The 57,671-nt window shown below is 33.2% G+C and carries 40 protein-coding genes (2 of these 40 cut by a window edge); 21 read left to right on the top strand and 19 right to left on the bottom strand.

Translation table 11 applies throughout. The features are described 5' to 3' along the window. Both M0M57_RS15000 and M0M57_RS14995 read right to left on the bottom strand, forming a co-directional pair. On the bottom strand, positions 1-384 hold the beginning of the coding sequence (locus tag M0M57_RS15000; protein WP_248433898.1) for an ATP-grasp domain-containing protein. 573 nt of this gene lie to the left of the window's left edge; the window shows 384 of its 957 coding nt (coding positions 1-384); it begins with the start codon at positions 382-384; its stop codon lies beyond the left edge, outside the window. Between the two features lie 21 nt (positions 385-405). Then, a complete protein-coding gene (locus M0M57_RS14995; protein ID WP_248433897.1) occupies positions 406-1,119 on the bottom strand; it encodes an esterase family protein in 714 nt (237 codons plus the stop codon). A gap of 306 nt (positions 1,120-1,425) precedes the next feature. Here M0M57_RS14995 and M0M57_RS14990 point away from each other — a divergent pair, with 306 nt between their 5' ends. After that, the gene (locus M0M57_RS14990) at positions 1,426-2,196 is read left to right on the top strand and encodes an META domain-containing protein (RefSeq protein ID WP_248433896.1); all 771 of its coding nucleotides are present in this window, start codon (positions 1,426-1,428) and stop codon (positions 2,194-2,196) included. Here M0M57_RS14990 and M0M57_RS14985 read toward each other — a convergent pair. Beyond that, positions 2,193-2,597: a glyoxalase gene (locus tag M0M57_RS14985; protein WP_248433894.1), complete on the bottom strand. Its 405-nt coding sequence runs from the start codon at positions 2,595-2,597 to the stop codon at positions 2,193-2,195. The genes M0M57_RS14990 and M0M57_RS14985 overlap by 4 nt on opposite strands. Positions 2,598-2,677: 80 nt before the next feature. Beyond that, entirely contained in the window at positions 2,678-3,979 is a 1,302-nt protein-coding gene (locus M0M57_RS14980; RefSeq protein ID WP_248433892.1) for an OmpA family protein, read from the bottom strand. Between the two features lie 268 nt (positions 3,980-4,247). Here M0M57_RS14980 and M0M57_RS14975 point away from each other — a divergent pair, with 268 nt between their 5' ends. Continuing rightward, positions 4,248-4,637 (top strand): acyl-CoA thioesterase, encoded by a 390-nt coding sequence (locus M0M57_RS14975; RefSeq protein ID WP_248433890.1) that lies wholly within the window; start codon positions 4,248-4,250, stop codon positions 4,635-4,637. Between the two features lie 4 nt (positions 4,638-4,641). Here the strand turns inward: M0M57_RS14975 and M0M57_RS14970 are convergent, their stop codons facing one another. Genes M0M57_RS14970 through nhaA form a run of 3 tightly spaced genes read right to left on the bottom strand, consistent with a single transcriptional unit; the run spans position 4,642 to position 6,894 of the window. Next, complete coding sequence (locus M0M57_RS14970) at positions 4,642-4,917, bottom strand: DUF3817 domain-containing protein (protein ID WP_248433888.1); 276 nt, start codon at positions 4,915-4,917, stop codon at positions 4,642-4,644. 1 nt (position 4,918) lies between these two features. After that, a complete protein-coding gene (locus M0M57_RS14965; RefSeq protein WP_248433886.1) occupies positions 4,919-5,530 on the bottom strand; it encodes a YqaA family protein in 612 nt (203 codons plus the stop codon). Between the two features lie 2 nt (positions 5,531-5,532). Beyond that, positions 5,533-6,894, bottom strand: coding sequence for a Na+/H+ antiporter NhaA (gene nhaA, locus M0M57_RS14960; RefSeq protein ID WP_248433884.1), 1,362 nt, complete (start codon positions 6,892-6,894; stop codon positions 5,533-5,535). A 209-nt stretch (positions 6,895-7,103) separates the two neighbouring features. On the opposite strand from nhaA, the gene M0M57_RS14955 reads away from it, so the two are divergent. From M0M57_RS14955 to M0M57_RS14930, 6 genes are all read left to right on the top strand, one after another. After that, the gene (locus M0M57_RS14955) at positions 7,104-8,642 is read left to right on the top strand and encodes a DEAD/DEAH box helicase (RefSeq protein WP_248433882.1); all 1,539 of its coding nucleotides are present in this window, start codon (positions 7,104-7,106) and stop codon (positions 8,640-8,642) included. Positions 8,643-9,024: 382 nt separating this feature from the next. Continuing rightward, positions 9,025-10,575 carry a GT4 family glycosyltransferase PelF gene (gene pelF / locus M0M57_RS14950; RefSeq protein ID WP_248433880.1) on the top strand — a complete coding sequence of 517 codons (1,551 nt, stop codon included), beginning with the start codon at positions 9,025-9,027 and terminating at the stop codon, positions 10,573-10,575. A 70-nt stretch (positions 10,576-10,645) separates the two neighbouring features. Then, positions 10,646-12,259, top strand: coding sequence for a hypothetical protein (locus tag M0M57_RS14945; RefSeq protein WP_248433879.1), 1,614 nt, complete (start codon positions 10,646-10,648; stop codon positions 12,257-12,259). Then, positions 12,231-13,055, top strand: coding sequence for an endo alpha-1,4 polygalactosaminidase (locus M0M57_RS14940; RefSeq protein ID WP_248433878.1), 825 nt, complete (start codon positions 12,231-12,233; stop codon positions 13,053-13,055). The genes M0M57_RS14945 and M0M57_RS14940 overlap by 29 nt, the downstream gene beginning before the upstream one ends. 222 nt (positions 13,056-13,277) lie before the next feature. After that, on the top strand, positions 13,278-15,029 hold the full coding sequence (locus M0M57_RS14935; protein ID WP_248433876.1) for a hypothetical protein: 1,752 nt from the start codon (positions 13,278-13,280) through the stop codon (positions 15,027-15,029). A gap of 2 nt (positions 15,030-15,031) precedes the next feature. Next, positions 15,032-18,958 (top strand): DUF2194 domain-containing protein, encoded by a 3,927-nt coding sequence (locus M0M57_RS14930; protein WP_248433875.1) that lies wholly within the window; start codon positions 15,032-15,034, stop codon positions 18,956-18,958. Between the two features lie 59 nt (positions 18,959-19,017). On the opposite strand, the gene M0M57_RS14925 is transcribed toward M0M57_RS14930, so the two are convergent. Both M0M57_RS14925 and M0M57_RS16780 read right to left on the bottom strand, forming a co-directional pair. Continuing rightward, positions 19,018-20,664: a DUF4832 domain-containing protein gene (locus tag M0M57_RS14925; RefSeq protein WP_248433873.1), complete on the bottom strand. Its 1,647-nt coding sequence runs from the start codon at positions 20,662-20,664 to the stop codon at positions 19,018-19,020. Between the two features lie 452 nt (positions 20,665-21,116). Further along, a complete protein-coding gene (locus M0M57_RS16780; RefSeq protein ID WP_407647490.1) occupies positions 21,117-21,644 on the bottom strand; it encodes a Pr6Pr family membrane protein in 528 nt (175 codons plus the stop codon). A 169-nt stretch (positions 21,645-21,813) separates the two neighbouring features. Here M0M57_RS16780 and M0M57_RS14920 point away from each other — a divergent pair, with 169 nt between their 5' ends. The 3 genes from M0M57_RS14920 to M0M57_RS14910 all read left to right on the top strand — a co-directional run bounded on the left by M0M57_RS14920 (position 21,814) and on the right by M0M57_RS14910 (position 26,107). Further along, positions 21,814-23,733: a DUF294 nucleotidyltransferase-like domain-containing protein gene (locus tag M0M57_RS14920; protein ID WP_248433871.1), complete on the top strand. Its 1,920-nt coding sequence runs from the start codon at positions 21,814-21,816 to the stop codon at positions 23,731-23,733. 3 nt (positions 23,734-23,736) lie between these two features. Next, entirely contained in the window at positions 23,737-24,354 is a 618-nt protein-coding gene (locus tag M0M57_RS14915; RefSeq protein ID WP_248433870.1) for a 3'-5' exonuclease, read from the top strand. 226 nt (positions 24,355-24,580) lie between these two features. After that, on the top strand, positions 24,581-26,107 hold the full coding sequence (locus tag M0M57_RS14910) for a SulP family inorganic anion transporter (protein ID WP_248433869.1): 1,527 nt from the start codon (positions 24,581-24,583) through the stop codon (positions 26,105-26,107). A gap of 52 nt (positions 26,108-26,159) precedes the next feature. On the opposite strand, the gene M0M57_RS14905 is transcribed toward M0M57_RS14910, so the two are convergent. From M0M57_RS14905 to M0M57_RS14885, 5 genes are read right to left on the bottom strand one after another with little or no spacing between them, the layout of a single operon-like run. Further along, positions 26,160-26,921: a rhamnogalacturonan acetylesterase gene (locus M0M57_RS14905; RefSeq protein ID WP_248433868.1), complete on the bottom strand. Its 762-nt coding sequence runs from the start codon at positions 26,919-26,921 to the stop codon at positions 26,160-26,162. Beyond that, positions 26,908-28,905 (bottom strand): pectate lyase, encoded by a 1,998-nt coding sequence (pelA, locus tag M0M57_RS14900; protein ID WP_248433867.1) that lies wholly within the window; start codon positions 28,903-28,905, stop codon positions 26,908-26,910. The genes M0M57_RS14905 and pelA overlap by 14 nt, the downstream gene beginning before the upstream one ends. Position 28,906: 1 nt before the next feature. Then, the gene (locus tag M0M57_RS14895; protein WP_407647442.1) at positions 28,907-30,139 is read right to left on the bottom strand and encodes a glycoside hydrolase family 88/105 protein; all 1,233 of its coding nucleotides are present in this window, start codon (positions 30,137-30,139) and stop codon (positions 28,907-28,909) included. 1 nt (position 30,140) lies between these two features. After that, positions 30,141-31,118, bottom strand: coding sequence for a DUF4861 family protein (locus tag M0M57_RS14890; protein WP_248433866.1), 978 nt, complete (start codon positions 31,116-31,118; stop codon positions 30,141-30,143). 3 nt (positions 31,119-31,121) lie between these two features. Then, entirely contained in the window at positions 31,122-32,015 is an 894-nt protein-coding gene (locus tag M0M57_RS14885) for an alpha/beta hydrolase (protein WP_248433865.1), read from the bottom strand. 508 nt (positions 32,016-32,523) lie between these two features. On the opposite strand from M0M57_RS14885, the gene M0M57_RS14880 reads away from it, so the two are divergent. The 4 genes from M0M57_RS14880 to M0M57_RS14865 all read left to right on the top strand — a co-directional run bounded on the left by M0M57_RS14880 (position 32,524) and on the right by M0M57_RS14865 (position 44,235). Further along, on the top strand, positions 32,524-35,010 hold the full coding sequence (locus tag M0M57_RS14880; RefSeq protein WP_248433864.1) for a pectate lyase family protein: 2,487 nt from the start codon (positions 32,524-32,526) through the stop codon (positions 35,008-35,010). 193 nt (positions 35,011-35,203) lie between these two features. Continuing rightward, the gene (locus tag M0M57_RS14875) at positions 35,204-36,034 is read left to right on the top strand and encodes a hypothetical protein (RefSeq protein ID WP_248433862.1); all 831 of its coding nucleotides are present in this window, start codon (positions 35,204-35,206) and stop codon (positions 36,032-36,034) included. 112 nt (positions 36,035-36,146) lie between these two features. Continuing rightward, positions 36,147-40,715 carry a T9SS type A sorting domain-containing protein gene (locus M0M57_RS14870; protein WP_248433861.1) on the top strand — a complete coding sequence of 1,523 codons (4,569 nt, stop codon included), beginning with the start codon at positions 36,147-36,149 and terminating at the stop codon, positions 40,713-40,715. A 286-nt stretch (positions 40,716-41,001) separates the two neighbouring features. Beyond that, positions 41,002-44,235 (top strand): T9SS type A sorting domain-containing protein, encoded by a 3,234-nt coding sequence (locus tag M0M57_RS14865; RefSeq protein WP_248433860.1) that lies wholly within the window; start codon positions 41,002-41,004, stop codon positions 44,233-44,235. A 112-nt stretch (positions 44,236-44,347) separates the two neighbouring features. On the opposite strand, the gene M0M57_RS14860 is transcribed toward M0M57_RS14865, so the two are convergent. The 3 genes from M0M57_RS14860 to M0M57_RS14850 form a co-directional block, all read right to left on the bottom strand. Beyond that, complete coding sequence (locus M0M57_RS14860; RefSeq protein ID WP_248433859.1) at positions 44,348-46,735, bottom strand: hybrid sensor histidine kinase/response regulator; 2,388 nt, start codon at positions 46,733-46,735, stop codon at positions 44,348-44,350. 201 nt (positions 46,736-46,936) lie between these two features. Continuing rightward, on the bottom strand, positions 46,937-47,569 hold the full coding sequence (trhA, locus tag M0M57_RS14855; protein ID WP_248433858.1) for a PAQR family membrane homeostasis protein TrhA: 633 nt from the start codon (positions 47,567-47,569) through the stop codon (positions 46,937-46,939). Between the two features lie 21 nt (positions 47,570-47,590). Next, positions 47,591-48,112 carry a GNAT family N-acetyltransferase gene (locus tag M0M57_RS14850; RefSeq protein WP_248433857.1) on the bottom strand — a complete coding sequence of 174 codons (522 nt, stop codon included), beginning with the start codon at positions 48,110-48,112 and terminating at the stop codon, positions 47,591-47,593. An 88-nt stretch (positions 48,113-48,200) separates the two neighbouring features. On the opposite strand from M0M57_RS14850, the gene M0M57_RS14845 reads away from it, so the two are divergent. From M0M57_RS14845 to M0M57_RS14830, 4 genes are all read left to right on the top strand, one after another. Continuing rightward, complete coding sequence (locus tag M0M57_RS14845) at positions 48,201-48,779, top strand: non-canonical purine NTP diphosphatase (protein WP_248433856.1); 579 nt, start codon at positions 48,201-48,203, stop codon at positions 48,777-48,779. Positions 48,780-48,930: 151 nt separating this feature from the next. Continuing rightward, positions 48,931-50,802 (top strand): DEAD/DEAH box helicase, encoded by a 1,872-nt coding sequence (locus tag M0M57_RS14840; protein WP_248433855.1) that lies wholly within the window; start codon positions 48,931-48,933, stop codon positions 50,800-50,802. Between the two features lie 86 nt (positions 50,803-50,888). Then, positions 50,889-51,653 (top strand): carboxypeptidase-like regulatory domain-containing protein, encoded by a 765-nt coding sequence (locus tag M0M57_RS14835; protein WP_248433854.1) that lies wholly within the window; start codon positions 50,889-50,891, stop codon positions 51,651-51,653. Positions 51,654-52,154: 501 nt separating this feature from the next. Next, a complete protein-coding gene (locus M0M57_RS14830; RefSeq protein WP_248433852.1) occupies positions 52,155-53,273 on the top strand; it encodes a hypothetical protein in 1,119 nt (372 codons plus the stop codon). 11 nt (positions 53,274-53,284) lie between these two features. On the opposite strand, the gene menD is transcribed toward M0M57_RS14830, so the two are convergent. Then, on the bottom strand, positions 53,285-54,946 hold the full coding sequence (gene menD / locus M0M57_RS14825) for a 2-succinyl-5-enolpyruvyl-6-hydroxy-3-cyclohexene-1-carboxylic-acid synthase (protein WP_248433850.1): 1,662 nt from the start codon (positions 54,944-54,946) through the stop codon (positions 53,285-53,287). Between the two features lie 128 nt (positions 54,947-55,074). On the opposite strand from menD, the gene M0M57_RS14820 reads away from it, so the two are divergent. Further along, complete coding sequence (locus M0M57_RS14820) at positions 55,075-55,569, top strand: GNAT family N-acetyltransferase (RefSeq protein ID WP_248433848.1); 495 nt, start codon at positions 55,075-55,077, stop codon at positions 55,567-55,569. Between the two features lie 20 nt (positions 55,570-55,589). Here the strand turns inward: M0M57_RS14820 and M0M57_RS14815 are convergent, their stop codons facing one another. Next, positions 55,590-57,086: an NAD(P)H-hydrate dehydratase gene (locus tag M0M57_RS14815; RefSeq protein ID WP_248433847.1), complete on the bottom strand. Its 1,497-nt coding sequence runs from the start codon at positions 57,084-57,086 to the stop codon at positions 55,590-55,592. A 270-nt stretch (positions 57,087-57,356) separates the two neighbouring features. On the opposite strand from M0M57_RS14815, the gene thrA reads away from it, so the two are divergent. Continuing rightward, on the top strand, positions 57,357-57,671 hold the start of the coding sequence (gene thrA / locus M0M57_RS14810; RefSeq protein ID WP_248433845.1) for a bifunctional aspartate kinase/homoserine dehydrogenase I. It continues 2,133 nt past the right edge of the window; only the first 315 of its 2,448 coding nucleotides appear in the window; its start codon is at positions 57,357-57,359; its stop codon lies off the right edge, out of view.

The raw sequence follows: 57,671 nt of genomic DNA, 5'->3' as shown, positions 1-57,671 counted from the left end.
TGGATAGGCTAAATTGCGAAATGATTTGCTGGTTGTATCGGTTGGATGTTCAGCAGAAGGTAAGATCACTGTATTTGGTAACGGAACTCCTAAAACATCCGCTAAACAGTTGTTGAAAAACTTATCATCGGCACTCCACCAAAATGGATTGTTGATTACGGCGGTTCCGGTTAAAGCTGCATTTTTTAAATAAGCTCTGTAAAATGGCACATCTTGCGAAATACGGTCGATGATAACGGCATATTCTGTGGCTTTGTTTTGAACGACTTTATCAATGGAAACAGCTTCGGCTACAATGCCTTTTTCGTTTTTTGAATTTACTCGATCAATGAACGCTTGGGGGAAGGTGTCTTCCATTCCAAATAAAATTCCAATTTTCTTCATGGTTGGTAAGTGTTATGTTGTTTAAAAAAATTTAATTCTTGATAGATAGTGCGGAAACATTTCTTTCCAAGCCGGCCAATCGTGTTCGCGGTCTTGTCTAACGTCTAGCCAGTGCGGAATATCGCGATGGGCGAGGACTCGGCTGAGTTTTAAGTTAGCATCAAAACAAATATCCCAATTGGAAGTTCCGAGGACAATGTCCATATTCCACAATTCACGATCATTTAATCCGTGCAGATAATCCTCAGGACTGTTATAAAAAACATTATCGTCGTGAAAACCATCCATAAAACTTTTGATATTAAAAGCTCCGCCCATCGAAAACATATGGCTAACATAACCAGGATGACGAAACGCAAAATTAGCTGCGTGATATCCTCCAAAACTACAACCGGCAACGGCAACTTTTCCTGAATAGGTATTGTTTTTCACTCGCTCCACAATTTCATGACAAATCATTTTATCATAAAATACATGGTTTTGTATTCGATGTGTGGGATGAATTTTTTTATTATAAAAGCTGTCTTTATCAATACTATCGGGACAAAATATTTGAATTAATCCTTGTTCGATATACCATTTAGCAGAAGCAATCAGACCTTGATCTCTATTTTCGTGATAACTTCCCATCGAAGTGGGAAATAAAATTACCGGATAACCAGCATGACCAAAAACCAACATTTGAATTTCTCTGCCAAGGTTAGGGGAGTGCCATTTGAAGTATTCTTCTCTCATATCATTCGTTTTAACAATAATAATGAAAAAATATCATATTAAGCTACAAAATATTGAGTTTTGATTATTTTTATGATTTAGTCTTTAACAATTTAAAAAGGGTGTAAAAAGCTCAAAAAAAGCTTTGATTATGGGGTTTCGATTTAAGTATTTGCAAAAAAAATGTATTCTTTTTGACAGGAAGAAGTAAAAATGCATTTAAAATAATACAAAATCAATCTAAAAAAGGAAATGTTTTCATCGAAAGAATGAAAAATCTTAATTAAAAATTGTAAATTTAAGGTTATAATTGTAATTCTATTTGAGATGAAAAAGATAGTATATCTAGTTGTTATTTGTTTTATTGTGGGATGTTCTACTAAAACAAATACTAAAAATAAATCCATTACACCAGAAGCTCCTTTGCTGAAATCGAAATCGGAAGGCTATTTTAAAGCAATTGGAACAGAACCGTTTTGGAGTTTAGAAATTTCTGAAGAAATAATTCGTTTTCAAGGCATAGAAGTCGAAAATGAATTTTTAGTTCCACATAGCGAACCTATTTATGCGATGGATGCTAATGTAAAATTATACCGAGTAAATACAGAAAGTGGCGAAATGGAAGTGACAATAAGCAAACAAAGCTGTTCTGATGGCATGTCTGATAATAAACATGATTATAAAGTTGATATTAGTTTAAAAAGAAATAATCAAAAGGAAAATGTAAACTATTCCGGATGTGGAAATTATATTGCTGATTACCGATTATTTGATATTTGGCTTTTAGAAGAATTGGAAGGCAAAAAAGTGACTTTAAATAATTTTGCTAAAGAAGTTCCGATTATAGAAATAAATTCATCCGAAAAGAAATTTAATGGTCACGGTGGTTGCAATCGTATTTCCGGAACAATTTTTCAGGAAAGAGAATTGTTGCGGTTTACGAACATTATTTCCACAAGAATGGCTTGTGGCGAAACTAACATGGAAAATGTGTTTCTAAAAGCTCTGCAAAGCTCAACCGGATATAAAATTAAAAACAATCGCTTGTATTTAACAAATCCGGACGGTATGAAAGCTATTTTTAAGAAAATTGATTAAGAAGCTTGCTGGGTATCAAACAGCTGGATGTTGCTTTTTAATCTTTCAATCAACATATTCATCATTCTTTTATTAAGGTTTGATGAATTTTTTATGTATTCTTCGTATTCATTTATAGTAAATAATCCAATCACCATTCCTTTTAATGAGTTTCTGAACTTGATATCCTTTTGGATTGAATTCTCAATAAACTGTAATTTCTTTTCGGTAGAATACGAATAAAAATCATTCTTATATTTTGAAATATAATTTTTAAAAACATCAACAAACAAATCATTTTGAAGTTTAAGAATAGGGCGGATGGTTACGTTTTGAAACCTTTCTTCTTTAGAAGATTGTTCTGTTACCACGCCAAGAGCTTCACCTCTGTTTTCGATAATGTAACTATCTCTTGTTGTCATGATTTTTTATTTTAAAGTTATAAAAAAACCTCTGTCGTAAAACAGAGGTTGATTTATAGTTATTAAGAATCGATTGTTAATTATTTCACTTTGAAAGTTACTCTTCTTACCAATTTTCTTGCACCTGCAGAATCTTTATCTACTGAAGTATCTTCACCTTGTGAAATTACATTTAATCTTTCAGGAGCTATACCAGCTTTCACTAAGATGTTTTTCACGTTAGTAGCTCTATCATTAGCTAACTTGTTGTTGTATGGTGTGTTTCCAATTTCATCTGCAAACCCAATAATATCAACAGTAGCTGTAGGATTGTTTAACAAATAAGTTCTAATAAAGTCAATACCTTCTGTAGAAACATTTGTTGGTTGTCTTTTGTTGAAATCAAAGTAAGTTGCAACATAACCATCATTGATGAATTTTTTCATCATTTCAGAAGTTTTTCCGTCAGCATTATAGCTTTCATTCGTTACATAAGTATTGTTCAAATATCTTTCTAACTCATCAGGAACGCCATTTTGGTTAATGTCAACCATTCTTCCTTTAGTGTCAACCGCTACTCCAGCAATAGAGTTTGGTTCAGCATCTAAATAATCCGGCACACCGTCTTGATCGCTATCGCTCATGTCATTTTCAATTTGACCTACACGTTTTTCAAGAGCATCAATTTCTTCTTGTTGCTTGCTAGTGATTGTTGCCCAATCTCCGTGAACTTTATGAGAACCAAAAGAATAAGATAAACCTAATGAAGTGGTGTACATACTACCGGCTAAGTTGTTATTTGAATCAGAATAAGAACCATCCCAATTGAAGTGTTGTCTAACATTTGAAATAAGTGTAAAATCAGCAGTTAAAGCTAAATTTTTAGTAATTCTAACTTCTGGGGTAAAACCAACCATGATTCCGCCATTCCACTCATTACGTCCTTCGTTGATTCCCATTTGAGGAGACATTTGAGCTACTTGAACTCCACCGTGGAATAACATTCCAAAACGACCTAAACTTTCTTGAATATCAAAAAGACGAGCTGCATTAATAACACCTTGAAGTCCAATTCTAATTTGTTGCATTTCGAAATCTAAACTTTCATCACTTAAGTTTTTAAGATTATCATAAGCTCCGTCTAATTTTAAACCAAAAGTAGGGCTAAACATATAACGTACTCCAAGTTCGTAATGGTTTATGGTAAAACTTCCTAGTACTTTATCAGGATTACTGGCAAAATAACCAGTAGAATAAGGTTTAATACCTTTACTTTGACCTGCATTTAATTCAATAGACCATTTATTGTATTCATCAACTTTAGATACTTCTGTAGAATCTTGTGCGAAAGAAGTTGCATATGCAAAGATTGACAGAGAAATAATAAGTAGGTTTTTCTTCATTTTGGTGTTTATTTTATTTTAGTGTTCAAATTTTATACGGGTGCAAAGATAGTTCAAAAGTTGAGATAATCAACTTTTTTGTTAAAAAATATAAAAAATAATCTCTTAATATAAAAGTAGTTAGCGATGAAATGCATATAGTTTACTTACATAATGAGGTAGAAATGATTTAGTTGAATTACGAAAACCTTTTCGCTAAATATGTTACATAATTCCAGCTGTTGCTGTTTTTAATCTTAATTTTGTAATTGAATTTAATATACTAACAATGAGATTTCATACTAGAAAATGGGTAAAACCCGAAGATTTGAATCCGAACGGAACGTTGTTTGGTGGTAGATTATTAGCTTGGATTGATGAAGAAGTTGCTCTGTATTCTATTATTCAACTAGAAAATGCAAAAGTAGTTACCAAGCACATGTCTGAAATAAATTTCAGAAGCTCAGCGAAGCCGGGTGATATTGTAGAGATTGGTATAGATGTAGTGAAATTTGGACACACTTCAATTTCACTTACTTGCGAAGTTCGAAATATCATGACACGCGAAACGATTATTTCTGTGGATTCAATCACCATGGTTAACTTGAGTGAAGACGGAAAACCCCTTGCTCATGGTAAAACCAAAATAGAATATGTAAAAGATAGGCTGGAGAAATAATTTATTAATTAGTCAAATATTTTCGTTCTACATAAAATGTTCCAAATGGAATAATTGATGCTATGCAGATTATTGCAAGTAGTTTTGTACTCCAGTTTAAACTAAATTTAAGTATAACTGCCAATAATATGTAAACTATAAAAAGAACTCCATGAGCCATTCCGATGGTTTTTACATAAATTTCTTGGTCAAATATGTATTTCATTGGCATGGCAAAAAATAAAAGTGCCAAAAGAGAAATACCTTCTAATAGAGCAGTTTTTTTAAAAAATTCTAACATATTATAACATTTGATAAATAGCAAATCCATAAACTACAAAACGCATCAGTCTTAAAAGGGCAAACAATAAGAAGTTTTTAAAATTAAATTTAATCATTCCTGCGGCCATAGCTGCCATTGCAAAAGGAAGCGGTAAAAGTGCTCCAACAGCAATTAGTAAACCTCCCCATTTACGCATATTAGCAATGTGTTTACTCATTTTTTCTACCATAAAATTATTTATAGAAGGAATAATCAGCATTGCTTTTCCTAATAAATAAGATATTACGCCTCCTAAATAAGATAGTACTGCTAGAAGTGATAGGTAAAGTATAGGGTAGTCGGTATTTTTTGTCCAAGCAATCCAAATGTCCGGTGGAAGTAATCCCAAAATTGATTCTGAAGCAAAAAACACAGAGAATATGGTTAAGTCACTATACCGTTGCGTCAATAATGTTAGAGCTTCATTGATATTTATAACATAATAATGTACGTAAAACAATGCACCAACAATTAATGCCGTTGGTAAAAAAGCACTTTTTAATCCATCAAGAATGAACTTGTAAAAACCAGTGTAGGTATAATACATGTGAAGTTGCCTCCATTTATTTTTTTTAATTTTTTCGCGTTGCATAATTAATGTGTATCAGCTTCTGTGATCGTTATCTCTGATTTGTTGTTGCTAAAATATAAAAATAAAAATCCTACTGTTCCACCAATTAAGGATGCAATTAGAATTCCAATTTTTGCTTGATGAATAAGTTCTGGATCTTTAAAAGCCAAGTTTGCTATAAATAATGACATTGTAAATCCAATTGAAGCTAATAAACCTACACCTATTAAATGTTTAAAGGTCATTCCCATTGGAAGTGGAGTCAGTTTTAATTTTACAAATAGAGCAGAAAGCCCAACTATGCCTATAAATTTTCCTAAAAGTAATCCGAAAATTATACCAATTGCAACATAGCTTATTCCCGTACTTGTAGAATCGGAAGAAATTGTAACACCTGCATTGGCTAAAGCAAAAATTGGCATTACTGCATAAGTTACAAAAGGGTGCATTCCGTGTTCCAAACGTTGAAGTGGTGTCATTGCCTGTTTAGATAGCGTTCGCATATCTTCCAATATGTGAAGTTGTTCCGGTGTAACGGTTGGTACTCCATTTGGATCGGCATGTTTAAATTTATTTAAATAATCTTTCATTTTTTCTACAAATCCAATTTCATCAACCTTCACATTAGCAGGGATAGTAAAAGCAGCTAACACTCCGGCAATGGTTGCGTGTACACCAGAGAGCAAAAAGGCCATCCAAACTCCTGCAATTCCTAAAATTCCGTAATAAAAGGTATTTCGTACGCCAAGTAAATTTGATGCAATTAATAAAATCATAAAAATAGATCCTATCATCAAACTTGTGAATGAAATATCAGAAGTATAAAAAAAGGCTATAACCAAAACGGCACCTAAATCATCAGCAATAGCTAAAACAGTTAAAAAAACTTTTAGTGAGGTTGGAACTCTTTTGCCCAGTAAAAATAAAACACCTAAAGCAAATGCAATATCAGTTGCCATTGGGATTCCCCATCCGCTGTGAGCTTCACCGGTTGGATTAAACAATAAATAGATTAAAGCCGGAAAAACCATACCGCCTAAGCCAGCTACAATAGGAAGAATAGCTTTCCTAGGGTTAGATAATTCACCACCTATAATTTCTCGTTTTAATTCTAATCCCACAACAAAGAAAAAAACAGCCATTAATCCGTCATTTATCCAATGGTGTAGCGTTTTGTCTAACATGAAATCACTGTCGATTCCGAAACTTATTTTATGTTCCCAAATGTGATGATAAGCATCTTTCCATGGAGAATTTGCTAAAATTAAAGCAACAACAGCAGAAAGAAATAAAACAATTCCTCCCGTAGTTGATTTACCAATAAAACGGTTAACAGGATCAATAACCCATTTGTCTATCGGAGTGATTTTAATTCTATACTTCATATTTATTTTAAAGGCTTTTGAAAAGGAGTGTAAAATTAAGAATATTCATTGAATATGAAACCGCAGATAAATTATTTTAATTGATTTTATGTATAATTTAACCTTTTAGCAATAGTGCAATTGAAATTTTGAAATTAATTAACCTAAAAATTGAATAGTAGGACTTTATCTGCTTATTTTTGCAAAAACCGAATTTTTAAATTTTCATAATGTCAAAAAAAGATATATTACTAGAAATTGAAGAGAAGAAAAAGCTCTACAGCTATCAGTTGGGTGATATTGATCGTATTTTTGATAAGATTGAAAATGCTCCACACAACTATCATCTACTTTATCAATTGCCTACAGGGGGAGGGAAAACAGTTGTTTTTTCTGAAATCACACGACGATATTTAGAAAAATTTGACAAAAAAGTAGTGGTTTTAACACATCGAATTGAGTTGTGTAAACAAACCTCAAAAATGTTGAAAGGATTTGATGTAAAGAATAAAGTTATCAACAGCATTGTTAAAGAATTACCGGATCAAGATGAATATTCTTGTTTTGTTGCAATGGTTGAAACATTGAAAAATCGGCTGAACGATGAAAAATTACTTATTGATAATGTTGGTTTATTAATTATTGATGAAGCTCATTTTAATTCGTTTAGAAAATTATTTCATGCTTTTAAAAATACATTCTTTCTTGGTGTTACTGCCACACCCTTGAGTTCCAATATCAAACTTCCAATGAATGAAAATTATCATGAACTTATTGTGGGTAATAGCATTGGTTCGTTGATTGATAAAGGCTATTTGGCCAAAGCAACGACTTACAGCTATGATGTTGGTTTAACTTCGTTAAAAATTGGTATAAATGGCGATTATACAGTAAAATCGTCTGATGAACTTTATACCAATATGGCTATGCAGGAAAAATTAGTACATGCTTATACTGCTCATTCATTTGGAAAGAAAACCTTAATTTTTAATAACGGAATAATCACATCATTAGGTGTTTTAGATGTTTTTAGAGAAGCAGGGTTTAAAAATATCAAACATTTAGATAACACAAATTCAAATGACGAACGTAAAGATATTCTAAAATGGTTTAAAGAAACACCGGATGCAATTTTAACATCAGTTGGAATTTTAACTACAGGATTTGATGAACCTACGGTTGAATCGATTATTCTTAATCGTGCTACAAAATCTTTAACGCTTTATTTTCAGATGATTGGTCGCGGTTCGAGAAAACTACCTAATAAAGATGAATTTACTATCATTGATTTAGGAAATAATGCAGCTAGATTCGGACTTTGGACAGATAAGTTGGATTGGCAGCATATTTTTAAATACCCGGAACAATACATTCACAATTTAAAAGGTGATGTAGAAATTGAATTAAATTTCTTTTATAAAATGCCCCCTGAACTTCGGGCAAAGTTTGGCAACACTGTAAACATAGATTTTGATATTGAATCAGAATATCGTGTAGCTTTAGCAAATAACCTCCGTCCAAAAGTAGTAATTGAAAAATCAATCGATCATCATGCTTCAATGTGTGTTGATAATTCAGAAACTTTAATGGAGGCAAAACTTTTAGCCAAAGAATTAGCAGATGATATCGAAAGTAGAGTACGGCATTTTGCAAATTGTTTAAGTAGTTCAACCAAAAATTACCGCGATTGGTTAATTGAAGATTATAAAACACGTCTTTCAATAGTTATTGGTCGAAAATTTCGAGAAAAACTCTTTTCGGAGGAATAATTCTGTCTTATTTTATGTTAAAATTTTAAGCTTTTTACCCTGTTTAAAATTTAATTTACCGTTTATCGACTATTTAGGTTACTCATCTTTTAGGTGTGTATTTCGTCGATGAAATGAGTGTTTTCAACAGATTTCAAGGTTTTTATTTTGTGTGGTATATAATTAGTTTTACATTTGATTTGTGTTTTACAGATTGAAGAATTAATTAATAAAATGTTACTATAGTTTTTATCAAGTAAATCACTTTTTTTTAGAGTCGTCCCCAAAAGCCGGCGTTCCAAAAAAATACCACAAACCACCCTAAGATTGTTAAAGTGCACCAAATTGTCTGGTTCTGCATAGGCAGATTCATCGACGAACGGAATTTTATTATCTAAAAGTTATGAGCAAAAAGCACGATGTAATGTTAATTTTAGAAGGTACTTATCCTTTTAATGGCGGTGGAGTTTCTACATGGGCTCACATGCTTTGTAATGAAGTGAAAAATTCAAACTTTACACTTTATTCCATTAACGCAGAATTTGAGTCTAAAACCAAATATAAACTAAGCGAAAACGTAAAAAGCCTAATTCAAGTTCCACTTTGGTCTCCAATGGAGCCCCAGGAAATGATTGATTATGGCAAAAAATACTATAAAATTATTTCCCGAAAGGAAAAAAACGATTTAGATAAAATCAATCAGGTTTTTATTCCTGTTTTTCAAGATTTACTTAGACACATTTTTTCAAATAATAGAGATGTGAGAGCTTTTGATGAAACCATCCAAAAAATGTGGCGTTATTTTCAAAAGCACGATTACAAAAAAACGATGAAAAGTGAGCCTGTATGGAGAACTTTTTGTTATATGGTTTCTGATTTGAATTCTGAACAAGAAAACGAAAAAGTATCATTATATGATTTAACATCCGGAATGCGTTGGATTTACCGTTTTTTAATTCCGCTTTCTGTTGATGTACCAAGAGTTGATGTTTCTCATTTAACCTTATCCGGTTTTCCTGTAATTCCTGCTTTAGTTTTAAAGTATAAATATGGAACACCTATGATTGTTACCGAGCACGGTGTTTTTATTCGTGAACGTTTATTAGCAATCAACTCTTCAGAATATTCATTTTTCCTTAAAAAGATGTTGATTAAATTTTCTGAATGTGTTACTGAATTGGTTTATTACAAAGCAGATAAAATTCTGTCTGTAAACAAGTTCAATATCAAATGGGAGAAAATGTACGGAGCAGATCCGGAAAAAATTGAAATTATTTATAACGGAATCGATCACAACGTATTTAAACCAGCACCAAAACCGGAACATTTAAAAGATATTCCAACAGTGGTGGCAGCTGCACGTATTTTTGATTTGAAAGATATTGTTACGATGATAAAATCATGTGAAGTAGCAAAACGTCAAATTCCGAATATTCAGTATTTGGTTTATGGTGACAATAATGCTGTTCCTGAATATACTGCAGAATGCGAACGGTTGATTGATGAATTGGATTTGAGAGACAATTTCAAATTAGCAGGTTATCATGAAAATCCAAGCGAATTGTTTTGTGAAGGTGATATTTCGATACTAACTTCTATTTCCGAAGGTTTTCCATACACCGTATTGGAATCAATGAGTTGTGGAATTCCTGTTGTTGCAACAGATGTTGGTGGAGTAACCGAAGCTTTAGATAATTCTTGTGGTTATATTTGTAAACCAAAAGATGCCGAAGATATTGGAAATAGAGTAGTGGAGCTTCTTAACAACAAAGAATTAAGAGAGCAAATGGGAATTAATGCAAGAAAAAAAGTAATTGATAATTTCACCATTGGAAAATTCATCAATGCTTATGAAGAAGTATATGAAAGAGTTGTTACTCGTGAAGTTAAAGAAGTACAAATGCCAATTTTAATCCAATCACTTGATGAAATACAATCTGTAAAAGCCTCATAAACCCCACCCAAATTTACACCTAGACCCAAACCTAACCAAAAATAGAATGTATGTGTTCTACTAATGCAAAATGGAAAAGCATAGTGAAAATATAAAAGTATTAATAAATAATGTAAAAGATAAAATAGGTAAACCGGTGAGCAGCAGAGTTGTAGCCGCTACCATAGAATCTTTTGGCATTAGAGATATCGATACACAAGCTGATTATGGTGTTTCAGACATTCAGGATTTAGCAAATTATGTCTATAGACAACTTACAACGTCTTTGGAGCATAAAGAGAGTTTGAATGTCAAACAACGTGAATACATAGAAACCAATCCGGAAACTATTCAACTTTCGGATTACATGGCTGTTAAAGCTAAAATTTTTGCTCAGTATTATCCTCTCGGAATTTTTCATCTTCTTCCTGTTTTTCTTCAAATTGCTGCTATTGTTGTTTTTGGTTATTCGTTGTGGACACACGTTCATTTTAATCATTTGCAATCTACAGCAGTTGTTTTAGGTGTAATTATTGGTATTGTTTCCACTGGAGGATTTGTTCAAGTAATAGGTCGTCAAGCTACTTTTTATTGGAACTATCTTGATTATTCTATGACTAAAAAAACCATCGATTATCTTTTAAAATTAGGCATTAAAACACTTTTTGTTGTTTTTGCAGTCATACTATTTGTGAATTCTTTTATTCATATTTATCCTTATAAAGTACTGTTTATCATATTTGCTTATGCATTTTTAATAGGCGTTCTTTTACTGGTTTTAGCACCATTGCACACAATCAGACAACGTTGGATGATTACTGTTGCTGTTATTTTGGGAACTTTTGTAACAGTTGTTTTAAATAAATATACTAACCTTTTAATTTATTATACGCATTGGTTTGGGATTAGCGTTGCAATCATTTCAGCTAAAACGTATTTGCATTTTTTCTTTAAAAGTTTTTTAAGAAAGCATCCGCCAAAAGCAGATTTAAACATTAAAACATCAGTGTTTATTTATCAAAATCATCGTTATTTTTTATACGGAATTTGTGTTTACTTATTTATCTTTATTGATAGAATTCTTGCTTGGTCTACAACGGCCGATGGTCAGCTTCCTTTTTTAATTTATTTTGAAAAAGATTATGAACTTGGAATGGATATGGCAATTTTGGTTTTCCTTTTATTATCAGGAGTTTTAGAATTCAGTATTGCTTCGTTTACTCGCTTTTTAGATATTACACAAAAGTTGGTGCAGTTTGAAAATTCAAAACTATTCAATAAAGAATTGCATAAATTATATTGGCAAAATATCATTATTTTATTGATAACTGCAGCAGTAATTTTTGTAATTATCTATCAATTGATGTTTGCTTCTTGGGGTTACAAAGGTCAATTTCACGAAGAATTAGGAAAATTAAGTGTAAAAGTTACTTACATTGGCGGTTTAGGCTATTTCTTCTTAGCTTGGGGAATGCTTAATACGCTGTATTTGTTTACTTTAGGTCAAACAGAACAACCACTAAAAGGAATTATTTATGCAATAGCAATAAACCTTACAGTTGGTTTTATTCTTAGCCGATTTGTGAGTTTTGAATATAGTGTTGTGGGAATGTTAGCCGGAGCCATGTTTTTTATGTTTTACACACTAAAACACATTTTCCGTTTTTTCAAAAAACTTGATTATCATTATTATGCGTCGTTTTAATTTGTTTTTATGGCTTTTGCCATCGTTGCTTTCCACTCCTGTTTTCAGCAATCCTGTTAACAAGAGCACTGTTTTGGTATGCTACGGTAAATTAGATCCAGCTAAAATTAAAGGGTATAACTATGTTATTTTAGAGGAAAAAAACTTTAAAACCGAAGACATTAAGCAAATAAAAAAGAATAATAAAAATGTTTTGGCCTACATTAGTTTAGGTGAAGTAAACAGTAATGCAATACATTATAAATTATTAAAAAACAGAACATTAGGAAAAAACAATAATTGGGATAGTTATTATTTAAATTTAAAAGACAAATCAACTTCGGTGGTCTTAATGTCGTTAATTAAAAAAGTATTAGACAAAGGTTTTGATGGTTTATTTTTAGATAATATTGATAATTTTTCGTCATTCGGTCCTCAATTTGCTCAACGAAATGAACTGGTTTCCTTAATTCAAAGAATTAAAAAAGAATATCCTAATCATGTTTTGGTTCAAAATTCAGGATTAGAATTAATTCCGGACACCAAAAACTTCATCGAATCGGTTTTATTTGAATCGGTTGCAACAGATTTCAGTTTCACAGATAACACATATAAACTTAGAGAAAACAATGATTTTACAATTCGATTGAAAAACATAATAGAAGCAAGTTCTAAATATAAAATTCCGGTTTTACTCATCGAATATGCAGATAACAAACTACTTTATGATCAAATTGTAAAACGTCTCTCATCAACCAACTTTGAGTATTTTATTGGAAAAATAGATTTACAATCTGTTCCCAATTTCACAAAATAAATCATGATACTTTCTAGCTCCATATTATTAGGTTTCATTCGGCTCGTTTTCTTGCTTATGTTTTTGTATTACTGCAACAACAAGTTAGTTAAACGTGAATATAGTCACAATTTATTGCAGTTTATTGTAAATGAGTGGTTTAAGTACGGAAGTTTATCGCTGGTTATTATTTTTGTTCTAATACAATTTAATGTTTACAGTCTAATTAATTATGTTCTAATCATGATGTTCGTGGTTTTGGTTGATGTAGTTGGTATTAAAAATTTTAAAAACCCGGTACGTTATTTCAAAGACACAGCCAAGTCTCGTTTTTTTGAATTTTTAAAAGATACTGAAAACAAAAAACCCATCAGAGAACTTGTTCAATTAGAAAAGCCAAAAAAATTAAAGGATGATCGTGTTTTTATTTTTTATGCAACTATAGTTTTAATAGTAGGAGCATTTATTGGGAGATATTATTTTTATATTTATGACACCTATCTACTTTCCGATTTGTGGGTGGCAAACTTGAATAAGGTTATCCTTTTTGATGAAAACATTTGGTTCGGCGGAACAGTTTCAGTTGAAGGCGAATTAGCCATGAGTAATTTATATTCTAAACTAGTTGACGTGAGTCCGGAAGTTGGTTTGCAAAGTTTAGCAATTCTTGAAGACATTATACTGAGTTTGGTAGTTTTTTGGTCGATACGTAAAATCTCTTCCTCAAAAATTTTAGCTCCAATGGTAGCTTTTCTTACCTATGTTTTTCTATATACATTTTCTCCAATTGAAATTCACTATTTGTTACAAAATGAGCCTGTTTTAATGGGATTAACATTTGCCATACCTTCTATGGTTTATATTCTTAAGCCTGATGTTATAAATTTTAAAAAAATAAATTATTTCACCAGTTTAACCATTTGTTTTATTGCAATCGGATTAATCGATTTGTTTACCTTATTAATTCTGATGCCACCATTTTTTATAATTGCTTTGGTGTTTGTAAACAAAAACTATTTAATATTTAAATGGATAGCTCTTTTGGCTTACATACTGGGAACAGGTTCTGTTTTGGTAACCTATTTTCTAATGTGTCAATACTATCAAAACGACTTTTTAATTTTCTTGCAGTCAAGTTTAATTTCAGTGACATCATTTACCTATATGCCTAATTTGATTATTCCGTTTGATGAATTATTAAAATATTATCAATACGGTTCATTGTTTAGCATCATTATTTTACCTTTTTTAATTTGGTATAAAAAAGAGCAATGGAAACCTTCGTTGGTTTTTATGTTATATTTCAATCTTTTAGTAACATTGAGTTTTATTCATGTAGAATGGATTGATTCTGATTTGTTACGTTTGGCATTATCTGTTTTTATTCCAATTTGTTTCGGAATTACGGCAGCTGTTTTGTTAAGAGTATTATTTCCTATTTATAAAAAAGTGTTTCGATTTAAAGTACCAATTGCTGTAGCAGTTTCACTTTTGGCCTTTGGTGGAATTATTTATTCGCAAATACACCCACTTAAAAACATCAAAACCTCAGACAAAACACCTCGAATGGTTTTAGATGCGTATGATAAAATTCTGCATGAATATTTTCCACATAGCTATGCGGTTGTGAATGATAATATCGCACAAACTTTAAGTTTAAACAAACACTTTTTTATTAACTACGAAGACTTTTTATTCAGTTACTTAGAAAGTGATTCCATCTATCATTACAACAGAAAGAAACCAAAATTTTTTGTTGAAAATCCGCAATACGTAATTCCTAAAAGTGTTTTGGTATTTGTTTATCATGACAACACAGAAACAGAAAATCATTTTGCCGATCAAAATCAATTAGAACCCCTGTTAAAGGAACATATTAACACGTTAGAAAAAAGAGGTAGAAAAGTCTCTTTGTATTACGAAAGCCCCTACGTAAACGTGTATGAAATTGAAAACGAACCCAAATCAAGTAAGATTGATGACCTAATCTATTAAGTATGAAAACCCGTGCAAACTTAAATCGAATAATCATACACAGCCTCATGGCTTTTGTGTTGATTTTTTCAAGCTGTGCCGACTTTGATGCGATAATGAATCCCAACAATATTGATTTATTTTCAAAAGATAAAGATGGAAAAAACAGTTCATTAAGACATTATTCAGACACCGATTTAAATCTTCCTCCTTTGGTAGAATATGTCGTAGATTTTGAAAATCCAATCAGTGTAAAATACAGCAATCACATCAAAAAACTATGTAATTACACAAAAATTCCATTCAAAAACATCAATATTAAAGCTTGGAATGCAAACTTAGAAATTGCACCTTCAACTCGTGTTCTGTGTGTTTTGGAAACAAAAAAACTAAATGATGCTTCAGTAGCTAAAATTTTAAAATTCGTTTCAGATGGTGGAACGCTATATCTTCCGTTTGCTTGTGAAGATAAACGTTTTGGTTTTATGATCGGAATGAAAACAAATTCAGATTATTTAACCGATGTAACTTCTGTTGGAATTAATTTTAAAGAAAATTTTATTCCAACTTTAGCAGGAACTTCTACCCGAGAATCAATTATTCATTTCGGGATGAGTGGCGAAAATTTTGATTTAACTAAAATTAAAATCTATGCCACATCCATTAATAATCCATCTTATCCGGCCATTTTAGAGTCCAAAATAGGGAAGGGGAGAGTCATCAATTTGAATTCTACCTTTGAATTTGAAAAAATGGATAGAGGATTATTATTTTCAGGAATGATGATGGGTTTAGAAGGAATTCCATATCCAATTGCCAACACCAGTACAATCTTTTTAGATGATTTTCCTTCGCCATTATACGACACAAAAATGGAACCTATAAAATCTGAAATGAATCTTTCCATTTCCGATTTTGTTAGAAATGTTTGGTGGCCGGACATGAAAGATTTAGCCAAGAAATATCAAATTAGCTACACTGCTGTTCCCGCTTTTGATTATAATGCCAAAACTGATCCTCCTTTTTTATTCAGTCAATGGGATGCTAAAAAAGTTTCTACCGGAGGTAGGGTAGAACCCGTGAGTAGTTGGTTAATGAGAGACTGTATCAAAAACGGACACGAATTGGGATTTCATGGCTATAACCACGTTTCATTGGTAAAAAGAGATTGGAAAAAACCCGAATTTATAGTTACTGCATTAGAAGGAGTTCAAAAAAAATGGAAAGTAAGCAGCTTTGGCGATTTGCCAATTTCATATGTTCCGCCGTCAAATTATATTGATCAAATGGGATTAAAAAGACTAAAAGAAGGACTTCCTTCCATTAGTTTTATGTGTAGTTTATATTTAGGTGAAACGTATGATGGTGGAAACCGCGAGTTTGATTTTGATCCGTATCATCACGGGATGTTTGATTATCCTCGTATTTCAAGTGGTTTTGAAGTGGATAATAATTCAAAATACAACATTCAATCCATGTATTTATACACCGGGATTTGGAATCATTTTGTGCATCCGGATGATGTTTATCAAATTCCAAGTCCGTTTAACAAAAGTGCCGGTGATTTTGAACTAAGAAATGCAAAAGGATTAGGATGGCGAAAAACCAAAGGAAAATCGGGCGGATTAATGGCTCAATTTGATAAATATCTAAAAGAATTTACTACAGCATTTCCGCAATCACGCTTTTTAAATGCCGGCGAAGGAGGCTTTATTGCGTTAGACTGGAGAGCTTCAAAATTTAATCATAAATCATACGACGGAAAATATATTGTAGAAGAATTAAATCCGGAAAATTCAATGTCTAACAGTCAGTATTGGTTTCTGTACGGATCGTTAGAAAATGCTGAAAACATTGAACTTCAATTAAAATCAATTGCTGTAATTTTTTCAAAAACAAAATATTTGAATGGATATTTATATTCTGTTTACACCAATGAACCTGTTATTAAAATTAAAGATTATCGCGAATACAGAGATAAAGAACTAGATTTTATTTATAATAAAGTGCAAAATGATTATTACACTTACATTGCAAAAGTGAAAGTTTTTGAACAAGGCGAAGAAGATAGTGCCGAGAATTATGAAGAAGAAATCAGATTAGAGAAAGCCGCATTAAAACAACGCATGCTTGCAGAACCAAAAATAGATTATCCAACCTGGAATAAATATGCAGAATACATGTCTTGGGACAACAAAGGCGATGAAGTTTGGACTATGTTAGAAAAACATTGTACAAAATATCCAACTAAAGAAAATGTTATGTATTCTGTAGAATTAGATAGATTAATTGGTTATCCAAACGATTTAGCTATGGAAAAATGGATAAATGCTCAATTGTTGGTTAATCCGAGAGATAAAGATTTGTTAAACAGTTATGTAGCTAATTTTAATACACCGGAAAATAGAGAAAAAATTAAACAAGCTTTAATTGCCCTTTTGGGTGTTGATACCGGAAAACAAAGTATGTTTAACTATCTTCAACATTTACTTTGGTATGAACCTCAAACAGCTTTGGTTGAATTAGAAAAAATCGAACCCTCCGAAGATTACCGAGAGCTAGCCACCAATATTACATGGCTTTATGCTAACGAAAAAAACTATCAAAAAGCCTACGATTGGTCATTTTACAGTAATGAAATTGATATTGCCAACAAAATGGAATGGTTATTTCAGTTGAAACAGTATGATAATTTAATCAATGAATACAACAGTCATATGGATAAAAATCCGGATGATTATAAAACAAAAGCATTGATGGCAAATTATTACCATGATATGGGTAAATTCAAAGAAGCATGGATTTTAGCAAGCGAATTACCGGAATCAAAAGAAAAAGAATCGCTTAGAAAAGCATTAAATGCAGATGTTGTTTATCAAGATGAATTTTTACAACAAGATTTATTAGCCAATTATCCTGAATTGTTTTTAGACAACGTGAGAATGGCCGTCACTAAAACCAATCGTTTAAAATATGGTAATTTTATTGAATCTGAAAATGAAATTCAAACCAACAAAGACCGTACAGCTTCATTAGCAACAAGACATTCTTATAATTTTTATGATAAGAAGAAGAACCTTCATCGATTTGCTGGTACATATTCTGAATTTTTCCCTTTAATTCGTTCTACGGTTGATACGATTATTGGTGATTCTAGTTCACAGAATAATCAAGACAATCAGCAATTAATTATTTCAGACGATAATAAATTTACCAGAGTTTACGGTGTAGAATATCAATATAAAAATCCGTTTTCATTTGATAAATATCAATATTGGTCCAGAATTAGATTTGAAATGGATAATTATCAACAAACCTATTTTCAGTTTGGTGCCGGTGTAAATAAAACATTCAAGAAAAATTTCAGTTCAGCTCAAGTCAATGTTTTTCCGGTTCAAACCGCTCCCGGACATGCCAAAGAGATTTATCATGTTCAATCGGTTCTGTATCAAAGTGTTTATTTTATGAAGAAAATTAATGCTACATTGGGAATTGAATCGAATTATTATACTAAAAGTAAAACGAATACCGATTTTATCACCGATAATAACATTGACATTTCTGCCACTTTGCGAGTTGCATGGGATGATGGTGAAGAGAAAAAATCTAGGTTAATTCCGTTTTTAGAATCTTCTATTCAAACCGGATCAGCCGATATAAGTGATGGTTATCCGTATTGGATGTTAGACAAACGTCTATTCGGTGGAGGAGGACTTAGCTACAGTTACGGTCTAGAAGCCAATGATTTTAAAGCAAAAGTAGAAGCCGCTTACTTTTTTGATGATTATGCCGATGTATTTCAACGATTTTCAGGAACAATTTCCTATCGATTGTTTAATTATACAGCTCTAGTAGCCGGTTTTGAAATATTTAATCAAGATAAATTTTATTCTAATACGGTACAATTTGGTTTAAAACATAGTTTTAGAGAAAAGAATCGTACCAAATAAAAAATGATGAAGTACAAAAGTTTGTACTTCATCATCCCTATAAAAAACATGAACTTGTTTTAGTGTTTCACTATAAATCTTCTGGAATCATTGATTTCTCCGTTATTAAACTGAATGAAATAAACACCATTAGTTAAGACTTGCGTGTCAAAACTTACTTTATTTCCGCTTTGAGTTGAATTCAATTTCATTTGTTGACCTAATGAATTATAAACTGTAAAGCTATATTCAGATGCTGCATCCATTTCAACAATTAACTCATTATCAGCAGGAACTGGGTGTAAAACAACTTTCAAACGGTTGTTGTCGGCAATACCAAGAGTTTCTGTAATTTCAATTTTGTGGTTCAATCTATTGTAACCGGTTGATGCTTCCCACATATTATTGTTAGCAAAACGAATTGCATATTCCGGTCTGTTTGCTAAAGAGGCATAAGCATCAGGAAGGTGTAAAAACAAATCATAATTTCCTGGAATAATTCCTTCCGGTAAAGTTAGATTTTCTGTAATAGTTACTTGATCTTGCCAATTTCTCGGATCAGAATCCAACATAATTGAAAAAACATCATTTGTAGATACATTTTTCAAAACAATATAAGCATAACGCTCATTAAATGGAGCTGCATAACCAACATTATTGATGTTTAAGGTAACAGACAATTGATTACTTAACGAAACAGTTTGTGGTAGTACTGCACTAGTTAATACAAAACGATAGCCAAGATTTTTTTGAATCTCCTGATAACAATCTCCTGTTTGCCATCCATTTATAACACTTGGGTGATAATCTAAATTAAGATAGGACCAGTGAAATTTAGCCATTTCAAATTGAGCAGTCGAACAATTTGTTCTCGATTCAAATACTGCACATGTTTCACCGCCCATTGGTACAAATTGTGTTTCTTGATCTAAATAAGGATATTCAGTATTCACATTAGTGTAAGTTCCAACATCTGTATTACTTGATAAAAAACAATCATTGTGGTGTCCAATTCTAGCTAAACTTGTGTTTGTGTATGCTTGACTCGGTGGGAGAGGAGTAGTAGTGTTATACATTTGCTGTTTCATCTTTGGATAACGAATCTGAACCGCTCTTGTGTTTGGTAAAGCATTCAAAATAGCATCTGTAATATTTTTTCGGTGAGCATAATTTGAAGAAGTTAAACTAGTTCCATTATAACCCCAACCGCCAAATTCGGCTTGGTCGGTATAATACCATTCTCCCCAAGCACCAATAAATCCGGCTTGCATAACGGCAATAACATCAGCATTCGCAATTAATAAAGGCTTGATTTGGTTAATGTGTTCTAACATTCTTGCCTTAGTAGCATCTAACACAACATCATCTCCATAATCATCTGAATAAGCAAAACGAATTACACTTTTTAATCCGGCATTACGAATTCGATTAAAATCCGTTTGCATATTATCCAAATAAGATTGAGGAATGGTAGTATTCACATAATCATTCAAATAAAAATACCTAAAAATCAATGTGATATTCTGATTTGTACGATAGTTTGTCAATGACGATTGGTTCAAAAGATTATAACCACTTGACGATGAAGATTCCGTATCACTGTACTTATAAAATCCACGTTCCGGATTTGGAAAGTTTGCACTCGACGCAGTATACGTAACTGTAGTAGTTTGTGCACCTCCGTAAATAAACAGAAGAGCACCAAAAAAGGTAAAAACTTTTCTCATAGTAGTAGGTTAGTTTTTTGTGCTAAATTTGGGTTAGCGGATTAAACGTTTTAGTTTTATTAGTATAATACGATGTTGTGGCTCATTGTATTACGGATTCAAATATAGATGAAATGTCTTTTTTTATCGATGAACTACGTTAAAAAAATACGTAAAAAATCGATGAAATGCATATAATACAAATTACTGTAAGATTATGATTATGAATTAACATAATTTTATGTAGGTTTTGATTCACTTTTTTTGAAGATTTGTGAGAATTATTAGCTTCTAATTATCAGTGAGTTAAGAATTTGACTACTTAGTTTTTATTAATTATTCTGAAAACAAATTTTAGAAGAATTAAAAGCAACTTTTTCAGATGATTTTCGAGCCCTTCATAGATTAAATAAAATTAATCATATTGAACTATAATTTATATTATGTAAAATAGAATATTTTGTAAAAAGACTTCATATCCTTCTATTACTGATAAATACAAATAATAATGATACAAGAACAAATGCTAGCGATATTCCAATACTATTTATCACTACACTCGTATAACCAATTGTATTTATATTCAAAAACGGATACGGATAATGATTTGAATAATTTCCAATCAATAAAACTGTAATTAAATATAGTATCGGAAAAATTAAAATTTTAAAAATGAATTTATACGATATAGAAATTTCGTTTTTAGCCATATACCAATACATTACAAAAACTATCGGATTTATAACATGTAACAACTCGTCAACAATTCGCTGCAAACCGGTTGGATTCCAAATAAAACGCAAAATAACATTATAGACGATGGCTACAATGCTAATGTAAACTGCAATAGCTGTTTGTACTTTATACGATTTAAAAAATGAAGAAAAATTAAATAAGTTTGATGTAAAACAGATCGATACTAAAATATTAGACAAAATCGTGAAAAAAGTAAAAAAACGAACAATAGTGTCGAAAACAGCAACTTCTCTATTTTGAATCATGATGATAAATTGAGTGATCAATGAAAACCATCCTAACAGGAATCCTAAAATCAAAATAAATTTTCTATTTTGCATACTATTCTATTTTTGATAAAGTTAATAAATCTGATTGTAAATTTGAATCTACTCTTAGAATTTATGTAACTTTATCGTTTTAATTACTATTGGTATGAAAAACTCAATTGCTGAACGAATAGCGGATTTTCTCAAAAATTTTCCACCTTTTTTCAGTCTTACCTATCCTGAATTAGTCTCAATTTCTAATGAAATTCAGGTAGTTCATGTAGAAAAAAACCATGTTTTATTCAAAATTGGTGATAAAACACATCCTTTTTTTTATGTTGTAAAAGAAGGTGCTATCGGACTTTCCGTTACTTCTGATGCCGAAGAAACCCTAATTGATAAATGTGATGAAGGTGATATTCTCGGTCTTCGTCCCTTTTTTGCCAAAGACAATTACTTAATGACAGCCAAAGCCCGCGAAGAAAGTCTTTTGTATGCCATTCCAATCGAAGTTTTTAAACCTTATGTAAGTCAAAATGCTGAAGTTTTGAGCTTTTTATTAGAAAGTTTTGCTTCCAACACCAGAAACCCTTACGATAAAGAAAATAAAGGAAAATTGATTTCCGAAAATGTGATTTATGATGAACAAAGTTCTGAAATTCAATATTTTCAACCAATTTCATATACAAAAAGTCCAATTACAGCTTCCAGAAAAGATATTGTGAAATTTGTGGCACAAACCATGACACAAAGCAAAATTGGAAGCGTAATTATTCAAGATAATAATCTTCCGGTTGGAATTGTGACCGATAAAGATTTACGATCAAAAATCGCCACTGGCCTCTTTCCTATTGATATTACAGTCGATCAAATCATGTCGGCTCCGGTAATTACTGTGGCGGAAAATATTTCTATTGCCGAAACCCAAATGATGATGCTCAAACATAATGTTGGCCATCTTTGTGTTACCGTTGATGGAACCAATAAATCAAAAATCATGGGAATTATTTCCGAACATGATGTTGTAGCAGCACAAGCAAATAATCCCGGCGTTTTGCTTAAACAAACCAAACGGGCAACTCGTTCTAAAGAATTAAAAGCCGTTCGTGAAAAACTAAACGATTTGATTCAGAATTCGTTAGATAAAAATATTCCAATTCAACATATTTCTAATATTGTAGGCGAAATCAATATTGCTATCACCAAAAGAGCCGTTGAATTAGCCATTGAAAAAATGGAAGAGCAACCCCCTACTCGATTTGCTTGGATGAATATTGGAAGCCAAGGCCGTAAAGAGCAATTATTGATGACTGATCAAGATAATGCCTTAGTTTTTGAAGATGTGGAAGAAGAACGTTATGACGATGTGAAAAAATATTTCCTCGAATTAGCCGAAAAAGTGACCAAAACACTCAATAAAGTTGGTTACGAATTTTGTCCGGCAGACATGATGGCCAGCAATCCTATGTGGTGCAAATCGGTTACAGATTGGAACAAACAATATAATTCGTGGATTAATAAACCCGGTGAAAAAGGAATTTTGATGTGTTCCATTTTCTTTGATTATGATTTTATAGTTGGTGATGAAAATTTAGTTGATTTGATTACAGAAAACATCTTTGCTAATGTTCACAACAACCAATTATTTTTTGCTTATTTGGGTACGGATGCATTGAAAAATCCACCGCCTTTAGGCTTTTTCCGTCAGTTTCTGGTGGAAGATGATGGTGAACACAAAGATACTTTTGATATTAAAAGCCGAGCCATCATGCCATTGGTTGATGCTGCTCGTTTGCTGGTTTTAAGTCAAGGTGTAAGAGGCATCAACAATACCTATCAACGGTACAAAAAAATGGCCGAATTAGAACCTCAAAACGCTGATTTATTTGAAAGTTGTGCCGAAGCTTTTTCCACACTTTCACTCTTTAGAACCGAAGAAGGTTTACTAAATAGTAATAATGGTAGGTATTTGAATTTGAATGAGTTATCGAAATCAGATAAAGTAAAGCTTAAAAACGCTTTTCAACCAATTCGGGATATTCAGGATGCTATAAAAAATCGTTTTCAACTCACTTATTTCACCTAAACTATGGTATTAGATTGGTTTAAAAAAGTAAGCAAAGATTATCCGAAATTTTGGGAAAATTATCTCGAAAATTTTGAGAGCGAACCCGATCCTTCAAAACCAAAAAGATATGTGGTTTTTGATTGTGAAACTACCGGATTAGATTATCGCAAAGATGTTATTCTATCTATTGGAGCAGTTACTGTGATTGATAGTTCTGTGATTGTGAATGATTCGCTGGAGCTTTTCTTAAAACAAGCTATTTATAAACCGGAAGTTGCTTCTATTCACGGAATTTTGAAAGAAGGAAAAGAAGAAAAAATTGTAGAAGCCGAAGCTGTCATTCGATTTTTAGAATTCATCAAAAACGCCACTTTAATCGGTCACAATGTGAATTTTGATATCGAAATGATTAACCAAGCTCTCAAACGTTTAGACGTAGGAAAACTCAAAAACGATAGCATGGATACCGATGCTATGTATCAAAAATTCAAAGGTTTGCAAGAAGATCAACACTCTACGTTAGACGAACTTTGCAAAGTTTTAAAAGTAGAAAGAAGCGACCGTCACACAGCTTCCGGTGATGCTTTTATTACAGCTTTGGTGTTTTTAAAGTTGAAGAAAAGGCTTTTGATTGGATAAAAATTAACTTTCATAACCATTTCAAAATCCCTTCTTCTTGTTCTTTCTACTTTTTTATACTACTTTTGCCGCTCTATGAAAAAAGCAGCTACTTCAACTTCTCAGCTTACGCCGCCTTGATGGTGGGTTAATTCTTTTTTAATTTCCAATAATTTTATTGGTTCATTTTTTACATCCATTTCTTTTTTGGACAAAATATCATTTTAAACATATTCAAACTATTTATATGCAAAAAGTCATTAATTTATTCGATTTTAAACAAAAAGTAGATTATAAAACAGAAATACTATCAGGATTAACCGTTGCCTTAGCTTTAGTTCCAGAAGCAGTTGCATTTGCAATGATAGCAGGAGTTTCGCCATTAGTCGGACTTTATGCCGCTTTTATGATGGGATTAGTGACCAGTATTTTAGGTGGTCGTCCCGGAATGATTTCCGGTGCTACAGGTGCTGTTGCAGTTGTTGTGGTTACTTTAGCCCAAAGTCATGGAGTGGAATATATTTTTGCCACCGTAATTATTGCCGGAATTATTCAAATGGCAGCAGGTTTTTTAAAATTGGGTAAACTCATTCGATTGGTTCCGCATCCCGTAATTTTTGGATTTGTAAACGGTTTGGCCATCATCATTTTTATGTCGCAATTAGATCAATTTAAAGACATTTCAGGAAATTGGTTAACAGGAGGAAATCTGTATTTATTACTTGGTTTAGTATTTTTAACTATGTTAATAATTTGGGGCTTACCAAAATTAACCAAAGCAATTCCGGCTTCATTAACTGCTATTTTAGTTGTTTTCGGATTGGTTTATTTCTTAAAATTAGATACTAAAACGGTTGGTGATATCGCTTCAATCAAAGGAGGTTTTCCGCCGTTTCACATCCCTTCCATCCCATTTACATTTGAAACATTACAAATAATTTTCCCGTATGCAGCCATTGTTGCCGGAGTTGGTTTGATAGAAAGTTTGCTAACTTTAAACATTGTTGACGAATTAACAGAAAGTCACGGACACAGTAACAGAGAAGCTGTTGCACAAGGAACAGCCAATATTTTATCGGGTTTTTTCTCAGGAATGGGCGGTTGTGCTATGATTGGACAAAGTTTGATTAATGTGTCAAATGGAGCAAGGGCGAGATTATCAGGAATTGTAGCTTCAGTTATGCTATTGGTTTTTGTGATGTTTGGGAGTAGTTTAATTGAAAAAGTTCCTATGGCCGCTCTAACCGGCTTAATGATTATGGTGGCAATTGGAACATTTGAGTGGGCAAGTTTAAAAACGTTTACCAAATTTCCAAAATCAGATATATTGGTAATGGTGTTGGTTACTTTGGTAACTGTGTTTTTACACAATTTAGCTTTAGCGGTTTTAATTGGTGTAATTATAGCAGCCTTGGTTTTTGCGTGGGATAATGCAAAGCGAATTCGTGCCAGAAAATATGTGGATTACAATGGCGTAAAACATTATGAAATTTACGAACCATTATTCTTTGGTTCAACTACCGCTTTTATTGAAAAGTTTGACATTTTGAATGATCCAACAGAAATTATCATCGATTTTAAAGAAAGTCGTGTCGTAGATATGTCTGCCATTGAAGCCTTAAACCGATTGACTGAACGCTACCACAAACAAGGGAAGAAAATCCAGTTAAGGCATTTGAGTCCCGATTGCCGTTCGCTTATTAAAAATGCAGAAAGTATTATTGAAGTTAATGTAATCGAAGACCCAACGTATAATGTAATGTTGAACAAATAGATAAAAAAAGTGACTCCGAAAAGTCACTTTTTTGTTTTTATAGAATTGATTATTACTTTAAATATTTAACCAACGGCAATTGTTGCATCCGTAATTCACTCACAAAAAGTTTGCAAATTTCAGTTGCTCCAAGTACAGACAAATGGGTGTTATCAGTAATTCCATCCGGAAAATATGCATTTTCACCCTTTTCAAAATGAAGGTGTAATTTTTTTGATTCTTCCACCCCAAACGAAACTTCCATTTGTTCGGTTAAGTATTGCATATCAATAAACGGCACACTCATTTCCTGAGCGACTAATCGAGCTTGTAAAGTGTAATTTCCGTGAGCATCCAACAAAACACCTTCTGGATTGAATTTTCTTCGGGCAATAGATGAAAACAAAATCGGAATAGCTCCTTTTGCTCTCGTTTCTTCGATGTATCGAATTAAGTTATAACGATATGCCGTTTGCGGATTGGTATATCGTGCCGGATCTGTTTCTTTTCCATCATTATGACCAAATTGAATGAAGACATAATTTCCGGGTTGTAATGAATCTAAAACGGGTTGCCAATGATTTAAATCTCTGAAACTTTTTGTGCTTCGCCCATTTACTGCGTGATTTTTGATGGTGACTTTATCATTGAAAAATTGTGGAAGCACTTGTCCCCAACCGCGTTCAGGATTTTCATCAGGATTTTTTTTGTTGGCCATCGTGGAATCGCCAATCATGTGAATGGTTACGTTTGGTAAAGAAGTTTCATTGGTTTGAGCACTTTTACATCCCAAAAATAAAACGACTGTAAGTAGAATTAATTTATAATTTTTCATACCAAAATGGGTTTGCTGAATCATCACTTAAACTATTTTTCAATGTATATTTTTTTGCTTGTCGTTTTGATAATTGATGTGACCAATTTACTCTTAATTTAGGATTTGCTCCGTCACCTCTATTATTAAATTCGGCATAAAAAGTCGTTTTTTCCGCTTCAGGTTTTGACCAATTGTGCCAACCTTCGGGTAAAATATGATTTCCTAAGTCACAATTAATAAAAACAGTTTTTGCGTAAATTCGCCACGGACGACCTAAATAAACTTTTGTTACTTTTTCATCCGACGTTAGTTTACAATCCTTAAAAACATAACCATAATTGGTGTCTTTTGGTGTGGATGCAGCCGTGATATACGAATCTTTTTTACTGTGAATTTGACAATTTTCAAAGTAAGCCGTCGCACTTCCGAAAATAAAATCGGTGGTTCCTTCGATGTAACAATTTTTATAATATTGTTTTCCGGTTCCAGTGGCGTACAATGTGTCTTGATTTCCGAATAATTTACAATTAATCACTCCTACTCTATTGGAAGTGACCGATAAAGCAACAGCTTGACCGACTTCACCGGAAGAATTTTCAATGGTTAAATTATTCAAAATCACATCATCGGCTTGAACTAGTAACGTATATGTGTAAAAAGTACTATTTCTTCCCATTCCCATCTTATCAAAATAATCATCAAAAGTAATGATGGTATTTTCTTGGCTTTCGCCGATGAGTGTCAGGTTAGAATTCCATTCGTGGATTTTAATTTTCTCTTTGTATGTTCCGTTTTTGATGAAAATGGTAATTCGCTCATACGGAAAAGCTTTCGAGTAATCAATCGCTTCTTGAATTGACTTAAAATCACCTGAATCATCTAACGAAACCACTAAATTTTGGTCATCTTTAGGTTGCTTGATGACATTTTTAACTTTCCATTTTTCGTATTTATCCATTACTTTTTGAGGCCAATTTCCATACCAAGCATACCCTACCCTTCTTTCCAAACCAATTTGCGAAATCGAATCTTTTTTGATTCCGTCACGATCGCAAAAGAAAGGTTTGTTGTCTTCCAATTCCATAAAACGAGCCCAAATTGGTTTTTCGTTTTGAGAAGGAATCACAATTTTATCAATCACTTTTCCATTTTTATCCAATTTTAATTCTTCTTTTAAATTGGTGATTTTTGTTTTTTCAAACCATGCAACGGCACTATTTACGGCATTAATTACTTTGTTAGAAGGATTTTTTACATCCATCAAAAACAATACAATTTTAGCCGACTCACCTCCGCTTAACGAAGCCAATTCAAAACTCCGAGCATCTGTCGGCAAAAATGTAAATTCATTGTGTTGAGCACACCAAGCCGTGAGCACATTATTTTGTTTGTATTGCGTTTTTAAGATACAATCAATTCCTTTATTGATGGCATTTGTGATTTTGTTTTCAATTTCTGCCGAAGGTTTTATCGAAATAAAATCCTTTTGTTCTTTAATGTCTTTTAGCAAATTAAGTACATTGATCATCGCATCATCATTGTAGGTAATGTGTGAAGAATAGCCTTTTTTTAAGGGATAAAATTGCGGCCAACCACCATTTTCGTATTGAGCTTCGAGCAAATAATTCAGTCCGGCAAGAAACGCTTTTTCATAGCGTTCATCAGGAATTTGCTGATTGACTTTTGATAAAAAAATCATTTCCTGGCTTGTTGCTCCGTTGTCAATCGTGCAATCTTTCAAGGTTGATTTTTGAGCAATCACCGCCTTTTTTTCATCTTCCGAAAGCGGATGATGCATTTGAATATTCTTCGGCCAACAACCATTCTCTTTTTGGTATAAAAGAACTTGTTCCGCTATTGATTTAGCTTCATTTGAACCAAACCATGCTTTTTCACTTTTATAAATGAGATTCCGCCACGATTGATCATTAACTTGTGCATTTGAAATTGATACATAAAGTAAAACTACAAGTAAATGAACTATATTTTTGATTTTTAACATCTTATCTATTTAATTCTAAAGCAGCTAAAATAAATGGACCGGTTGCTTTTGGATCATTGTCTTTTTTACGTTCGTTGATATAATAGTCATACGAACCATCTCGAAATGGTTTTCCACCTAAACCTGCCACGGCACAAACTTGGGTAAGAATCGTATATCCTTCGGGAGTTATTTGCATTAAATCACGTGTAAGTCCGTCAAAAGCTTTGGTGGCATGATTTTTAAATTCTTTTGGCAGGTATCCTTTGTTTGCTCCTTTTGCAAAAGCATAAGCAAACATAGCCGAACCTGAAGCTTCTAAGTAATTTCCTTCTCTATCGCCTTGGTCGGTAACTTGGTACCATAATCCGGATGAATGTTGGTATTTTAGTAATGTATTTGATAACGAATTTAAATACAAAATCAACTCACCTCTTTTAGGATGATTTTCAGGAAAATAATCCAAAGCATCCACCAAAGCCATCGCATACCAACCTAACGAACGCGACCAAAAATTGGGCGATGTACCGGTTTCTTTGTTTGACCAAGCCATTTCTTTGCTTTCATCCCAACCGTGATAAAGTAATCCGGTTTTGGAATCGAGTAAGTTCTTTTGAATTAATTCAAATTGTTTGGCAACATCGTCCAATTGTTTTCCGTTTTCATATTTTGACGTGTAGCGAGCATAAAACGGCGAACCCATATACAATCCGTCCAACCACATTTGGTTAGGGTATATTTTTTTATGCCAAAAACCACCTTCGGAAGTACGTGGCTGATTTTGCAATTGGTCACGCATCGTTTGCATTGCTTTCAAGTATTTTTCTTCTTTGGTTTTATCGTATAAAAAAAACATAATATTTCCGGAAACAATCATATCAATATTATACTTTTCCATACTGTAACTCGGAATTGAACCATCGGGAGAAATTGTAGCATCTGCGTATCCTTTCAAATAATCATAGTACATTTGATTATTCGTTTTTTTATATAATTCTTCAAATGAAGTCATCACTAAGCCGTGCACATAATCCCATTTTGGAGCGGTTTTGTCATCGATTTCAAATGCATTCGGATGTTTTTTCATTAAAGTTTGAGCCATTCGTTCAGACCATTTCAACTTTGTAGAAACAAGCGTTTTATCATCTGATTTAGTTTGAGCAGTAGATTGACAGCTGGCGAAAAGTAAACCTAAAATTAAGGCAAAAACCATTGCCATAATCAGTACACGAATTGATTTTAAACGTTCTTCCATACTAGTTTAATTTATTTGATTTATTTAGTTGGCTCAAATTTTCATCTAAATATTGATAAAATTGTGCTTCCGTTTTGATTCCATTTACTTCTTTTTCCCAAGCTCCTAAAAAATAGAAAGTAATTTCATTGGATGTTGGTTTAAATTGAATTAAATGATCGTGAGCACCTTGAAATACCTTTTCAGCCGAATTCACTTCATAAAAAACAGCCATTCCAAGGTTGTCATCAAATAAAGTTTGCTTTCCGTAAGTTGCAATGTAAGCCCATTTTTTGTTTTCACTCACTTTTTGTACCATTGGAAGATTATACAAATTTACGATTCCTGTGCAAATTCCATCCAAAGCTACGGAAGATTTAATGGTGTGTTTCGTATATCGTTCGTCTGGAAAAATAGTTAATTCCGATTTAAGATTTGTTTTTTGATCATTGGTTTTCCAACCGAAATAATCAACGTTGACAACTGATTTGTTTTTATTGTTATCCACTTTTGCAAAAGTAGAATCGACTTCCTTGAAATGTTGCATTTCGTTGTTGACCATTCTTCCGATGGAACCAATTCCGAGACCTTTGCCCACTTTTAGAATATCAGCTCCCCACTCGCTCATATTGTGATACGAATCAAAACCATCTTGACCTACTTGTGGCAAAACCATTTCATCAGTTAATTTTCCAAAAATATCGATGGCATTTCGCCAATCTAAATATAATCGGTAACCAACTTTATTGCTTTCCCAACCAGGACCTTCATAGCGAATATAGAAAGAATGATCGGTGTGTGTATCGGGAACTTTTAAATCAGAAATGTTTTTAAATGTTCCTCCTTCGTATTTTCTGCCATTCCACTTTCCGCCTTCTTTCACTGAAATTTCTGCGTATGTTTTGGAATTTGTAGAAGCTTGTGCGGTTGATTTTGTACTGTTGCAACTTGAAAAAGCACAAATTGCACAGAAAGCAATGATTGATTTTGTAAAGTTCATTCGTTATAATTTTAATTTTTCGTCTAAGAAAGTTACTATATAGTTTATTGTTTTTTCGAACCAAGGATGAAATAGCCAGAACGTATGTGGACTATTTTCGATTGTTTCTACTTTTGAGTCGATGTTAAAGCTTTTCATTTTGGTAATCATTTCGTCTCTTCCGGCATGAAATCTTTCGTATTGACTATTGATAAAAAGAAAAGGCGGTGTGCTTTTGCTAACGTGTGTTAAAGCCGAAGCATCTTCCCAAACTTCCGGTTTTTCTTTAAAAGTTCCACCTAGCCATTGCGAAGCCAATTTTCCTTCTTGTGATTGTGGATGATGGAATGCGAGAATTCCATCAAGGTTAACAACCGCTTTAATTCCTTTTGGATATTTTGTTCCGATTAACGAAACTATTTGTGCACCGGATGAACATCCAAGTAACGCAATATTATTTAAATCGATAGAATATTCTGCGGAATTTCGCTTGATGAATTGAATAGCATTTAAAATATCATTAATTGCTGCCGGATAAATCGCTTCATCTGATAATCGATATTCTATAGCAAAACATTGGTAATTATTTTTGGCTATTTCTTGTGCTAATGATTGAAGCATTAATTTATTTCCTGATTTCCATCCACCTCCATGAATTAAGATAACTGCAGGTATTTTTTTTTCAGATTTTTTATAATAGGCATCTAAATGTAAATTTCTATTGGAGACAGTATGAAAAGCAATGTCTTTTTTTAAAGTAATCGATTCATTTCTAGTAGTTTGAGCAATTTCTATGAAAGGATACTTTTTTAGCTGTTTATTAAATTCGGAAAAAACAGTATAAGATGTATCTTTTGAAACTTGAGCAAAGTTTAAATTACAATAAGTTAATACAAGGATATACAGTAGTTTATTCATAAAAACGACTTACTATTTTAATCTGCTTCTAACCAGCAACATACATTATATTATTATTTGAAATTATATCATTTTATTGATAAAATTGCAATCGATTACACAAAAGTATGAAAAATATTAAATTAATAAAAATTAAAGCCTAAATTTTTTAATTCCTTTGATAATAGTATCTAAAATAGCATTAAATTCAAAAAAATAAATCACATTTTGAATAAAAACATTTCAATAAGTATGCTTTTTAAGAATTCCCATCAATAAAATAAATATGAATTTGGATAAATAGATAGAATTTTCTTATCTACTACATCGTTTTAGTGATTGAAAATAAAAAAATAATATTAACTAAAATCCAATAAAATAAGGGCTTTAAAAAATTAATATCATAATAAATAAGCAAAATAATTTTATTATTTATAATTTATTTGCAACATAATTTTTAATTATATAGTTTTGTGTAATCCATTGCATAGATTTTTATTTCTGTAAAAAAATATATTAAACCTTAATTATGAAAAGAATTTTATCTTACTTAACAATTTTATTTATTTCGGTGCAACTTAATGCACAAGTCACCATTACCCAAGCTACCGGTTGGCTTGAAACCGCTTACGTAACTTGGACACCTTTAGATGGGGTTGATAGTTATAATGTTTATTATACAGGAGGTGGTTTTACTAATCAACCTATTGACACTCAACTTATCCGAAATTATGGAAGTTATTTTAGAGCAGACGTATTAGGCTTAGCTGCCGGAGATTATACGATCAAAGTTGTGCCTGTAACTGGTGGTGTTGAAGGAGCAGAAGCTGTTTCGAACAGTGTTTCTGTATTAGCTCAAGCCAGAAATGGATTTGCTCACAGTAACGGAAGAGCTCCGGGAGGATATACGCTTACGGGAACTGTTAAACCAAATGCGGTTATATTATACATAACAGAACAAAACAAGAACACTATTTCGTTAACCGTTACAGGAGCTACATCAAATCCTTGTGTTGGTTTACAAACTATTTTAGACGGATTTAAAAAAGGAAATGATAATCGTCCATTAATTGTGAGATTAATTGGAAATATCACTGGTTTTAGTAATATGTACAATGGTGATATTGTTATTGAAAATAAAAATAATGTAAATGGTTCTATCACTTTTGAAGGTGTTGGTTCCGATGCATTGGCAAATGGATGGGGAATTCGTATCAAGAAAGGAACTAATATTGAAATACGTAACCTTGGTTTGATGCTTACAGCTTCAGGTGAAGGTGATAATATTGGATTGCAGCAAGACAACGATTACATTTGGGTTCACAATTGTGATTTATTTTATGGAAATCCAGGAAGTGCATCAGACCAAGCAAAAGGAGATGGAGCTTTGGATGTTAAAAGATCTGGCAATGTGACCATATCATATAATCACTTTTGGGATACAGGAAAATCAAATCTGTTAGGAAATGGAACAGAAGCAGCAAGATTATTAACTTATCATCACAATTGGTACGATCATTCAGATAGTCGTCATCCACGTGTACGAAGCCATACTGTTCATATTTACAACAATTATTATGATGGTGTTTCCAAATATGGAGCTGGTTCTACTTTAGCATCTTCGTTGTTTATGGAAGGAAATTATTTCCGAAATACAAAATATCCAATGTTGATTTCTAAACAAGGTTCGGATATTGCTGGTGGTGCTCCCGGAACTTTTTCAGGCGAAAATGGAGGGATGATTAAAGCATACAACAATTTTATGATTGGTCAACAAAGTTTCCTTCCCTATAATGCAACAACCAATCCAAACCAATTCGACGCTTATGTTGCTTCAACAAGAAATGAAGTGCTTAGTAACAATGTAAGTGCTTTTCAAGGCGGAGCAACTTATAATAATTTTGATACCAATCCAATACACTACATCAATAATTTAGTAATAGATGAACCTGAAGTTGCCAGAGATAGAGTAATTCAATATTCAGGAAGAGTTGGCGGAGGTGATATTAGCTGGACATTTGATGCTCCGGGTGATGATACTTCGTATGCAATTAATTCAGGCTTATTGGCTTTATTGCAAAATTATACTTCCAATTTGGTTGCTGTTCAAGGAATTGGCAACCCAGTTGTGAGCACGCAAACACTTACCATACCAAGCAATAATGATCAAACTGTACCAGAAGGAAATGCAATATCTAATATGGTATTTACTTGGGGAGGAACTGCAACAGACGTAACTGTCACCGGTTTACCTGCTTTTGGAATTAGCTTTGTTAAAAACATGGCTGCCAAAACAGTAACTGTTTCCGGAACACCAACAGAAGATGTTGACTTTACAATAACTACTATTGGATCTTCGGGTTCTGCAGTATCTGGTGGTGGGAGTATCACTATTGGAGACGGATCTGTTCAAGGAGAAGAAATTCACAACTTTACAGAATCTGTTTTAAATAGTTCATTTTACACCTTTACATCGGCGAATATGAATTCAACTCCCGGTAATACTACATATAATGGATTGACATTAACAGCACGATTAAAAATTGAAACTCCAACCATTATCAGTTATACCACAATGGCAGAATCAGAACTAACATTAGTTCTTGATCCTACATTTAATGGAACAATTAAAGTTGATAATGTAAACTATACTGCTTCTGCTGGTTTAGTAACTATTCCTTCTGTTCCTGCCGGAAGTCATACGATAACTAAAGGAAGTGTTGCCAATTTGTATTATATCAAAACAGCTTATACCAACTTAAGTGTAAATAATCCAATTTCTAAAAAAGATATTATTTTATATCCGAATCCGGTAACGAATGATTTGAATATTTCTATCGCCAATTCTATTACTGTTGAGCGAATTTCAATTTATAGTTTAATAGGACAATTGGTAAAATCGGTTGATGGAAGCAACGTAACAACAATCAACATGAGTGATTTAACTAACGGTGTTTATATGGTTAAAATCCAAACAAATCAAGGTGTTATTGATCAAAAAATTATAAAAAAATAGGTTTAAAAGCGATTGTTTTTTCATATTATTTCTATTGAACAGACCGTCTAAATACTACTTTAGGCGGTTTATGTTCAGTTAGAATTGAAATAGACAAAAGTTCAATATATCAAACAGATTGGCCCCCTAATCTATCCATACTACACAGACGAGAAAGCACTTTTATGGTTATCTAATTCTAATATGATAAGACATGAAAAAAAAATTAATTTTATTGTTCTTTTTAAGTTGTGCTATTTTCTCTAATGCACAAGTGGGTATCAACACAACAACTCCAAATGCATCATCTGTTTTGGATTTGAATAGTCATTTAGGTGGTACAAATTATGGTGGTTTTATGCCGCCAAGAGTGACATTAGCCCAAAGAAACTTAATTCCTGTAACTGCTGCACAAGACGGATTAATTGTTTATACTTCCTATCCCGGTGGTTTACGGTGTTTGCAACTTTATAATGGTTCAACATTAACATGGGAGAATATTACCTGCTTTGGAATTCCGCCTGTTACCGGTCCTGTTTTTTTTGAATCTATGGGGAACGTTACATCAAATACAAATATTTCTGCTCATTATGCTGCAAGTGGCTTTGATGAAGATGACATTTGTACTTATACTCACACGGGTTCCACACAACCACAAATAAGAAATGTAGCTCCTATATCTTCATCGGTTTTTCCTTCTGCGTCCGGATCTGGTTATTTATTTCTACAGGCAAGTGCTAATAGAGGTTTCATTATTGATGGAATTGATTTAACTGCTCATTCCGGTCCTCTAACATTACAATTGCTTATTTATAAAAGTACTACAGCATCAAATGGTTCAGAATTATCAATTAGTTATTACAACGGAACTATATGGGTTGATGTTTCTGTGACAGATTTACCAACTACTGCTGGTTCAAATACTTGGCATCAAAGAGTTTTAGCAGTAGATGTACCCAACACTATACAAAGTCTTAGATTTACCAGAGGATCAGGATCTGCCGTAGAATTCAGAATCGATGATATTGAAATCATCAATCCCTAATTAATTAGATAAAATATCAAATAGAGTTTAGTAATAATTAAAAGTTTAATACAACTTTTTTTTATTCACTAATCCTTCATTACACTTACTAAACAACAAAAACCTTTATATTATGAAAAAAAAAATATTATTTAGCTTCGTGCTCCTTTGGATAGGGATTTTTTCCTATGCACAAGTAACTGTTAATAGAATAACTAGTTCAACTATTAACGGTAATCCTCAATATGTATTTTCTCCTTCCACAGATATTATATATCGTGACGCAAATGGTACTACTAATTTTGGAAGTGTTGGTACAGGAGGAATTTGCTCTGGTGCTACTCACAGAAGTCAATTAAATTCTGTAATTTTAAAGTTAAACAGTTCTGCAACCAATAACATTGTTGTTCATGGAACAAGTAGTGGTACTGCAAGGAGTTTATCATCAATAGAAACTTCAACAACTCTTGCCGGTCCATATACAGTACTTACAGGAGTTACTTCTTCATCAACGATTAACAGCAGTAGTGTTTGTGGAACATTAATAATCTCAAATATTTCCATACCAAATAACACATTTATACGATTCACTTTTAGTGGAAATGTTAATTTAAGTGGTTTTGATGTAACCCAGTTCAACCCAATCGTAGAACCTACAACTCAAGCTACTAATATTTCTTTTGAAAATGTTTCATCTAATTCTCTTTCTATAAATTGGACAAATGGAAACGGTTCAAATAGAGTAGTTTTTGTAAAAGAAGGTACTCAAGGAACAATTGAAGACCCTACAGATGGTGATGAATTTACCGCTAACAACAATTGGAATAATGGAGCACCAACCGGAACTCAATTAGGAACTTCGGGTTATTTTTGTGTTTACAATGGTTCTGCTTCAACAGTAAATTTATCAAATTTAGATCCTTTTACTACCTACTGGGTTAGAGTTTATGAATACAATGGCTCGGGCACAAGTACCGATTACTTTTTATCAACAGCAACTAATAATCCAAATAGTCAAGCTACACTCGCCTCTCCTATTACTGCAAGTTTTAGCGGAATTTTAAATATTGGCGAAACGTTAGAAGGATCTTATGAATATTCAGAGTTTCCTGGCGATGTAGAAGGTGATTCTGAATATCAATGGTATGTTGCAGATGATAGTTTTGGTCTAAATCAGTCGGCTATTTTAGGTGCAACTTCATTATCTTACCTAATTCAATTAGCCGATGAAGGAAAATATTTGCGATTTGGAGTTGTTCCAACAGATATCAATGAAGTTCAAGGATCTGAATCTTTCAGCGATTGGCAGTTGGTAAATTCAAGACCTATTGCCTCATCGGTAATTGTAAGCGGAATTTTGAATGTATCCGAAGAAGTTTCAGCAACCTATTCATTTAACGATGTTGATAATGATCTGGAAGGTCTTTCCTCCTACCAATGGTATCGTGCTGATGATGAATTAGGAACAAATAGCGAAGCCATTTTAGATGCAAATGCAACAGCTTATACGTTAGATGCTGCCGATTTAGCTAAGTATATCCGATTTGGAGTAATTCCAGCGGCATCAAGCGGTTCAACACCGGGTGATGAAATTTTTGGAAACTGGACCGGCCCAATTCTTTCGCAAGATGCTCCTTCTGTTATAGCAACCGGTGTTTTAACCGAAAATAGTTTGAATACTGATGTTATTTCTTTAACATTAGTGAACGATACATTCAACTCAAATACACTAAATGTTGCAGATTTTGCTTTAAATAATGCTCCTTCCGGACTTACTTTAAATCAAATTACATGGATAAACTCTACTGAAGCGGAAGTAAGTTTCTCTTATAATGATGAAGATTTTGATGTTGATGTAACGAATTTTTCAATTACAATTAATGCTTCAACGTTAGATTCTAATACGACTTTAACAACGTTAGATATGGCTATAAACGCTCTTATAGAAACACTTGAAGTTTCTGGTGATTTATTATTTGAAGATGTATGCGTTAATCAAGAAAGTCAAATCGAATCTTTTGAAGTTTCCGGAAGTAATTTAAAATCAGGAAATATAACAATAGCTGCAGTGGATGGTTTTGAATATGCCGAAACTGTAAATGGTGTTTATAGTACTACATTAGATTTTATGCATGCCGGTGGAGATTTAATTTCTAAAACAATTTTTGTAAAGTTTGTTCCTTCCACTGTAGCAAATTATAGCGATTCAATTGAAGTTTCTAGTCCAGGAGCACCTTCAGCATTTCAAGCTGTAACTGCCTCAGGAATTACTTTACCATCTTCAATTTCGTCGCCAACTAGTTCCATGATTGGTTCTAATCAAGCTGTTGCAGGTGGAGATATTACTGCTGTTGGCTGTAGTGAAGTTATTGAAAGAGGTATTTATTACAGCACTACCAACGGTTTTGCAAATGGTGAAGGAACGAAAGTGTCTGAAACTTCAGATTCATTTGAAACTGGTGCGTTTTCTGTAAGTACTACTGGATTATCAACCGGAACAACCTACTATTACAAAGCCTTTGCAAGAGATGCTGATGATGTATCGGTTTATACTTCTCAAGGTACTTTTACAACATTAGCTATTGCTGAACCAAATGCAATTGATGCAACGGATAATACATGTAATAGTTTTACAGCCAATTGGGAGGCTGTGGAAGGAGCTTCATCTTATCAATTAGATGTGAGTACATTTCCAAACTTTGGTTCAATTAGCGTAAATCCGAATCAAACCTTGTTATCTAACACAGGTGTTTTAGGTTTACCAGGTTGGTCTGAAACAAATGTTACTGTTTCTTCCGGTGCTTTGTCAATGGTTAGTAATACTTCTCAGATAATTACAGCTGCATTTAATATTTCTTCCTATACAGGAGTTCAATTGAATTTCTCAATCAGAACTTTTGGAGGTGTAACCGGAAATAGTAATCAAGTTGTTATTTCTATTTCAACCGATAATGGAGCAAATTGGTCTTCCTTAGGAACTACAACAGCGGCGGGTTCAAGCTTAAATCCTGCAGCACCTTATAGTTTAGATGCTTATTTAGGTTCTCAAGTTCGTTTGAAATTTGAAACACCTAATGCTATCTCTTCAAGAGGAATTGGTTTGGATAACATTACTGTAACCGGCGATCAAAATACATTTACACCAAGTTTTGTAGAAAATTATGAAGATGTAACAATTAATGGTTTATCACTTGGAATTACAGGTTTAGATACAGAAACTGATTATTATTACAGAGTGCGTTCTTCTGATGCTACTTCTGTATCTAATAATTCAAATACAATAGCCGCGACAACTTTACCTCTTACGATTTGGTATGCAGATGCAGATGGAGATGGTTTTGGTAATGATGAAGATACAGAGCAAGCATGTACTCAACCGGATGGCTACGTAGCAGTAGGTGGCGATTGTAATGACAACGCTAACACTATTTACCCAGGAGCCACAGAAATCTGTTATGACGGCATTCTTCAAAACTGTAACGGTGATTTAAATGACGGATGTCCGGTTGTTCTAACCCAAATTCGCCCTTATTTCTGTGGAACCACATTGCAATTTGTTAATTCTTCTATCTTGGCAGATACACCAACAGGATTGCCTGTAGGAGCAACTATAACAGGTTACCGTTATGAGATAACCAATTTATCTACAACGGCAGTTAGAGAAGTAGAAAAAACAATTGCGATGATTCGTATCAATGAAACAGATATGGCAGGTTTCAATACTGCTTATTCCATCCGTGTAATGGTTAGAATTAATAACGAATGGCAAGATTATGGAACAGCTTGTACTATACTTACTCCAGCAATTCCAACTACGGCAGTGAGTACAGTTTGTGGTCAAGTTTTACCATCATTACAATCTGCTATCTACGCTACTACAGTAGTTTCGTCCACAGGATATGAATTTGAAGTGAGTCGTATGGAAGGCGGAGTAGCTGTTGAAACAACTACAATCGAACGCTCGGTAAACAATTTCAAATTAACCTTGTTAAGTGGAATTCAGTATGTTTATGCTTCGGAATATCAAGTTCGTGTTCGAGTAAAAGCAAATGTAAATGGAGTAGAGGTTTGGTCTAATTACGGAGCAGTATGTTCTGTATATACACCAGAGGCCCCAGAGGCAGCAATAGATGGTTGTGGAGGTGAAGAAGGTATTGCACCAGCCGCACTAAACACACCAATTTATGCTACACCATTAACGGGAGCAACACAATATCGTTTCACGTTAAGTGATGGTGTTAGCTATAACCAAGTATACACTACATCAGGACGATTCTTTAGGTTGAGTAACTTTAATGCATTGCAGACTTTAACGCCGGGAGGTAACTATTCGGTAACAGTAGAAGCTGAGATTTACGGTTATTTCTATCCAGGAAAAGATTGTAATATTCTAGTGCCAGGTGGTGGTCTAAGATCAAATTTAGTTAAAACTGAAGAAACGATCAACTTACCAACTGATTTCAAAGCAGTGGCTTATCCAAACCCATTTGTAAACAGTTTTGCTGTTGATGTAAGAACTTCCAACACTGAAAAAGTGAGCTTGACTGTGTATAACATGGCAGGAAGACTTTTAGAAGTAAAAGAAGTAAATGCAAGCGAAGTTGCTAACTACCAATTTGGTGACCGTTATCCATCGGGAGTTTACAATATGATTGTAACACAAGGTGAAGAAACGAGAACTGTGAGAGTGGTGAAACAATAAGACAAAGTTACTGAGGAACTAAGGTTCTAGGGTGCTAAGCTAATTAGATAGAAACCTCCGAGAAATTGGAGGTTTTTTTATTGCTATATGTTTAATATATGCAAGTAATGACTAAAAAAGACAAAAGATATTATGTAATATTATTTATTTATCACTAAGTTTTAACACTAATCGTATTTAAATAATTAATGTATTTGTATATGTTTGCACTACCTCAAAATTACCATTGAATTTTTCTGAATTTGTTATGATTTTAAAACTAAATTCCAAATAACAAATTTTTTAAATGAAAAAAACAATTTTAAGAAAGCAATGGCTTTGTGCTATTGCTATGGTAGTTTCTATGTTATCAACAAACGGCACATTTGCCCAAACAATGAGTAATAGCGGAACAAGAGCATGGTTTTGTGCAGGAACAGGCTCTTCACTTTGTCCGAATTGGAGTGGTAATGTTATGCCTACAACCAATGGAAATGTCATTATCAACTCAACAGGAACATTGGAAATAAATATGAATAGTGTTAGTAGTGTAACATTGTCATCATTTACAACACAAGGTAGTGCTGCCATAACTATGAATAGCAGCGGTAGTGCAACCATTACAACAAATGCATTTACTATTAACAGATCTTTTAACTTCAGTAGGCCTTTTATTTTAACAGGAACTGGAACTGTGGCCTCCAGCCAGACATTGACATGTGGTGCAAATTTAACTCTTAATAGTGGTGCTACACTTACGGTAAATGGAACTTTAGTAAACACATCAAACACAATAACCGTAAAGAGTGGAGCCTTGTTGATTTTTGGGTCTGGCTCCAATCCTCCCAGCAGAATAAATGTAGAAGCCGGAGGTGAAATACGTTTTTTAGGTTCCGGTTCTGTTACCGGTCTTACAACTTCAAATATTTACGGAAAAGTTTCATTTCAAGGAACCCGTGTCGGAGCATCCGGATTTAATGCAACATATCAAAATGGTTCAACCTTAGAATATAAAGGAAATAGTGCACAGACCGCTTATTTTTATGAAATGAAATCATCCGGAATTTCAAATATAATTATAGATAATTCTAGTGGTGTTACTTTTGCAAGCTCTTTACCCCCATCACCTTCAATAAATGGGACATTAACATTAACTAATGGTATATTAAATTTTGGTAATAATGTATCTTCAAAAATAACATTTACTGGCAACAACCCAATCGTAAGAACAAACGGTACTATTAATGCTTCCGGAACTTATGCAACACTAATATTCAATAATTCAACAGGAAATTTTACTCTACCAAATAATTTATTCAATAACACAACTGTAACCCGATTGCAAGTTAATATGCCAACTACAGGAAGTACGTTAACTTTAAACAATCAAAACATAACAGTTAGTCAATTGTTGTTAACCAAAGGACACTTAGCTGTAGGAAGCGGTAACTTAACTTTTGGCGAATTAAATTCAACTTTTGGCAATAGCACTTTAAATAATACCAGTATGATTGTAACTCCTAATGCTGGCTTTTTATGCTATAACTATCCTGTAGGAGAAACTTCATCTGTAATTTTCCCGTTAGGAGAAACAACCGGAACCACAGAATATACACCTTTAACCTTAGGTTTTACAAGTAATTCTGCTACACGTACAATTGGTTTTAAAATTACTGATGGGTTCTATGCAAACACTGGTTCCGCTTCTAATTATTTAACGAGATATTTTAGTATTTATGCTCCTTCTATCACAGGTACTTATGAGTATTCATTAACAACAAAATACAATAGTTCTTCGGGTGATGTAAATGGAACTGTAGCCTCAATTCAACCTGCTGTATATGATGGAAGTGTTTGGAATCTCTATCCCGGAGCAATAAACACTTCACTTAATCAAGTAGAATATACTTCGGCGACACAAACTACAGGTCCTTTAGGAAATGGTTATGTGTACATGGGTCGTTTTGTAACTGAAGTCCCTACCACAATCACATGGTATTTAGATGCAGATACTGATGGTTATTATATAGATACACAAATTTCAGCCACTTCTCCCGGTGAAGACTGGACAAGTACTGAAGGAATTAGTGGCGACTGTGATGACAATGATCCAACAGTTTGGAGATCGGGTTCGTTTTATGTTGATGCAGACGGAGATGGATATACAGTTGGAGGTAGTGAATCTGTTTGTTATGGAGAATTATTACCATCTGAATATACCGAAACATCTTTAGGTTTAGATTGTGATGATTCCGATGACACTATCTATCCGGGAGCTACCGAAATTTGTTATGATGGCATTCTTCAAAATTGTGCCGGAGAATTAACGGATGGTTGCCCTCCGGTTTTAACCCAAATCCGCCCCTATTTCAATGGAACTACATTGCAACATGTTAATTCTTCTATTTTAGCTGATACTCCTACAGGTTTACCTAACGGAGCAACTGTAACAGGTTACCGTTATGAGATAACCAATTTATCTACAACGGCAGTTAGAGAAGTAGAAAAAACAATTGCGATGATTCGTATCAGTGAAACGGATATTGCAGGTTTCAATACTGCTTACTCCATCCGTGTAATGGTTAGAATCAATAATGAATGGCAAGATTACGGAACATCTTGTGAAATCAATACACCATCGGTTCCAACAACATCTATAAGTAGTACAGTTTGTGGTAAAGAATTGCAATCACTTCAAGCGGGAATCTATGCAATTACAGTAACTTCAGCCTTAGGGTATGAATTTGAAGTAAGTCGAATTGAAGGAGGCACATCAGTTGAAACCACTACTATAGAACGTTCCACAAACAATTTCAAAATAACACAGTTAAGTGGAATTGACTATGTGTATGCAGCGGAATATCAGGTACGCGTTCGTGTAAAAGCAGACGTAAACGGAGAAGTAGTTTGGTCTTTATACGGAGCAACATGTTCAGTATTTACGCCAGAGGCACCAGAAGCCACAATAGTAAGTTGCGGAGGTGAGCAAGGTATTACACCAACCTCAATGACCACACCAATTTATGCTACACCATTAACGGGAGCAACACAATATCGTTTCACGTTAAGTGATGGTGTTAGCTATAACCAAGTATACACTACATCAGCACGATTCTTTAGGTTGAGTAACTTTAATGCATTGCAGACTTTAACGCCGGGTGGTAACTATTCGGTAACAGTAGAAGCTGAAATTTACGGTTATTTTTATCCAGGAAAAGATTGTAATATTCTAGTGCCAGGTGGTGGTCTAAGATCAAATTTAGTTAAAACTGAAGAAACGATCAACTTACCAACAGAATTCAAAGCAGTGGCTTATCCAAACCCATTTGCAAACAGTTTTGCTGTTGATGTAAGAACTTCCAATACTGAAAAAGTGAGCTTGACTGTATATGACATGGCCGGAAGACTTTTAGAAGTAAAAGAAGTAAATGCAAGCGAAGTTGCTAACTACCAATTTGGTGACCGTTATCCATCGGGAGTTTACAATATGATTGTAACACAAGGTGAAGAAACGAGAACGGTGAGAGTGGTGAAACAATAAGTTTATATAAACTAAGATGCTGAGCAACTGAGTTGCTGAGTTTTATAAAGAGAAGCCTCCGAGAAATCGGAGGTTTTACTTTTATTAGATTGAGCATTAAACAATTGAAAGATTAAACCATAACTAACTCCGCAATATTTTTATACAACAATTCTTTATCTACGGGTTTAGACATGTATTTGTTCATACCGATTTCCATCACTCTATCTTTTGTTGTTTCCATTACATCGGCGGTTAAAGCAATAATGGGGATATTTTTTTTCTCGTCGCCGGCAGCACCATTTCTGATTGCAATTGTGGCTTCGTAACCATCCATGACAGGCATTTGTAAATCCATCAAAATCAAATCAAAATGATTTTCTTGTAAAACTATAACGCCTTCTTGCCCATTATTTGCGAAAATAACAATGGTGTTTAGCCACTTTTTGGTAATCATTTTAATCACCATTTGATTCATCGCATTGTCTTCAACCACAAGAATGTTTTTGCCTTTTAAGTCATAATCAATCACTTCAATAGTTGGAATTTCTTGTTTTTCGACTGCAATGGTTTTGTACTCTAAAGTAATTTTACAAACTGTTCCTTGATCCAGAATACTCTGTAAATCAACTCTACCATTGTGCAAATCGGCCAAGGTTTTTACGATGTAAAGTCCCAACCCTAAACCACCGAATTTTCGTTTGTTGTTGATACTTTCTTGCGTAAATGATTCAAAAATAGAATTCATTTTGTCTTTTGGTATACCAACTCCCGTGTCGGCAATTGTTATTATCAAATCAACAATTTCACCTTTCTTTTGCCTAGATTCTACTTTGAAAGTAACAAATCCATGAGTAGTGAATTTCAGTGCATTACTCAACACGTTGTTTATCATTTGAGTTAGACGCATTTTATCGCCCAAAATCATTTCCGGTAAGTTAGCCGAAAGATCTAAATTAAAGCCGAGACCTTTATTTTTTGCTCGATAAGCCATGTTTTTGGCAAGATGTTCTAGTAATGGTTTTGGACTGAATTCTTCAAAATCTAGTTTTAATTCGCCTTTCTCAATTTTAGAGAAATCTAAAATATCATTCACAGAACTCAACAAACTGTAGGATGAATCTTTGATTAGTAAACTGTTTTTTTGAATATTTTCGTCTTTAGAATCTTTTGAAATTTCTTTCGATAAATTCAAAATTGCATTCAGAGGAGTTCGAAGCTCGTGACTAATGTTTGAAAGAAAGTACGATTTCATTTCGTTCATTTCTTCCGATTTTTGAAGGGCTACCACTTGCAATTCCTCACGTTCGTCTCTCAACAATCGAATTAAATTTGCCATGGAAAGAGAAAGGAAAATTACTTCCATTCCGGTTCCTAGTTTCGATCCGTTTTCTGTCATAAACGTAACCGGAAGAATACTGAAATTCTTTAGAATAAACACTACAAAACCAGCTACTAAAAAGAAAATACCAATCACGAAAAATTTATCAATTTTTCTTGTTTTACTATAAATTACAACTACTGAAGAAATAATCAAAATAAGCAAAAACAACCCTAAAACATTAGCTATAGGATATGATACTTCTAACGCTTTTGGATGAAGGAATAAGGAAATTAAAAGAATGAAATCTAAAACAAAAACAACATAAAACGCATTGTTAATAAATGCACTATACTTTCTTATTTGAAGAAAAACTTGAGCATATCTTCCTAAGAAAAAATTAGCGATGCAAGCAGATAAAATAACGGCATTTAGACATAACCAACCTGAATTTGGTGTAAATAGTTGATAAAAATATCCGTCTAATGAAAATTGTAACATTCCGATAAAAACAACATATAAACTGTAATATAAAAAACTACGTTCTTTCATGGCAAAAAAGAAGAACATATAAATGATAGCTGCGATGAGAAGAATTCCGTAAAAAATTCCGAATATAACTTGTTCAAAAGATAATGTTTGAATCAAATTGTCCATTGTTCGGAGCATGATTCCGGCATTAATTACTTCGCCATCGCTTTTGAGATGAAGAAAATACGAATAATCAGATTTAGGCTGAAGCGTAATTTTAAAAAGAATTTTTCTGTTTTTTAAACTTCTCTCCTTAAATGGTATGGCATCTCCGCTTATTTGTTTAGTAATGTTTCCTTTTTCATCAATGGTATAAAATTCGGCAACATCAACAATTGGTCGACAAGCTTCTAAAAAGAATGTTTTTTCAGTATCCGTCTCGTTGTGAATATCAAATTTTATCCAAAAGTTATTATTCGTAAAACCTAAATCGGTGTTTTCATTTGGTAAGCTTTCGAAAACTAACTTTTCATCAAGAATTATTTCCTCGACTGTTCGTTTATACTGCTCTAAGTTGGCAATTTTTGCATAAGGATGTAAAGAAATTTCGTCAACAAAATTGTTGTCTTTGATAACAAATTGGGCATTTACTTGAAAAACATTTACTATAAATAGAAAAGAAAAAGCACAGAAAACTTTAAACGATGGGGCTTCGTAATTATGTTTCATTTTGTGGTATTTAGTTTATTTTGGTATCCTATCTACGGTAATTAAATTTGTATGGTTTTATTTTTTGAAAAAAATTTAAACCAAAACGTAACTATCTGATATGGAAAACTACACAATTATAAACATATTTTTTTTATAAGAATTTTATTTAACTATTGTTGAAGTAATAAAAATAAGAAGATAATTGAAGAAATTTAATACTTAAACGCTTAAATAAATTGAAACAAAGTGAGCTATTGTTCCAAAAAGCACGAAAAAATGCCAAATGGTGTGATAATAAAATTTATGATCTTTCATATAAAAATAAACTCCGATTGTGTAACTCAATCCACCTATTAAAATCCACATAAAAACGGAAAAAGGCATTGTATGAATAAGCGGTTCAATAACAAAAACAATCATCCAGCCCAAAGCCAAATAAAGTAAAACCGATATAAATCTGAATCTTTTGGTAAAGAAAATTTTAAAAATAATTCCAATAGCAACGATAGACCACATTACTCCTAAAAAAACTGCTGCCGTTTTAGGTTGCAAATAACGAACCATCAGCGGTGTATAGGTTCCTGCAATTAAAAAGTAAATACTGATGTGATCACCAATTTGTAAAATATCTTTCACTTTTGGGTTTTTCGCCGCATGAAATAAAGTAGAAAATGTATAAACCAACAACATTCCAACGCCAAAAGCTAAAACTGATATAAAGATTGATAATTGATTTTCATTAAACGAATCCACTAATAAAAACGGCATTGCAACAAGACAAAAAAGAATTCCAATGCCATGTGTTAAGGCATTTACAATTTCTTCTTTGCGGGTTTGCACTCGTTTTGACATAATACAAAATTAAAGAAAAGTTTAGATATCCTTCGGATTAAAGAGTGCAAATAAATCCAAACTAATATATTTTCCTTCTTTAAATTCATATTCTTTTAATGTGCCTTCAAATAAAAAATTATTCTTTTTCATTACATTTTGACAAGCTAAATTTTCAGTTTCCACTTGAGCTTCAATTCGATGTAAACCAAGATTTTCAAAAACATATTGACAAACAACCGGCAAAACTTCAGACATGATTCCTTTACCCCAACTTTCAGGAAGCAACCAAAATCCAATTTCGGCACGTTTGTGTTGCTTGTTTAAATTATTAAAACCGATTGCTCCACAGAATTCTTGATTTGCAATCGATTCAATTGCCCACCAAATACCGGTTCCATCCCTTTCCAATTCAGAAAACCAACTCATTTGCTCTTTGGTTGCTTCCAATGAATTATAGCTGATACCGTAATATTTAATAACTTCAGGATGCGAAAGTCCTTTATAAACGTTTTCCAAATCGTTGTTTGTAAACTGTCTGAGTAAAAATCGATTAGTTGTCATCAAAATCAAAAAAAATTAAGATTATAAATTTATAAATAAACTTCAGAAAATGAACTATTTTTACAAATCTAATTTAGTTACAAAAAAAATGAAACTTTCACTTGTCTTCGCTTCCAACAATCCAAACAAAATCAAAGAAATTCAATTATTACTTCCAAAAGAAATCACGATTTTAAGCTTAGAAGAAATTGGTTGTTTGGAAGATATTCCAGAAACAGCATCAACCATTGAAGGAAATGCTATCCTAAAAGCAAATTATGTAACCGAAAAATATGGTTATTCCTGCTTTGCAGATGATACAGGTTTGGAAGTAGCAGCATTAAACGGCGAACCCGGAGTTTATTCAGCACGTTATGCCGGCGAACAAAAAAATGCTGATGATAATATGACTAAGTTACTCATCAATTTAGCTGAAAAAGAAAACAAAAATGCTCAATTTAAAACAGTGATTTGCTTGAATCTGAATGGTAATCAGCACTTATTCGAAGGAATTATCAAAGGCAATATCATCAACGAAAAAAGAGGCTCAGAAGGATTTGGCTACGACCCGATTTTTATTCCAAACGGCTATTCTAAAACTTTCGCAGAGATGCCAATTACCGAAAAATCCAAAATTAGTCATCGTGGTTTGGCGGTTGAAAAACTGGTTGCGTTTTTAAGTGAATAATTTACATTTCAAACTCATTTTTCATCATATCTTCCATCTTCCCTCTTCCATCTTCCCTCCCATCAACTCCAACTATTTAAAAATCAATCACTAACATCATTAGCTTTTGTAATTTTAAAACCGTACCTTTGCACCCAATTTAAAATATTTTATGAGTAAATTTGAACAATTAGGATTGAGTGAGTCGCTACAACGTGCGATTATCGATCTAGGATTTGAAAATCCGACCGAAGTACAGGAAAAAGCGATTCCCCTCTTATTGGAACAAGAAACAGATTTAGTTGCGTTGGCTCAAACTGGGACAGGGAAAACGGCAGCATTTGGTTTCCCGCTAATCCAAAAAATTGATGCGAACAATAGAAATACGCAAGCTTTAATTTTATCACCAACCCGCGAACTTTGTTTGCAGATTACGAACGAAATTAAGTTGTACTCCAAGTACGAAAAAGGACTGAATGTAGTAGCTGTTTATGGTGGTGCTAGCATCTCCGAACAAGCCAGAGAAGTAAAACGTGGTGCACAAATTATTGTGGCAACTCCCGGAAGAATGCAAGATATGATTAACAGAGGGTTGGTAAACATCACTCAAATTAATTACTGTATTCTTGACGAAGCAGATGAAATGTTGAATATGGGATTCTACGAAGACATCGTAAGTATTCTTTCAACAACTCCTGACGAAAAAAATACGTGGTTATTCTCGGCTACAATGCCGGTTGAAGTTTCTCGTATCGCCAAAAAATTTATGCACGATCCGGTAGAAATTACCGTGGGTACAAAAAATTCAGGTTCTGCTACAGTTTCACACGAATTTTATTTAGTGAATGCTCGTGATCGTTATGAAGCGTTAAAACGTTTAGCCGATGCAAATCCGGATATCTTTTCGGTTGTATTTTGTAGAACCAAAAGAGATACACAAGCTGTTGCCGAAAAACTAATCGAAGACGGATATAACGCTGCTGCTTTGCACGGCGATTTATCGCAAGCTCAACGTGATGGTGTAATGAAATCGTTCCGTGGTCGTCAAATTCAAATGTTGGTTGCAACCGATGTTGCAGCTCGTGGAATTGACGTTGATAACATCACTCACGTGGTAAACTATCAATTGCCGGACGAAATTGAAACCTATAATCACCGTTCAGGTCGTACAGGTCGTGCCGGAAAATTAGGGACTTCGATCGTAATTGTAACCAAAAGTGAATTGCGTAAAATTTCGTCAATTGAAAGAATCATCAAACAAAAATTTGAAGAAAAAACAATTCCTTCCGGAATCGAAATCTGCGAAATCCAATTATTACACTTAGCCACTAAAATTAAAGATACCGAAGTAGATCACGAAATTGACAACTACCTTCCGGCAATCAACGAAGTATTAGAAGGGTTGAGTAAAGAAGAATTAATTAAGAAAATGGTTTCAGTTGAATTTAACCGTTTCATCAATTACTATAAAAAGAACAGAGATTTATCATCACAAGCATCCGGTTCAGACCGTCGTGAAGAAAGAGCACCAAGAGAAAATACCAGCGGAGCAACTCGTTACTTCGTAAACATCGGATCTAGAGACAATTTTGATTGGATGCAATTAAAAGATTTCTTGCGTGACACATTAGAATTAGGTCGCGAAGATGTTTATAAAGTTGATGTAAAAGAAGGTTTTTCATTCTTTAACACAGACGAAGAACATACCGACAAAGTAATGGGAATTCTTAACGGAATGGAAATCGAAGGTCGCAGAATCAACGTAGAAATTTCTAAAAATGATGGTGGCGGAAGACGTGACCACAACGGAAGAAGTTCTGGCGGTGGCGGCGGATTCAGAGGCGAAAGAAGCTCTGGACCACGCAGCGGTGGTTTCGGACCAAGAAAAGAAGGTGGCGGAGCTCCAAGATCAGACAGACGTGAAGGCGGATTCAGACCAAGAACAGAAAGCGGATCTTCAGACAGACCAAGAAGAACAGAAGGCGACAGACCTGCAAGCCGTTCTTTTGAAGCTGCAAAAACCAGAAGACCAAGAAGAAGCTAACATCATTTGTTAATTTTCTTATAATTATACAGAAACTACAAAATATATTCTTGTGATTTAGTACTTTTAAACCGTTAAATCATTATATGAAATATTTTGTAGTTTTTTTATTGCTTATCACTTTTCAACTAACCGCTCAAGAAACAGAACGAACCGAAAAAGTAACCGGAACTGTGCTTAACGATAGTGATTCTAAACCACTATCAAACGTGAATATCATCAACATGAATTCTGTTCGCGGTAGCATCTCAAACAACGAAGGCGTTTTTGAAATCAGCGTACAAGTCAACGATACACTACACATTTCGTTAATCGGATTTCAATCCATTCGTGTTCGTGTAACAAACGACTGGATAAAATCAAAAAACACACAAATAAAACTAACCGAAAAAGCAATCGCCTTAGAAGAAGTAGTTTTAACACCTTATAATTTAACCGGTTATCTTCAAATAGATGCAAAACATATTCCTGTAAACAACAATCAACGTTACGGAATTTCAGGTCTAAACTATGGTTACGAAGCCGGACAATACTCGCCAAACGCATTCAATCGCGTGCTTGGCTCGATTTTCAATCCAACCGATATGCTTTATAATTTCTTTGGAAACAAGCCCCGCGAACTCCGCAAGCTAAAAGAAATGAAGAAAGATGATACGGTAAGAAACCTATTAGAATCCAAATTCGATCGCGAAACCATCGCCATTATGCTTGGCATCGACAAAAAAGAAATCCCCGAGATTTTAGAACGCTGTAATTACTCCGAATCCTTCATCAAAACCGCCAACGATTTGCAGGTTTTAGATGCAATTAATGATTGCTACGAAGAATACAAAATCCTGAAAAGAAAGTAGTTTTCCGTTATCTGTTCTCCGACAACAGACAACAGACAACTGTAAGAAGCGAATGGTTCGGGCATTTCCAGCCATCCATTTTCCCGCTATCCGCTCTATCTTTTGTTCCGTAAACTCCACAAAAGGATGCCGCTTCAACCTGCCTGCCGGCAGGCAGGTCGGGGCTAAAAAGAAACTATTGGAATACTTGGAAAGAGAAATGTAAAAAATATTATTTTTATATAACAAGAAAAGAGCACGTTTACAAAATTTAAACCAACTTCCTAAAATAATCCTTCAACAACTTATCATTTTTATATGTTAGTATAAAAATTTAGGATTTTAGTTAATTCTTTTCTACAAAAATAATAAAGTAATATATCGAAGTTAGTCCTTTGAAACAATTCCAATCTAAAAAATAGTTTCTCAAGAGGATTAAGATTTCAGAAATCCTCAATCCTAATAAATTTAGTATTTTAGCATTTTCAAAGCCGTAAACACCACATCTTAAAAATAAAAAATATGAGTTTTATATTTGGTTGGTATAGTTTTAAATTAAAATCCTACACTGCAGAAGATTTAGCGATAACCGATTTAGATTGGGGCGATACAAAATTTGAAGTTCGCCAAAATGTATTTCACTTATTTTGGCTTCCGTTTTTTAGTCTTGGTAAGGTCTATGCTATTCGAAAAGAAGGCAAATTGTATGATCCTTCGCCAGCTATAGTAATGATTATGAAGGCAAAAGAACAAATTAAAACGCCTTGGTATGCCTATTTAATTCCTATTTTACTTGTAGTTGTTCCGATTGTTGTGGGAATATATATTTTTATTGCAGAAGCAATCATGCGGCATAATTCATTTAACCGAAACAAAGAGCAATATGAAATTTCAATGCTTTCTTTGCAAAAAGAAATGACAAAACTAACGCCAAATCATTATCTCAAAATTACAAATCCGGCTCTGTTTGGACGATATGGAAGAGATGGAAATTTTTTTTTAAAAGTAATTGATGTGAACGATACGCTTTATCGATTTCATCTGATTGATACAAAAAACATCGAAGACATACCTTACCCTTTTAAACTATATAGATTGTTTGAAAAAAATAAATCTAAACTTGACACGATACGTTTAACAAAAAATCAATTGCAAAAAGCTATTTGTTTAGATTATGCCCTTCTAGACAAACGAAAACCTTGTGGTTTCCCTTTATTGGGTGATGAAACACCATATGTTATTTTAAAAGTTGAAAATCTAGACGGACCAGTAATAGATGGTAGGATTAACTATGATTTTTGGGAAACAGACAGAAAACAACAATTTACCTATCAAGAACGGTTTACAGGATTTCAAAAAGATCGTTCTTGGGCAATTTCAATGGAACTTCAAAATTTGGGATCTTCAGTTGATTTGATTGAAATTAAAAATGAAGAAGGTCAAATCAAGTGGATTGACAGCCTACCTATAAACTTCAGTTACCAATACTTAGGATACAAAGCAATTACCGGAGCTACAACAATAGAACCAAAGGATTTAAAATTTAAAGCACGCTTGATCTTTCAGGATTCTTTGAGCCGAAAACATGAATATATTCTTGCGGGAGAAAAATCTTATTTTTCTATAACAAGAAAAGAGTAGGTTTACAAAATTTAAACTAACTTCCTAAAATAATCCTTCAACAACTTATCATTTTCATACGTTGGAGTAAAAATTTCCAAAATTTGAGGTACTTCTGTTTCAGCAAAAAATGCCTTTAACTCCTTCTCCAACGTTTCTATCGTACTTGCTTTTCGATAACCAAACTGATACATCGTAGCCAATTGTTCCGCCGTTAAACAATGAGCTGTTTCAAAGTATGTGTGAAACGTTTCATTTTCTTCATGACCGGGCAAAATGCGAAAAATACCTCCTCCTCCATTATTAATGATAATAATTTTAAATTTTTTTGGGATATAATTATTCCACAACCCATTACTGTCATAAAAAAAACTCACATCACCTGTTATTAGCAAAGTATCTTTTTCAGAAGCTATTGCTGCACCAATGGCGGTTGATGTGCTTCCATCAATTCCACTCGTTCCTCGATTGCAAAAAACCTCCACCGACTGCGGTAAATCAAACAATTGCATGTAGCGAATAGACGAACTGTTTCCCACTTGCAAATGAAGATTATGCGGCAGTTGATTAATAATTTGTTCAAAGGCTTTAAAATCGCAGAACGGAAGATTTGCCATATAAGTTGTATGTTTTTCTTTTCGTAATGCTTTAATTCGCAAACCTAAATCGCTATAATTACTCTGAATATACTTTGTATAAGGTAAAAACTGATTAAAAAAATCATTCGGATTGACTTCAAAATGATAAGTCAAACTTCCAAACGTATTATATGCTCTGTGTCTGTCTACATGCCAATGATGAGTTGGCTGATAATTTCGTAAAAATGATTTAATGCGTTTCGACACAATCATTCCTCCAAAAGTGAGTACAACTTCAGGTTGGAAATCTTCAAAATCTTCTATTGAAAAAGGCGTAATTATAGCATCTATGTTATTTAAAAACGATTCATGATACAAATTAGAAGTTGTCTCAGTCATCACTAAAACCGAAGGATCATTGGCAAAATGAGAGATTATTGAACTTTCAATTTCATTTGGATTAAGAGTTCCTACTAAAATTAGTTTCTTCCGAGCCGTATTCCAGATATTTGTCGAGGCAATGATATCTTCAAATGGAATAGTTTTATACACTTTGCCAAACGTAGAAATCATAGTATCAACCGTTGGAACTGTAATAGTTTCATATAATGGTTCTTCAAACGGTGCATTAATATGAGTAGGTCCCGATTTTGAAAAGGCTTTATTAAACGCTTCGTTAATTAATAAGTCATTTTCTTCTGAAGCCTCCTCTGATAAATTAGCATTAAAATGCGTATGATTTGCCAGTACATTTTCCTGACGAATAGTTTGTCCGTCTCCAATATCAACCATCGATTGTGGTCTGTCAGCAGAAATAACTACCAACGGAATCATACTGTAAAAAGCTTCAGCTACAGCCGGATAAAAATTCAATACAGCCGACCCTGATGTGCAAACAACTACCACCGGTTTGCCAATTTGTTGAGCAATTCCCATTGCAAAAAAAGCGGCACAACGTTCATCTGCAATACTGTAGCAAGTGAAATACGGATTAGCAGTAAAACCGATAGTTAACGGTGCATTTCGCGAACCCGGAGCAATAACAATGTGTTGAATTCCTTTGGCGTGACAAATTTCGATGATGCTTTGGGCTAACGCTATTTTGGGATAAATCATTTCTTTTTGATGAAAATTAATTGCCGCAAAATACACAATGCAACAACAACAAATTTATAATTTAAACATCAAAAAAAGGAGGTTACAACAACTAAAGTTTTGTTATATTTGAACAACTTTTCAACAACATGACAATAGAAATCAGACCATATTCCGAAATAGATGTGCCAAGTATTTTGAACATTATTAATGATAATATTTTACATTCTTCCTCTTTATATGATTATGAACCAAGAAGTTTAGCCAAACAAAGTGAATTATTGATTGATAAAACAAATAAAAACTTTCCTGTAATTGTAGCACAAATGGATGGAAAAATTGCCGGATTTGGAATGTATGGCGAATTTCGCTTTCGCGATGCGTATCGGTTTACAGTAGAACATTCCGTTTATGTTTCCAATGATTTTAAAGGAAAAGGTGTAGGCGGAAAATTGCTTCAAACATTAATCGAATTAGCAAAAGAACAAGGTTTACATACGATGATTGGTGTGATTGATGCAGAAAACACAGAAAGTATTCTCTTTCACGAAAAATATGGATTTAAAAATGTAGGTATAATAAAAGAATCCGGTTTTAAATTTAATCGTTGGTTGGACTCTGTTTTTATGCAAAAAATGTTGTAGAACTATTTTTTTTTAAAACACTATTTTTTCAACTCCAAAAAAACTTTTCCTAGATAATGAATAATATCCGAAGCAATAAAACCTTCATAACCCATATCATTCATGGCTATATCAGCCGTTCGCCCATGAAAGTAAACTCCTAAAAGTGCTGCATCCACAGCTGAATAACCTTGAGCTCGAAAACTCGTAATCATTCCTGATAAAACATCTCCACTCCCACCCGTGGCTAACGCTTGATTTCCGGAAGAATTGACATACACATTTTTATCATCTATAATTAAGGTAAAAGCACCTTTGATTAAAACGATCAAATGATAGGTTTTAGCAAACGTTTTTACTTTTTCAATTTTTTCAAAATCGTCTTCCCAAGTTCCAATTAATCGTTCTAACTCTTTTGGATGTGGTGTTAAAATTGAGTTTTTAGGCAATAAATTTAGCCATTCCGGATTTTCAGAAAGAATATTCAACGCATCCGCATCAATTACTAACGGAATGGAATTATTTTTTAAAAAGTGATGAAAAGCTTGAGTTGTTTCCTCATCTTGACCAATTCCCATCCCAATTCCTATTGCTTTGGGTTGAAAATTAAATTCAATGTTGGTTATTTTATGATAATTTTCATCGGTCATAACCATGGCTTCCGGAGTTGCGGTTTGCATAATTTCATAGCCGCATTTTGGTATATAAACCGTTGCTAATCCACAACCGGAACGCAAAGCTGCTTGTGAGGCCAATACCATCGCTCCTATTTTCCCAAAACAACCACCAATCAACAAAACATGACCTTGCGTTCCTTTATGTGAAAATTTTGAAATGGGTTTGTAACGCTTTTTTATCTTATTCAAATCCGTGTAATAATAATTGGTTGGAATGGATTCAATGGATTTTTCATCTAAATCAATCTGTAACAATTCAATGTCATTAATAAAATTCTCATTATCAGGAAGATAAAATGCCAATTTGGGTAATTGAAATGTTAGAACCACATCCGAATGAATGGCAATCGTTGTTTTTTTATCTAAAAATAATCCCGAAGGAACATCAATTGAAACTTTAAAAGATTTGTGATAATTTATTTTTTGAATGAGTTTTTGAATCCAATCCGCTAATTCTCTAGTTAATCCAATTCCGAAAATAGCATCAATAATAATATGATTTTCAGCAATATCAGGAAATTCCGTTGCTTCACTAATCACGTCATAACCCAGATTGCATTCCTTTAAACGGCCAAGATTAGCATTAAAATCGGCTGAAAAATTTTCATTAAACGGAACAACATATACATGAGCATCAAAGTAATTTTGCTTCAACATTCGAGCAATTACCAATCCGTCTCCACCATTATTTCCTACTCCACAAAAAATGTGATAAACGGTTTTTTTATCATGAAAATGATTTACCAACCACAAAAAAGCTTGCAGAGCTGCTCTTTCCATCAATTCTAAAGAAGTGATTTGTTGCTTTTGAATTGTTAATTTGTCAAGTTCCTTGATTTTTTCTGCATTAAATATTTTCATCCGTATCAGATTTGAAAATTTATTGAAATATTCGCAAAAAGTTTAAATTTACTTTTTTCTTTAGGTAAATTTATTACATTTGTTTCAGATGAAATCACAAAAGAACATATTTTATTCAAATCCATCCTTCAGTTCGTTGAACGGATTTTCTTTTGGCACATCTTCTACAACTACAACCCCATTCGGGGTATAATTTTCACATATCATCCGCATCTATGCTTATTCGAAAGAATAATATAAAATCTATGTTTTCCAGTAAAAAATAATCAAATGAAGGTATTAAAATTCGGCGGAACTTCGGTTGCCAATGCTCAAAATATAAAGTTAGTCCTCGAAATTGTTGAACAAAAATCAAAAGAAGATAAGTTAATAGTAGCAGTTTCAGCCTTCAGTGGCGTTACGGATTTGCTTATATCGGCGGCTTCAAAAGCAGCTTCAAAAGATGATTCTTATCGTGATGTCGTTTTACAAATTGAGAAAAAACACCTCGAAGCCATTAAAGAATTGGTTCCGGCAAACGAACAAACGGCTTTGTTACATTATTGTAAAAAGAACATCTCCTATTTAGAAACCTTGTTGGATGGT

It is taken from the genome of Flavobacterium azooxidireducens (assembly GCF_023195775.1).
Taxonomy (GTDB): Bacteria; Bacteroidota; Bacteroidia; order Flavobacteriales; family Flavobacteriaceae; genus Flavobacterium; species Flavobacterium azooxidireducens.
The sequence above is the reverse complement of the archived record's forward strand: the minus strand, read 5'-3'. Positions and strand labels throughout refer to the sequence as shown.

Excerpts from the sequence above, each read along its gene's own strand:
- M0M57_RS14990 (WP_248433896.1), top strand. The coding sequence starts at position 1,426 with ATGAAAAAGATAGTATATCTAGTTGTTATTTGTTTTATTGTGGGATGT.
- pelA (WP_248433867.1), bottom strand. The coding sequence starts at position 28,905 with ATGTTAAAAATCAAAAATATAGTTCATTTACTTGTAGTTTTACTTTAT.
- M0M57_RS14935 (WP_248433876.1), top strand. The coding sequence starts at position 13,278 with ATGATGTTCGTGGTTTTGGTTGATGTAGTTGGTATTAAAAATTTTAAA.
- nhaA (WP_248433884.1), bottom strand. The coding sequence starts at position 6,894 with ATGAAGTATAGAATTAAAATCACTCCGATAGACAAATGGGTTATTGAT.
- M0M57_RS14930 (WP_248433875.1), top strand. The coding sequence starts at position 15,032 with ATGAAAACCCGTGCAAACTTAAATCGAATAATCATACACAGCCTCATG.
- M0M57_RS14840 (WP_248433855.1), top strand. The coding sequence starts at position 48,931 with ATGAGTAAATTTGAACAATTAGGATTGAGTGAGTCGCTACAACGTGCG.
- M0M57_RS14985 (WP_248433894.1), bottom strand. The coding sequence starts at position 2,597 with ATGACAACAAGAGATAGTTACATTATCGAAAACAGAGGTGAAGCTCTT.
- M0M57_RS14995 (WP_248433897.1), bottom strand. The coding sequence starts at position 1,119 with ATGAGAGAAGAATACTTCAAATGGCACTCCCCTAACCTTGGCAGAGAA.
- M0M57_RS14880 (WP_248433864.1), top strand. The coding sequence starts at position 32,524 with ATGAAAAGAATTTTATCTTACTTAACAATTTTATTTATTTCGGTGCAA.
- M0M57_RS14820 (WP_248433848.1), top strand. The coding sequence starts at position 55,075 with ATGACAATAGAAATCAGACCATATTCCGAAATAGATGTGCCAAGTATT.
- M0M57_RS14915 (WP_248433870.1), top strand. The coding sequence starts at position 23,737 with ATGGTATTAGATTGGTTTAAAAAAGTAAGCAAAGATTATCCGAAATTT.
- M0M57_RS14815 (WP_248433847.1), bottom strand. The coding sequence starts at position 57,086 with ATGAAAATATTTAATGCAGAAAAAATCAAGGAACTTGACAAATTAACA.
- M0M57_RS14965 (WP_248433886.1), bottom strand. The coding sequence starts at position 5,530 with ATGCAACGCGAAAAAATTAAAAAAAATAAATGGAGGCAACTTCACATG.
- trhA (WP_248433858.1), bottom strand. The coding sequence starts at position 47,569 with ATGTCAAAACGAGTGCAAACCCGCAAAGAAGAAATTGTAAATGCCTTA.
- menD (WP_248433850.1), bottom strand. The coding sequence starts at position 54,946 with ATGATTTATCCCAAAATAGCGTTAGCCCAAAGCATCATCGAAATTTGT.
- M0M57_RS14920 (WP_248433871.1), top strand. The coding sequence starts at position 21,814 with ATGAAAAACTCAATTGCTGAACGAATAGCGGATTTTCTCAAAAATTTT.
- M0M57_RS14910 (WP_248433869.1), top strand. The coding sequence starts at position 24,581 with ATGCAAAAAGTCATTAATTTATTCGATTTTAAACAAAAAGTAGATTAT.
- M0M57_RS14970 (WP_248433888.1), bottom strand. The coding sequence starts at position 4,917 with ATGTTAGAATTTTTTAAAAAAACTGCTCTATTAGAAGGTATTTCTCTT.
- M0M57_RS14885 (WP_248433865.1), bottom strand. The coding sequence starts at position 32,015 with ATGAATAAACTACTGTATATCCTTGTATTAACTTATTGTAATTTAAAC.
- M0M57_RS14865 (WP_248433860.1), top strand. The coding sequence starts at position 41,002 with ATGAAAAAAACAATTTTAAGAAAGCAATGGCTTTGTGCTATTGCTATG.
- M0M57_RS14890 (WP_248433866.1), bottom strand. The coding sequence starts at position 31,118 with ATGAACTTTACAAAATCAATCATTGCTTTCTGTGCAATTTGTGCTTTT.
- M0M57_RS14860 (WP_248433859.1), bottom strand. The coding sequence starts at position 46,735 with ATGAAACATAATTACGAAGCCCCATCGTTTAAAGTTTTCTGTGCTTTT.
- M0M57_RS14870 (WP_248433861.1), top strand. The coding sequence starts at position 36,147 with ATGAAAAAAAAAATATTATTTAGCTTCGTGCTCCTTTGGATAGGGATT.
- M0M57_RS14875 (WP_248433862.1), top strand. The coding sequence starts at position 35,204 with ATGAAAAAAAAATTAATTTTATTGTTCTTTTTAAGTTGTGCTATTTTC.
- M0M57_RS14835 (WP_248433854.1), top strand. The coding sequence starts at position 50,889 with ATGAAATATTTTGTAGTTTTTTTATTGCTTATCACTTTTCAACTAACC.
- M0M57_RS14905 (WP_248433868.1), bottom strand. The coding sequence starts at position 26,921 with ATGAAAAATTATAAATTAATTCTACTTACAGTCGTTTTATTTTTGGGA.
- M0M57_RS16780 (WP_407647490.1), bottom strand. The coding sequence starts at position 21,644 with ATGATTCAAAATAGAGAAGTTGCTGTTTTCGACACTATTGTTCGTTTT.
- M0M57_RS14925 (WP_248433873.1), bottom strand. The coding sequence starts at position 20,664 with ATGAGAAAAGTTTTTACCTTTTTTGGTGCTCTTCTGTTTATTTACGGA.
- M0M57_RS14850 (WP_248433857.1), bottom strand. The coding sequence starts at position 48,112 with ATGACAACTAATCGATTTTTACTCAGACAGTTTACAAACAACGATTTG.
- M0M57_RS14895 (WP_407647442.1), bottom strand. The coding sequence starts at position 30,139 with ATGGAAGAACGTTTAAAATCAATTCGTGTACTGATTATGGCAATGGTT.
- M0M57_RS14955 (WP_248433882.1), top strand. The coding sequence starts at position 7,104 with ATGTCAAAAAAAGATATATTACTAGAAATTGAAGAGAAGAAAAAGCTC.
- M0M57_RS14975 (WP_248433890.1), top strand. The coding sequence starts at position 4,248 with ATGAGATTTCATACTAGAAAATGGGTAAAACCCGAAGATTTGAATCCG.
- pelF (WP_248433880.1), top strand. The coding sequence starts at position 9,025 with ATGAGCAAAAAGCACGATGTAATGTTAATTTTAGAAGGTACTTATCCT.
- M0M57_RS14980 (WP_248433892.1), bottom strand. The coding sequence starts at position 3,979 with ATGAAGAAAAACCTACTTATTATTTCTCTGTCAATCTTTGCATATGCA.
- M0M57_RS14845 (WP_248433856.1), top strand. The coding sequence starts at position 48,201 with ATGAAACTTTCACTTGTCTTCGCTTCCAACAATCCAAACAAAATCAAA.
- M0M57_RS14945 (WP_248433879.1), top strand. The coding sequence starts at position 10,646 with ATGGAAAAGCATAGTGAAAATATAAAAGTATTAATAAATAATGTAAAA.
- M0M57_RS14830 (WP_248433852.1), top strand. The coding sequence starts at position 52,155 with ATGAGTTTTATATTTGGTTGGTATAGTTTTAAATTAAAATCCTACACT.